The following is a 55,677-nucleotide window of genomic DNA, read 5'->3' as shown; positions in this document are numbered from 1 at the left end:
AGGAGGACACCGGGGTCACCGTCACGGTCGAGGACAGCGGGCTGGGCCTGCGCCACCGGGAACGCCGGGTCGCCGAGAACCTCATCGCCGAACCCCGCACCCTGGCCACCCTCCCCGGGACCCGGACAGGACTGGCGGTCGTGGGCTGCCTGGCGGACAAGTACGGCCTCAAGGTGAGCTTCCGGCCCTCCGCCCGTGGCGGGGTCGGGGTGGTCGTGCTCATCCCGCCCAACCTCATCACCGAACCCCGCGTCCCCCAGCGCCGCCCGCGCGCGGCCGCCGCCCCGCCTCCGGTTCCCGTCCCGCCTCCGGCCGCTGTCACGCCTGCCTCCCCGACTCCGGCTCCCGCCCCGCCTCCGGCCGCGGTCGCTCCCGCCTCCCCGGCCCCCGTGCCCCCCGCCGTGGCCGACCCGTCCACGGCGGGCGCGGATCCGGACGGAACGGAACGCCCGCCCCTGGCCCGCCGGGACGCCGCCCGCCCCGCCCCCACCGCCGGGACCGAACAGGAGTCCCCGCCCGAACCGCCGGTCAACCTGCCCCAGCGCCGACGGGGCCACACCCTGGCCGAGGCGGTCCGGGAGAACCCCGAACAGCTCTTCCCGACCGAACGCCGTTCCCTCGACCCCCGCACGCGCAACGGGCTCCCCACCCGGTTCGCCGCCTTCCGTGACGCCGGCGGCGCCCCGGAGGAGGAGAGCCCGGACAGCACCTGGGAGGACGGTCGATGAGCACGGCCCCCACCGCGTACCACCGGAAACCGAACGAAGAGGAACGGAGGGAGGGGCACCGGGCCGTACCGAGTCCGGACCGCTGCCCCGAAGTCCCCATGACGACCACGGACGCCAGCCTCGACTGGATGCTGGAGAACCTGCGCCACCGGACCCCGGGCATCCGGCACGTCCTGGTGCTGTCCAGGGACGGGCTCAAGATGTGCCACACCCGGGAACTGGACCAGGACAGGGCCGACCAGCTCGCCGCGATCTCCGCCGGGATCCAGAGCCTGTCCCTCAGCGCCTCCGCCGAGTTCGGCGACGCGACCGGCTCGGGCCAGGCGATGCTGGAGTACGGAGGCGGCCTCCTGCTCATCGTCGGTGCCGGCGAGGGTGCCCACCTGGCCGTCATCGCGGGACACGAGGCCGACGTCGGCGTGGTCGCCCACCACATGAACGAACTCGTCGAGCAGATCGGCGGGCACCTCACGGCCGCGCCCCGCCGCGGGCCCCACGAGGTGGACCCGCCCCGATGAACACGCGACCCCTGAACTCGGAACCCCTCGAAGCGGAGGCACCGGACCGGCTGTACACGGTCACCGGGGGGCGCGGCGACGCCGAGGACCCCGCCCTCGACTCGGTGTCCCTCGTCGTCGCCGAGTCCGACCCCGGGCCCGACATGCAGTCCGAGCACGCCGACATCCTCCGGCTGTGCGTCCACCCCATCGCCGTGGTGGAGATCTCAGCGGAGCTCCGGCTCCCGGTGAGCGTCGTGCGGATCCTTCTCACCGACCTGCTGGACACCGGGGCGGTGACCGCCCGGCACCCCGTACCCTCCACGACCTCCTCCCCCCGGAAGGGGCCACGGCACGACCCCGACACCCTGAAGCAGGTGCTCCTTGCCCTCCAACGCCTCTGACGCCCCCGCGGCCGCGCCGGCCACGGGACGGTTCCCCCTGGCCAGTACCGCGAGCAACGCGCTCAAGATCGTCATCGTCGGCGGATTCGGCGTGGGGAAGACGACCATGGTCGGTTCGGTCAGCGAGATGCGCCCGTTGAGTACCGAAGAGGTCATGACGCAGGCCAGCGCCGGGGTGGACGACCTCAGCGCGGTCCGCGACAAGCGCACCACCACGGCCGCGTTCGACTTCGGCCGGATCACCGTCGACGCCACCCGGGTCCTCTACCTCTTCGGCGCCCCCGGCCAGAAACGCTTCTGGTTCCTGTGGGAGCAGCTCTTCACCGGCAGTCTCGGCGCTGTCGTGCTCGTCGACACCAACCGGGTCGAGGAGTCCTGGTACGCCATCGACCGCCTCGAACACCACCGCACCCCGTTCGTGGTCGCGGTCAACCGGTTCGGCCCGGGGCCGAACCTGGACGCGGTACGCACCGCCCTGGACCTGTCCGACGACGTTCCCCTGTTGGAGTGCGACGCCCGTCGCCGGGAGTCCAGCCGCGACGTCCTGATCGCCCTCGTCCACCACCTGGCCAGGTACCGTCCGCCCACGTCAGCACCGGAGATGTCATCGTGAACAACACCGTGGGAGCCTTCGGGGCACAGGGGGCGAGCGTCCCCCCGGCCCGGGGGCCCGTGCCCCTCTCACCCGCACACGAGCACGCCATGCGCTTCTACGGGCCCGACATCGCCCGGGACCCGGTACCGCTGTACGAGGAGATGCGCCGACGCTTCGGCCCGGTGGCCCCCATCCTCCTCGACGGCGACATCCCCGCGTGGTTCGTGCTCGGCTACCGGGAACTGCACCACGTCACCGGCAGACCCGAGTGGTTCGCCCGGGACTGCCGCCGCTGGAACATGTGGGACCACGTCGACGACGACTGGCCGCTCATGCCGTACGTGATGTGGACCCCCTCGGTGATGTTCGCCGAGGGCGCCGAACACCAGCGGCGTGCCGGGGCGATCGGTGACGCCCTCGACGCCACGGACCGCGCGGACCTGCGCGCGCTGTGCCAGTGGGTCGCCGACGGGCTCATCGACCAGTTCGCCGGGGACGGCGAGGCCGACCTGGTCAGCCAGTACGCCCACCACATCCCGGCCGGGGTGATCGCCCGGCTGTACGGCCTGCCGGCGCAGGAGGTCTCCGACATGGTCCGGGACATCCTCGTCTCCCTGGACGTCACCGCCGACGCGGGCCAGGCCCACCACCGGGTCCAGGAGCGGATGCGGCGGATCGTCGGCGAGCGGCGGGCCCACCCGCGCGACGACATCCCCTCCCGGCTGCTCCTGCACCCGGCCGGACTCACCGACGAGGAGGTGGTCATCGACCTGCTGGTGATCATGTCGGCGGCCCAGGCGCCCACCGGGAACTGGATCGGGAACACGCTGCGGCTCATGCTGCTCGACGACGACTTCTCCCTGACCCTGCAGGGCGGCCGCAGCAGCTCCGGCGAGGCGCTCAACGAGGTGTTGTGGAAGAACACCCCCACCCAGAACTTCATCGGCCGGTGGGCGGTGCAGTCCTGTGAACTGGGCGGGCGCCGGATCAAGCGGGGCGACCTGCTGGTGCTGGGCCTGGCCGCGGCCAACTGCGATCCCCGGCTCAACACCGGTGACCTGGGCATCTACGGGACCAACCGGGCGCAGATGTCGTTCGGGCACGGGGAACACGGCTGTCCGTTCCCCGCACCCGAGACAGCGGAGGTGATCGCCCGCACCGCGGTGGAGACCCTCCTGGACCGGCTGCCCGACGTGCGGATGGCCGTGCCCCCGGACCGGTTGCGGTGGCGGCCGTCGGTGTGGATGCGCGGGCTGTACGAGCTCCCCGCGCGGTTCAGCCCCATCGTCGGTCAGGGGCGCGGCACCGGTTAGGGGCGGGGCGCCGGTCAGGGGACGGCCCGGGGCCGGGGGACCGGGGAGAACTCCAGGGGCAGCTCGCGCAGCCCTCGGGTGAACAGGCCCTGTTCGACCAGCTCGGCGCCCTCGGCCAGCCTCAGGTTCGGCATGGCGTCGAGCAGGTCGTTCACCGCCGTCCGGACCTCGGCCTCGGCCAGCAGCGCCCCCACGCAGAAGTGTCGGCCGAGCGCGAAGGACAGGTGTTCGGCGGCGGCGGAGAAGGACGTGGCCCCGTCCAGTTCCGGGCGGGACAGGTCGAAGGAGTCCGGTTCGGTGAACCGGGCGGGGTCGCGGTTGGCCGCCCCGATCAGGCAGGTGACGGTCGCCCCGGCGGGCACCGTGCCGCCGCCGATCTCCACGTCCCGGCCGGCCTGGCGCATGATCATCTGCACCGGAGGGGTCAGCCGCAGTGACTCGGCGAAGGCGCGGGGGACGAGGGAACGGTCCTCCCGGACGGCCGCGAGCTGCTCCGGGTGGGCGATCAGGTTGGCGAACAGGCCGGCCAGAGCCTTGTCCGTGGTCTCCCCGCCGGCGGCCAGGAGGAGGCTGCAGAAGGCCTTGACCTCCTCGTCGGTCATCCGGGTGCCGTCGACCTCCGCCTGGCAGAGCCGGGAGAGCAGGTCGTCCCCGGGGTTCTCCCGGCGTTCGGCGATGACCGGGAGCAGATACGCCTCGAACTCGTCGCGCGTGCGCAGCCCGGCGGCGGCCACCTCCGGGTCCTGGGCGAGGTTGCCGAGGAAGGCGATGATCGCGGTGTACCAGTCGTGGAAGCGGTCGTGGTCGCCCTGGTCCAGGCCGAGCATGTCCACGATGACGTTGATCGGGAAGCGGGTCGCGTACTGGGAGACCAGGTCGACCCGGCCCTCGTGGCGGAAGGCGTCGACCAGCGTGCGGCTGTTGCGCTCGATCACCGGGAGGAAGCGCTCCTGGAGCTCCCGGCCGCGGAAGGCGGGCGCGACCAGGGCCCGGCGGGTGGAGTGGTCGCGCCCGTCGAGCTGGAGGATGGTCCGGCCGTGGACCGGTTCCAGCTGCCAGCCGTAGTTGTCCGTGGAGAAGGCGCCCTCCCGGTCCTGGAAGACCCGCCGCACGTCCTCGTACCGGGAGAGGACGTAGCTGGACGTGGGCTCGTGCCACAGGAGGGGCGAGTGTTCGCGCAGCAGGGAGTAGACGGGGTAGGGGTCGGCGGAGAACTCGGGGGAGAGCAGGTCCGGGATGCTGTGGGCGCTGGTCAAGCGGTCACGCTCCAGAGTCTGGAAGACGGGTGCCGAGGAACCCTCACAGTAGGCAGACGTCCGGACGTGATCCAGCCCTGATCGGCCCGGAACTCGATATCCAGGTGAAAAGGGTGCTAAGTCCGCTTCCCCGGTGTCCGTAACACGGCCCGAACCGGTGGATTCGGGTGTCCGCGAAGGGACCCCGGGCCGGATCAGGCCTGTACCGCGCTCCCCGGACCCTCCTCCCGCTCCACTTCCTCCTGGGCCTCCCGGGCGATTCGGTCGAACTGGGCTCCCATGGCCTCGGCGAGGGCGGTGGCCGCGGACAGGGGCCGGACCATGACGACGAGGTCGTCGATCAGCCCCTCCTCGTTCGTGTGGATGAAGTCGCAGCCGTTGAGTTTCCTGCCGCCGACCGTCGCCTCGAAGACCAGGGCGTGGTCGCGGCCGCCGGCGTCGTTGATCTCGCGCACGTACCGGAAGTCGGTGAAGACCCGGCTGACGCCCCTGATGATCGCGGCGGTGATGGCCCGTCCGGCGTAGGGCTCGAAGGCGACGGGGCTGGTGAACACCACGTCCTCGGCGAGCAGGGCGCGGATCGTGTCGTGGTCGTCGGCCTCGACGGCCTTGCGGAAGTCGTGCACGGTTCTCCCCTTATGCAACTTTTTGAATAGGTGCTTCGGAGAGTAGCAAGCGCCCCGAGGGCTGACCAGTGGACTCGTTGACCAATCGCGCCTCTGCCTAATCACCTGGTTGGTCACCAGGGTGCTAATTTGTCTGGATGGCACTGAGAGAGGCGGTTCTGGCAGCGCTCCTGGAGGGTGAGGCCTCCGGTTACGACCTGGCCAAACGGTTCGACGCCGGGGTCGCGAACTTCTGGTCGGCGACCCCGCAGCAGTTGTACCGCGAGCTCGAACGGCTGGAGGGCGAGGGCCTGCTCAGCGCCAGGGTGGTGCGGCAGGAACGCCGACCGGACAAGCGCCTGTTCACCGTCACCGAGGCCGGGCGCGAGGTGCTGCGCTCCTTCAGCCACCAGCCCTCCCGGCCCACGGCGATCCGCGACGACCTGCTCGTGAAGCTCCAGGCCGCGGACGAGACCGGCCTCGACGCCGTGATCACCGCGCTCGAGCAGCGCATGGAACTGTGCCGCGCCAAGCTGGAGCGCTACGACCGCCTCGCGGAGCGCATGCGCGGCGGCCTCGACGAGGAGCGCTACCTGCGCGAGGCCGAACGGGTCGGTCCCTACCTGACCCTCCAGCGCGGCCGTTCCCACGAACAGGAGAACCTGCGCTGGGGCGCCGCCACCCTGGCCGTCCTGGAGCGCCGCCGGGCCGAGCCGCGATGATCCCGCTCCCGGCGCGGTCCTGGGACTGCGCCGGGAGACAGGGGCACGGCCGCCTAGTTGGCGGACCGCCTCCAGTTGTCCGGAACCCGGTCGGCGGGTCCGGGAACCGGCTGGTCCTGCGGGTGCGAGGTCGGTGCGGCCAGCTCGGGGCCCTGGACGACCTGCTCGGTGCGGAAGTCGTAGAACCACTCCTCACCCGGCTCGAAGCTCTGCACGACCGGGTGTCCGGTGGACTGGAAGTGGCGGGTTCCGTGCTGGGCGGGCGAGCTGTCGCAGCAGCCGACGTGTCCGCAGGCCGCACAGCGGCGCAGGTGCACCCACCAGCCGTCGCCCGCGAGGCACTCCTGGCAGCCGTCTCCGCTGGGCGGGACGGTCGGGTCGATCTCGTTGCTCATGGCGTCACGCTACCCACCGCGACCGGGAAGGAGCGTGAACCACGCCCGGACCCGGGTGCGCGACCCCGCCGCACGGCTCCCCGGATCCCGGTGGCCGCGGTCGGCGGGGGCGACCGGTAACCTCGTCGCCGCCCGCCCCGAACGACGGGCCCCAACAACCTGGAAGGCACTCCCATGAGCGAGGAGCTGTCCGTGCGCGTCGACGGTCACGTCGGCGTCCTGGAGATCCACCGCCCGCCGAACAACCACTTCGACCTCGGCGTCCTGACCGAACTCGCGGACACCGCCGAGGAGCTCGCCGCCGGGGACTGCCGTGTCCTCGTGCTGTGCTCGGAGGGCAAGAACTTCTGTGCGGGAGTGGACTTCGCCTCCGGCGGGGTCGGAGACACCCCGGTCAGCACGCTCAGCGCCATCTACGGCCAGGGCCTGCGCCTGTTCTCACTGCCGGTGCCGGTGATCGCGGCGGTCCAGGGCGCGGCCGTGGGCGGCGGACTCGGACTGGCCTGCGCGGCCGACTTCCGGGTGGCCGCCCCCTCCTCGCGGTTCCACGCCAACTTCGGCCTCCTGGGCCTGCACCAGGGGTTCGGCCTGACCGCCTCACTGCCCCGGATCGTGGGCCGGCAGAAGGCCGCCGACATGCTCTACACGGCCCGCCGCGTCACCGGTACCGAGGCGCACGCCATCGGCCTCGCCGACCTGCTGGCGGACGAGGCGGACCTGCGTGGGGAGGCGGTCCGCCAGGCACACCGCATCGCCCTCTCCGCCCCTCTGGCGGTGCGCTCGATGAAGGCCACCATGCGCGCCGAGCTGCTCGCCGAACTGCCCGCCGCCCTGGACCGGGAGGTCGTCGAACAGACCAAACTGCTCGGCACCAAGGACAACGAGGCCGGGGTCACCGCCTCCCTCAACCGCACCAGGCCCACCTTCACAGGGGAGTGACCGCGCCCCCCGACGCTCGGCCCCCGGCGCTCGGCCCCCGGCGCCCGGCGCCTCCTCGGCGGCGGTCGCGGTGTGAGCGGAGGGCCTTCCCGGGGACACCGGACACGGGTGAGTGCTTTGATGACTTAAGTCCACAAAAAGCATCCGAGGTAATAGACCAACCGTCATTTCATGCTTGATGCGTCCGATGATTGTTATGGGAGACTCCTTCGCCAGGAGGCTTTCACCCGATAGGTTGCGGTCCTGGAATGGGGAACGGCGCGTCGGGGGAGGACTGTGCCAAGGGTTGCGGAAGCGGTGGAGAGCGTACTCGAATGTACGGGCTCACGTGCGGCGATGCTGGTGGACCGAGCCACCGGGCACGCTTTTGCGAGGGTGGGGGAACGGTCTCTCCTGCTTCCCGCGGAGAGTGTCGGTGAGTCCTATCAAATGGCTCAGATCGCGCAGTTGGCCGGAAGCGGCCAAAGCCGGGCCGAGACCGAGAGCATTGTGGTAACCACCACCGAACACCACCATGTCATCCGCCCCGTACCCGTTCCCGGAACGGACGGTCCGCTGTTGAGTGTGGTCTTCGACCGGGCACGCACCAACCTGGCCCTGGCCCGGCGCGAACTCGACCAGCGAGCCGAGGTCCTGCTGGCATGAGCCCCACCGGGACCGGCCCCGCCCCGTACGGCGGCCTGGCGGCGGACATGCGCAGCCTCCACCACGAGTCCTTCACCGGTGCGCTGCTCGTGTTCGGCCCGCCCGACACCACCCTCCACTTCCGGCAGGGGCTCCTGGTCGCGGCCCGGACCCCGGCCGCGCCCGCCCCCGACACCCTGCTGCTCCGGTCCGGCGCCGTGCCCGAACAGGACTGGGCGGCGGCCCGCGCACACGCCCTCACCACAGGGGACCTCGGCGCCGAACTCCTCGCCCGCCGTCACGTGAGCGCCGCGCTGCTCGAACTCACCCTGGAGCGGTCCCTCCTGGACGGGGTCTTCGCGATGGGCCTGACCCCCTCCAACCGCGGCGGCGAGGTCCGGCCCGGCGCGCTGCCGCCGCTGCTGCGCCTGGACGAGGGCGTCGAACCCGGCCCGGCCCTGCGGGAGGCCGCACGCCGCCACGACGCCGTCGGACGCAGGTGGGGCCCGCCGGCCGACCTGGCCCGGCTGCGCCCGGTGGCGTCCGGGGCACCGGAGGCGGTGCCCTCCACCGTCCACCGGGACCTCCTGGCCCGCGCCGACGGCCGCCGCACCCCCCGCGACCTCGCCTTCGCGCTGGGACGGGACGTGAGCGGGGTGATGGCCGACCTGGTCAGGCTGGCCGAGCGGGGCCTGGTCGAGACCGCGCCGCGCCCGCCCGGGGGGCCGCTCAGCCGCCGCCTGCCCGAGCGCGGGCAGGACGGCCCCGGACCCCGGCCGCTCACCCAGCGGCGGCCCGGCGCCGACGGAACGCACCTCGCGCCCGGGACGGACACCGGCCTGCCCCCGGAAGTGGCCGCCCGCCTGAACGCGGCTCACCACGTCCCGGGTGACCTGCTGGGAGACGAGGAATGACCCGGGAGGAGAGCCTGCCGGAAAGTACGGGGGAGCTTGAGGAAGCGGAAGGCCCCGGCGGGGTTCGCGGACTGCCCAAGCGCGTCCCCGCGCCGGTGCCGAGGGGCCCGCGCCCCCGCCCGGGGCTGTTCGGCCCGGACGCGGCCGAACCCGGACCGATCGCCGCGCTGCGCAGGACGCGGCGCGCGGCGGTCCCGCTGGAACGGGTGCGGCGCGCGCTCGAGGAACTGGATGGACTCGACGAACAGGGAGAGCCGTCGCACGGTGACGACGGCAGGAGAGGGGAGTGAACGATGGTCCAGGACGAGATCGTCCGCGAACTGGCCGACCTGCGCGAGCGCGTGGTGGGTGTGACCGGTGGGGTGGTCGCGGCCTCGGACGGTCTGGTGGTGGCCTCCGACAGTCCGGAGATCCGTGACCAGGCCCTGGCCGCGCTGGCCGCCGCCAGCCTCGGCCTCGGCAAACGCACCGCGGCGGAGGTCTCCCTGGGGCCCCTCAACGAGGTGGAGATCCGCTGCCAGGGCGGGCACGTCGTGGTCTACGCCGTGGGCGCCGAGGCCCTGCTCGCCGTCATGGGCGACGAGGGCATGGACGGCCGGACCCTGGGACGGGAGGCCCGTCGCACCATCGAGAGAATCGGCGCCCTCCTGGAGGTCACCCCCGTCACCTGACCCGGGGCCTGATGGGGGGTCCCTGAACCCCCGGTCGAGGGGTGTCGGCGAGGGAGAGGACTCAGGGCCGGTAATCGACGGGGGAGAGGCCGCCGTCCTGCCGGGCGAGGCTCTCGGCGCCCGAGACCCGGTCGGTGTTGTGCGCGGCGACCGCGGTCCAGCCCTCGGGAGCCCTGGCCACGACGAAGGTGAACACCCCGCGCCGACGCCCTGCCGGGCTGCCGTCGGGCATCACCTGGCCGTCGATGGACCACCGGCAGTGCACGACGGCCGATTCCGTGCCGAGCATGCGGACCCGGACCCCGGACACCCGCATGGTGGTACCCGGGAAGATCACCCGAAGCCCGTGCTCGTGGGCCCGTCTGATGCTCTCCCGGTCACGCCACCACAGCCCGACCACGTTGACGAAGTCCGCGTCCGGCGCGAACAGCGCGGCGATCCCGCTGGCGTCGCCACGGTTCCAGGCCTGCGCGAAGCGCTCCGGAACACCCTCCGGCCCCTCGTTCACCGACACCTCGTGCCCTCCCCTCTGCTGCGGCCCCTGTCTCGATCATGCGCCGGATTTGGATGAGCTGGAGTAAGGCAGTGAGGCGGCTGACCTCGAACTCCTGGCCCAGTTCGTTCTTGGAGGGCATTCTGCCTCCGGCGGTCAGGTCACCGTCGACGATGCGGTCCAGCAGAGTTTGGGCGATCTCGTCGGCGAGCAGCGGTCTCGGCACGACACTTCCTCTTGGACCGGGGAAGGACAGGGGCGCGGAGCCCCCGGCGGTGCCGACCCCCGAAGACATCACGCATGTCCACAGCAGGGCCCGACCCTATCGCCGTCCCGGCCTTCTGCCCGCTTGCTGATCGGGTACAGACGATCCACGAGTCTCATGATGACAGGCACCCGTTGCTCCGGTTCGCAGTCGTCCAGCAGCGCCCTGACATGGCGCACCATGACGGCGTCCCGAAGCAGCTTCACCACGGCGAGCAGGACAGGAACGATCGCGGTGCAGACAAGCGCGGTGGTCATCCGGAGTGCCTGGCGAGGTTCTCGGCCATGACCTGGTCGCGGATGAGCGGGTCGATCCGGCAGTTGGTCTGGCAACGAAGAGTGGCCCGGGCCTCGCCCAGTTTGAGGGTGCCTGTGGTGCTAATTTCTCCTTCGCCGCTATCCCGGGTCGCGGCGACCACTCCGCTGTGGAGCAAGCTGTCGGCCACGTCACTGATGACGGTCCCGCAACACCATTCGAACACGACGTCAAGGTAAGCGTGTGTATAGGTGTTCACCCAGGGGTGGGAGCGACCCGTGATGTTGAGCAATCCGGGACGACGCAACAGGCGACTGAGGAGCCAGTCACGATCTTGTCGACGTTTTCGACCATGCAGCTCGTTCTCTCCGAGCCAGAATGCCAAGGTCGGTCGTTCGCGAGGACCGGGGGACTTCGGGTGGCTTCTCCACAGTTGTACATCTTGCGGGGTGTTGTCGGGCAGCGTGGGAGACCACTCGGGGTCAGGGTGTCGGAGTCGAACCGAAGCTCCGCCCGCCGTATGAATGAGAATCAGGTCCTGCCCCGGTTCGAGTTCCTGTCCTGGTTCGAGGTCGGGACGTAGGCCAGGGAGGCCTCGAACGCCTTGGTAGGCGTGGTCGTAATGGGGGAGAAGCTCCCGGACAACCGTGTTCGCCATCTCGGGGTGGAGATGGAGCACCGGCTGTGCGGGAAGAGGGTCGACACGAACCAGGCCGAGGGCGACGCTGTCGAGTTGTTCGTCCCTGAACGCGTTGGCGAGCACGTGGACCAGGAAGGCCTCAAGGCTGCGCTGTCGTGGAGAGCAAGCGTCTGGCACCGGGCGGAGCTTTGAGATGAAACCTTGTTCGGCCCACTCGAGGCAGGCCTTCTCCGGGGTCCTAGTGGCTTTCGCGCACAGGCGCACGGCCTCTGCGGGGTCTTGATCAGGGCTGAATGCAAGGGCCTTCCGGTTCGAGAGGAACCCCTGTTCGGCCCATTCCCTGCAGACCCTGTAGAAGGTGCCGGTCGCCTTCGCGTGGGCCTTGGCGGCGCGCTGAGCATTAGACATCCTGGACATACGTCTCCCTCGACGCTCCCCGGCCGAGCGTTCGGAGGTAGGTCAGTACATCCTGCGGAAATGTCGAACAACGCTCGCGGGAACTACGGGAGAGTCCTTGCCCCATCTCGGGACGGCCGGGTCCTGAGGCTGAAGGGGAGGTTGCCGCGACAACGGGGACAGCGTAACCCACCCGAAGCGGGGAGTGGAACAGGTTCGGTGAGAGTCGGGCTCGGGGCAGACCAGGGTGGCTTATCTGGCTGCTGAGCTTGATGGTCACGGTCCGCCGGGACGTTGTCCGGTTCGGGCGACGGCGCCCGTCCGGCCGGACCCGGGGCGGCCGGGCCTCAGACGCGGCGTTCGGAGTGGCCGAGCTCGCGGTCGGGGGCGACGCGGTCGCGGACCAGCTTCTTGATGTCGGCCGCGTCGGTGAAGGCCGCGTCTCTCTTGCGGGACCAGACGGTCTCGCCGTCCACGCGCACCTCGAACACACCGTCGGTTCCGGGGACCAGGGCCACCTCACCGAGTTCGGCCTCGAAGGTGGTGAGCAGCTCCTGCGCCATCCAGGTCGCGCGCGGCAGCCATTTGCAGCGCGTGCAGTACTCGATTTCCAGCCGTGGGGTCCTCACCTGTTCCGTCACGGGCCCCAGTATGCCCGCACCGCGCGGACCGGGGTCACCCCGGGGCGCCGGCGTCCGCGGGCGCCGTCATCCGGAACCACCCGTGGCGATGCCGTCCATCAGGTTGTCCACCAGAGCTACGGCGAAGTCCTCGGTGACGGGCTCGTCGGGGATGAGCAGTCGGTGGTAGACCGCCCCCCAGAGCTGGTCGATGAGCACCCGCACGTCCACCCCATCCCGGATCTGTCCCGCTTCCTGGGCCGCGCAAAGCCGTTCCGCGGCGAGCCGGCGGCGCTCGGTGGAGTACAGCCTCCGGTACGCGCTGGCCAGCTCCTCGTCGGTCTGCGCCTCGCCGATCAGCTGGGTGAGGATCCGGCCCCCTGGGGTCCGCGTCATCACCCGGGTGAAGGCGCGCAGCTGGCTCTTCAGGTCGGTGCGCACGTCCCCGGTGTCGGGAAAGCTCAGCGCGGGCTCCACCGCGTGGAAGTAGGCGTCCAGGGCCAAGGCGCCCTTGGAGGGCCACCACTTGTAGAGGGTCGTCTTGCTCACCCCCGCCTCGCGGGCCGCCCGCTCGAACGACAGTGTGCCCGTGCCCTCGCTCAGGAGGAGTTCGCCGACGGCGCGGAGCACGTCCGCGCGGACCTCCTCCGCGGGACGCCTCCCCCGCCCGCGGGAGCCGCGGACCTCTCCGGTCATGGTGCCTACCTGCTTTCGATGGTGGTCCGGGGCGGGTTCAGGCGATGCCGCCGTTGCTGAAGAGGGTCTGGCCGTTGACCCAGCGGGCCGGTCCGGCGAGGAAGGAGACGGTCTCGGCGGCGTCCTCGGGGCGGCCGAGGCGCTCCAGCGGGGGCGCCTTGGCGAGCTGGTCGACCGTGGCCTCGTCCTTGCCGTCGAGGAACAACGGGGTGGCGGTGGGGCCGGGCGCGACCGTGTTGACGGTGATGTTCCGCCCGCGCAGCTCCCGGGCGAGGACCAGGGTGATGCCCTCCACCGCCGCCTTGCTCGCGACGTAGGGGCCGTAGGTGGGGAACTGCAGACGCGAGACGCTGGTCGAGAAGTTGACGACCGCTCCGCCCTCGCGCACCCGCCGGGCCGCCAGCTGGGCGATCACGAAGGTACCCCGGATGTTCGTGCGGTGCATCCGGTCGAGGTCGTCGAGGTCGAAGGTGGCGATCGGTCCCAGGATCATGATCCCGGCGGTGTTCACGACGACGTCGACACCGCCGAAGGCCGCCTCGACGATGTCGAACGCGGCGGCCATGGCGTTCTCGTCGGCGACGTCGCCTCCGACGGTGATCGCCCTGCCGCCCGCCTCGGTGATCGCCGAAGCGACCTCGTCGGCCCTGGCCGGGTTCCCGGCGTAGTGGACGGCGACGGCCAGGCCGTCGGCGGCCAGGCGCTCCGCGACGGCCCGGCCGATGCCGCCGGAGCCGCCGACGACAAGGGCGACGCGTTCGGTGGTGGAGGTGCTCATGGTTCTGTCTTCCTGCTCGGGTAAGTGAACGACACGTCCATATAACCACTATGTGAACGGTTCGTCCATATGCTTGGGGGCAACGTGACCCGGGCGCTGGTGGATTTTCGAGTTCGGCACACCCTGGTGTGAGCGCGACAGCGGTCACCCTCCAGGCCGAGGCCGGTACCGTCCCGGGACCGGAGGGGTCCTACTGCGACCACCCCTACGAGCACATCGCCGTCACTGGACTCCGCGTTCCCTGAACGTTCGTTCCTGCACGTTCAGGCGCCGCTACGCGGTGCGCGGCGGTGCCAGCGAGTCGGTGATCCGGACCGTCGTGGGCAGTCTCCGCCCCCGCGGCCGGTGGCCCGGCTCCCCGTCCACCATCTCGGTCAGCGCGGACACCGCCGCGCGCCCCAGCTCGTCCGCGGGGGTGCGCACCGCCGTGATCGGCGGCCCGGGCAGGTCGGCCAGGGCGATGTCGTCGGCCGCGGCGACGCTGATGTCCGCGGGCACCCGCACGCCGAGACGGCCGAACTCGAACATGACGCCGAGCAGGAGCAGGCTGTTGTAGACGAGGACCGCGGTGCAGCCGGAGTCGGCGATCTCCCGTGCGGTGGCGGCCCCCTCGGCGAAGGCCGGCCGCACCGGCCCGAAGACCCGCACCCGCAGCTGGTACCGGGCCGCGTGCTCGACCAGTTCCGCGCGCCGGTGCCGGTCCATCCACGAACTGGGCGGGCCCGCGAGGTAGGCGACCTCGCGGTGTCCGAGCTCCACCAGGCGGTCGTAGACCGTGCCCAGGCCGCCGGGAGTGTCGACGGTGAAGGAGGTCAGGCCGGGCACCCGGCGGTTGATCGCCACCACCGGTTTGCGCCGGTGCACCTCCTGCAGGTCGGCGGCCGAGCTCACCGGTGACTGCACGGCGAAGCCGTCGACCTGGCTCTCCAGTTCGCTGAGCGCCTCCGCCTCCCGGTCCGGGTCCCCGCCGGTCACGGCGATGATCACCCGCCGGCCGCTCTCACCGGCCAGGTCCTGCGCGGCCGTGGCGGTGGCGGCGTAGAAGGGGTTGTCCAGGTCGGGGACGAGCAGGGCGAAGAACCCGCTGCGCCCGGTGGTCAGCGCCCGGGCGGCCGGGTTGACGCGAAATCCCAGCCGTTCGGCGGCGGCGCGCACCCTCACCAGGGTGGACTCGGCGACCATCGACGGCCGCGACATCGCCCGCGACACGGTGGACGCCGAGACGCCGGCCTCCCTGGCCACGTCGTCCAGACTCGCCATTCCAACTCCTCGCAGGTCATGGTGCCCCCGGTCACACTCGTGGCCGCGGGGGTTGGCGTGGTGCCCAACTGAGGTTACGGTGTTGCAAGCGCTTGCAGAAGCGCTTGCAGTTGTCTTCGCAGATAAGACAGCACAAAGATCCCCGAACTTCCCACTGACAGCGACCGGGAGTGGAATTGCCCAGCCCGTCACCCACCGCAGAGGCCGCCCGAGTCGCTTCGCGCCGCCGTCTCCTCCCACGCCCGCCCGTCACGGTCCTGCTCGTCCCCGGGCTGGCCGTCATGCTCTTCGCCTTCTGCTACCCGGTGGTGACCACCCTGGCCTGGCCGCCCGACGGCGACCCCGCCACGGTCGCGCGGGAGACGGGCAGCCTCCTCACCGACCCCTACCTGCTGCCGGTGATCGCGCGCACCGTCCGGGTCTCCGTCCTGACCACCGCGCTCTGCCTGGCCATGGGCTTCCCGGTGGCCTACCTGATCTCGCGGGCCCCGGGGGCCTGGCCGGGCCGCCTCCTCGCCCTGGCGATCTTCCCGCTCCTGCTCAACACCGTCGTGCGGACCTACGGCTGGATCGTGGTGCTCGGCGGCAACGGCCTGATCAGCAAGGTCAGCGAGGCGCTGGGCCTGGGCCGGGTCCAACTGCTCTACACCGAGACCGCGATCGTGCTCGGCCTGGTCCAGCTGTTCCTGCCCCTGATGATCCTGTCCACCTACTCCAGCCTCTCCCAGCAGGACCACCGGCTGGAGGACGCCGCCCGCGGCCTGGGCGCCTCTCCCGGCCGCGCCTTCCGCGACGTCGTCTTCCCCCTCGCCCTGCCCGGCGTGCTGGTCGGCTGCACGCTGGTCTTCGCCGGCGCGGTCACCGCCTTCACCACGCCCCAGCTTCTCGGCGGCCCCCGGGAGCGGCTCCTGTCCACCCTGCTCTACAGCCGGGTCAACGTCAGCCTCGACTGGCCCTCGGCCAGCGCCATCGCCCTGGTGATGACGGTGCTGGTCCTGGTGGCCAGCGCGTTGTCCAACCGGCTCGGCAAGATCGGGAGCACCACCTCATGATCCTGAGACGCCCGTTCCTCTCCCTGCTCGCGGCGGCCGCCTTCGTGCTGATGCTCGGTCCCGTGGTGATCCTGGTCGGGGTCGCCTTCACCGCCGGAAGCACCCTGGCCTTCCCCCCGGAGGGCCTGTCCCTGCGCTGGTTCTCCGCCGCCCTGGAGTACGGCCCGTTCGTCGACTCCTTCGGCACCAGCATGGTCGTCGCGGCCGTCTCGACCCTGCTCGCCCTGTTCCTGGGCGTCCCCGCGACCCTGGCACTGCACCGGGGCAACCCGCGCGGCCGCCGGGTGATGGAGAACCTGTTCTTCGCCCCGATCGTGGTCCCCGAGCTGGTCCTGGGCCTGGCCCTGTTCCAGCAGCTCATGGTCGGCATGCGGGTGACCGCGCTCGGCGCCCTGATCGTCGGACACACCGTCCTGCTGCTCCCGTACACCGTCCGGGTGGTCGGGGCCTCGCTGGCACTGGCCGACGCACGCCTGGAGGAGGCCGCCCGCGGCCTGGGCGCCGGTCCGGTGCGCACCTTCTTCACCGTGACCCTGCCGGTGATGGCGCCGGGCATCCTCTCGGCCACCATCCTGGCCTTCATCACCTCCCTCAACAACGTTCCGCTGTCCCTCCTGCTCACCGGCCCGGGCGTGGCGACGCTGCCGGTGGAGATGCTCAACTACGTCCAGTCCTCGTTCGACCCGGTGGTCGCGGCGGTCAGCGTGCTGCTTCTGGCACTCAGCGTCGCGGTCGCCTTCGCCACCGAACGCATGGTCGGTTTCACGAAGGTCTTCGGCCGCTAGCCAGGAAGTTTCGGCGGCCGGCCGCGCAGGCCGTCAGCCGGGAAGAAGGAGACACCCACACATGACATCCGTCGTCGAAACAGCCGTCGAGGCACCGGTCGTCGAGCTCGACCGCGTCAGCCACCGCTTCGGGGCCCGGGGAGGCAAGGGCGGCACCACCGCCGTCGCCGACCTGGACCTGGCCGTGCGCCGCGGGGAGTTCACCACCCTGCTGGGCCCCAGCGGCTGCGGCAAGACCACCACCCTGCGGATGATCGCCGGGTTCCTCCAGCCCACCTCCGGGCGGATCCTGCTGGAGGGCGCGGACGCCACCCGCACGCCGCCGGAGAAGCGCAACATCGGCATGGTCTTCCAGTCCTACGCGCTTTTCCCGCACATGACCCTGCGCGACAACGTCGGCTACGGCCTGCGCACCCGCAAGGTCGCCTCCGCCGAGGTGAAGCGGCGGGCGGGGGAGGCCCTCGAACTGGTCGGGCTCGCCCACCTGGCCGACCGCAAACCCGCCGAGCTCTCCGGTGGCCAGCAGCAGCGCGTGGCCCTGGCCCGCGCCGTGGCGATCCGCCCCTCGGTGCTGCTGCTGGACGAGCCGCTGTCCAACCTGGACGCCCAGCTGCGCGTACAGATGCGGCGCGAACTCCTGCGCGTCCAGCGCGAGACCGGCCTGACCGCCGTCCTGGTCACCCACGACCAGGACGAGGCGCTGGAGCTGTCCGACACGATGGTCATCCTCAACAACGGGCACCTGGAGCAGCAGGGGGCGCCCCGGGACGTCTTCCCGCGCCCCGCCAACCGCTTCGTCGCGGAGTTCCTCGGTTACGACAACTTCCCGGAGGTCCCCGGACACGGGCCGGTCACCGTCCGCCCCGAGCACGTGCGGCTGCTCTCCGGCGGCGCGCGCGAGGACACCGGCGAGACCGGTCTGGACGGCACCGTCGGCGAGGTCACCTTCCAGGGCAGCAACTGCCTGGTCGAGGCGGTCATCGACGGGGCGGAGGGGCCCGGAGCGGTTCTGCGCGCCCTGCACCCGGCCGACGACCTGCGCCCCGGCGACCCCGTGCGGATCGCCCTGCCGCACCGCCACCTGGTGGAGCTGCCCGCGCACGGGGCGCCCGCACACGAGGCGACCGCGCACGAGGTGGCCGGATGAGCCGCCCCGCGCACCCGCGCCCGCGCCCGCGGCGCCTGACCGCCGCCCTCGCCGGGGCCCTGGCCCTGACCGCCGTGACCGCCTCGTGCGCCCCCGTCCGCGGGGACGACCCCGACACCCTGGTGGTGAGCACCTTCGCCTTCGCCACGGAGGAGTTCACGCAGGTGGTGGCGGAACCCTTCGAGGCCGAGACCGGCATCGAGGTGGTCCTGGACACCGGGACCAACGCCGGACGGCTCACCAAGCTGAGGATCAACGCGCAGACCCCGGACACCGACGTCGTGCTCATCTCCGACTACTACGCGCAGATCGGCAAGGACATGGGGCTGTTCTCCCCGGTCGACCGGGAGGACGTGCCCAACCTGGACGCCGTCCAGCCGTGGGCGGTGGACCCCGACGGCTACGGCCCCGCCTACACCTTCCAGCTCCTGGGCCTGCTGTACCGGACCGACCTGGTCGAGGAGGCGCCCGACTCCTGGGACGACCTCTGGGCGAAGCCCGAGGACGGGTACGTGCTGCCCGACATCTCCGTCTCGGCCGGCCCGATGTTCGTCCTCGCGGCCGGCGAGCACTTCGGATCGGGACCGTCCGACCCCGACGCCGGGTTCGATGCGATGGCCGGGATCGGCCCGGACGCGCTCCAGTTCTACACCGGCTCCACCGAGCTCACCAGCCTGCTCGAACGCGGTGAGATCGCCATGGCCCCGGGGCTGGACAACTTCGCCATGGGATCGGTGGAGGCCGACCAGCCCATCGGCTTCGCCGTGCCCGACCAGGGCAGGGTGATGACCGCCAACACCGTGCAGGTGGTGGACGGAGCGCCGAACCCGGCCGGGGCGCTGGCCTTCGCCGACTTCCTGCTCCGCCCCGAGATCCAGGAGGGGATGGCCGAGGCCCTGTACGACAAACCCGTCGCGCTGGGCGCCGACCCGACACCCCTCATGGAACAGGTCTCCCGGGACGCGGCCTCGGACCCGATCGCCAACGGCTACCACCAGGGCGACCTGGAACTGATCGCCGACGAGCGGTCGGCCTGGCTGGACCGCTTCACCGAGGAGGTGGCCCGGTGACCGACCCCTCGACCGACCCGCTGACCGGCCCGGCCACCGGACCCGTGCCCGTCGTGATCGACTGCGACCCCGGAGTCGACGACGCCGTCGCCCTGCTGCTGGCCCTGGCCTCACCGCACCTGGACGTGCGCGGGGTGACCACGGTCGCGGGCAACGTCTCCCTGACCGACGTGAACCGCAACGCCGCACACGTCCTGGACCTGGCCGGAGCCCCCGCCGACCTGCCGCTGGTGCCCGGCCTGGCCGGGCCGATCGCCCGTACCCGCCGCATCCGCGACGAACCCATGCACGGCGCCGGGGGGCTGGGCGGACTGCTGCCCGCGTCCCCGCCCCGGCCCCTGACCCCCGGCCACGCGGTGGACTGGCTGGCCGAACAGGCCCTGCGCTCCCCGGGAGAGCTGACCCTGGTCGCGATCGGACCGCTGTCCAACGTCGCGGCCGTGCTCGCCCGGCACCCCGAGGCCGGTCCGGCGTTCAGGGAGATCGTCGTGATGGGCGGCGCCGCCTTCGCCCAGGGCAACGTCACCCCGGCGGCGGAGTTCAACTTCCACGCCGACCCGGAGGCCGCCCGCTACGTGCTGGAGTCGGGCCTGCCGGTACGGATCGTGGGACTGGACGTGACCCGTGCCGCGCTCTACCCGCTGGAGGCCGCCGAACACCTGGCCTCCCTGCCCGGCACCGCAGGGACCGCCGGAGGCCTGCTGCGCGAGTACGCCCGCCGCTACCTGGACCGGTTCGGCGTCCCGGCCGTACCCGTGCACGACGCGCTGGCGGTCGCCGCGGTCAGCGACCCCGAGCTGCTCGGCTGGGAGGAGGGCAGCGCCTCGGTGGAGTGCTCCGGAGAACTCACCCGGGGAGCCCTCGTAGCCGACCTGCGCACACCCGACCGCGCACGGAACGTGCGCGTGGCCCGCACCGTCGACGCCGACGGCTTCTCCGCCCACCTCACCGAAGGCATCACCCGCTACGCAGCGGGACCGGACCACACCGCGTGAACGCCGAGAACCGCGAACACGCTCCAGAAGGGAACCCGACCCCGATGCTCAACGCCGAGCTCAGCGCCGACCTGCTCATCCGCGGCGGTGACGTCGTCTCCGTGCACACCGGACAGGTGTGGCGCGCCGACGTCGCCGTGGTCGGCGACCGGATCCGCGCGGTGCTCCCGCCGGGGACCCCGGTGGACGCCGCGGAGACCCTCGACGCCACCGGTCTCGTCGTCGCGCCCGGCTACGTGGACGCGCACATGCACATCGAGAGCTCCCTGCTGGCACCGGCCGAGTTCGCCCGGGTCACGCTCGCGCGCGGTACCACGACCGTGCTCGCCGACGCCCACGAGATCGTCAACGTCGCCGGACGCGACGGCCAGGCCTGGATGATCGAGCAGGGCAGGGACACCGCGCAGACCATGCGCTGGGCGGTCCCCTCGTGCGTGCCCGCGCTCGACGGCTTCGAGACGGCCGGTGCCCGGCTCGACGACACCGACATCGCGGAGATGCTGGAGTGGGAGGGGGTCACCACCCTCGGTGAGGTGATGGACTACCGCGCGGTGGTCTCCGGCGACCCGCGCATGCACGCCATCATCGACGCCGCCCGCCGCCGGGGGGTGCGGCTGGACGGCCACTGCCCCAACCTGTCCGGGGCGGAACTGGGCGAGTACCTGTGGGCCGGGATCGACTCCGACCACTGCAAGAACACCGCCGAGGTGGCCGTGGAGAAGGCCCGCCTGGGCATGCTGCTGATGCTCCAGGAGAAGTGTCTGACCCCGGAGGTCGTCCGGGCGCTCCTGGACCTGCCCCACCTGCCCGACTTCTGCCTGGTCACCGACGACATCGTCGTGGACGCCATCGTGACCACCGGCCACCTGGACCGGGTGGGGTCGGTGGCGCTGGAGCGCGGGCTGCCCCCGCTCTCGGTGCTCCGGGCGCTCACGCTCCAGCCCGCGAGGCGGCTCGGACTGGACGACCGGGGGACCGTCACCCCCGGCAAGCGCGCCGACCTGGTCCTGCTGCGCTCGCTCACCGAACTCACCCCCGTGGTGACGGTCGCGGGCGGCGCCGTCGCGGGCCGCGACGGCGCCCCGGTGAGCGGCCCCGGCCCCGCACCGACCCACCCGTTCGGCGGGACGGTGCGGATCGGCGCCCCGACGGCCGAGGCGGCGCGCTGGCGGGTGGACCTGCCCGACGGCGAGCACACCTTCCGCTCGCTGCGGGTGAACGGGGTGGACACCTACACCGAACCCGACGAGGTGGTGCTCCCCGTCCGCGGCGGAGTCGTCGACTGGCAGGGCCGGACCGCGGTGGTGGCCGTCTTCGAGCGGCACACCGGGGCGGGCGGGGTGGCCTTCGCCCCGGTCGCCGGGCAGGACCTGGGCGCCGGGGCGTTCGCCACGACCTACGCCCACGACAGCCACAACCTCACGGTGGTCGCCACGACCGAGAGCGCGCTGCTCACCGCCGCCGCCGAGGTGGTCTCCTGGGGCGGCGGCATGCGGCTGGTCCGTGAGGACGGCCCCGGCGCCGGACTGCCCCTGCCCGTCGGCGGGGTCATGTCGGAGCGTCCGGCCGACGAGGTGGCACACGCCTCCCGCGAGCTCCGCGCGGAGCTCGCCGACTGGGGCTGGCAGAACCGCAACGCGTTCATGAGCCTGTCCACCCTGACCCTGGCGGTGTCTCCCAGCGTGAAGATCACGGACAAGGGCCTGGTGCGCGTGGTCGACCGCGCCTGGGAGCCGGCGACCGTGGCCCGGTAGGGGGCGCCGGGCCACGGCGTCCGGAACCGGCCAGCGGTGGGCGCCTCCGAGGCGGAGAGGGGCCGTTGTCAGGCGGGTCCCGGCGACGTAGAACGGAAGGTGCGACACCGGATCCACCCGTCTCCGGCCCACCCCTCACCCTCCAGGAGGCCGCCATCCCCTCGCCCGCCGACACCGAAGCATCAGGCTGCCCGTTCCGTCTGCGCACCGACGGAACGGGCTTCCACGAGGAGACCGCCCGACTACGCGACAGCGGGCCGGCGGTCCGCGTCGAACTCCCCGGAGGGGTGGTCGCCTGGGCGGTCACCCGGCACGAGCTGGTCCGGGACCTGCTGGGGGACCCGCGCGTCTCCCGGGACTTCCGGGCGCACTGGCCCGAGCACGACCAGGTCGGGCAGGACTGGCCGCTGGCCCGCCTGGTCTTCCTGGAGAGCTTCATCAACCGCTACGGGGAGGAGCACCGGAGGCTGCGCCGGCTGGTCACCCCCGCCTTCACCCCCAACCGGGTCCGCCGTATGGAGGACACCGTCCGCGAACGGGCCCGCACCCTCATCGCCGGACTCGCCGACACCCAACCCGGCGGCGTGGTCGACCTGCGCGCCGCGCTGTCCCGCCCGCTCACCATGTGGGTGATCTCCGAACTCTTCGGCGTCCCCGAGGAACTGCGGGAACGGCTCGGCGCGGCGGTGGACTCGGGTGTGGACACCACGGCCGGGCCGGAGGAGGTCCTGGCCGGACAGCGCGAACTCATGGCCTGCCTGGACATCCTCGTGACCCACCGGCGCGCCCACCCGGCCGAGGACCTCACCAGCGACCTGCTCTCACCGGAGGGCGGCGATCCGCTGCCCTACCCGGACCTGGTCGGCACGCTCATCCTCATGATCGGCGCCGGTTTCGAGACCGCCGTCAACCTCATCACCAGCGCCGTGCACGCCCTGCTCACCCACCCCGAGCACCGGGAGCGCCTGGTCTCGGGGAAGCTGGCGGTCGAGGAGGTGGTGGAGGAGTCCCTGCGGCGGGACCCGCCCACCAAGTACGTGCCGCTGCGCTACGCGGTGGAGGACATCGACCTCGACGGCGTGCTGATCAGGAAGGGCGAACCCGTCCTGGTGGCCTTCGGCTCCGCGGGGAGGGATCCGGACCTGCACCCGGACCGCCCGGAGGCCTTCGACCCGGACCGCGAGTCCAAGGAGCACCTGGCCTTCGGGCACGGCGCGCACTTCTGTGTGGGCGCCCACCTGGCCCGGATGGAAGCACGCGTGGCCCTGGAGGAGCTGTTCGCGGCCCTGCCGGAACTCACCCTCGCCGAGGGAGGCCGGGAGCCGGAGCCGGTCCCCTCCCTGCTCGTCAACGGCCACGCCGAACTCCCCGTGGTCCCGCACCCGGCCGCCTGACCTGATCCCCTGCCCCGAACACGAAGGAGGGCCCGGGGCACGTGCCCCGGACCCTCCTTCGGTCATTCAGCCGTTCCGTCAGTCAGTCACCCGGTCAGGAGAAGTCGGCGACGTTCTCCTCGGTGACGACCTCCACCGGCACCATCACGGTCTCCTCCAGGGCCTCGCCGCGCGCGGCGGCGATCGCGTTGCGCACCGCCGCCCGGCCGAGTTCTGCGGGCTGCTGGGCGACGGAGGCGTGCAGCACGCCCCCCTCGACCGCTTCGAGCCCCTCGGGGGTGCCGTCGAAGCCGATCACCACGGCCTCCTCGCCCCGCGAGGACAGCGCGGCGGCCGCGCCCAGGGCCATCTCGTCGTTCTCCGCGAACACCCCGTCGATGTCCCCGTTGCCCTGCAGCATGTTGGTCATCACGTCCAGCCCCTTGGAGCGGTCGAAGTCGGCGGGCTGCTGCGCCACCACCTCGATGCCCGGGTACTCGGCGATGCCCTCGGCGAACCCGGAGCCGCGTTCACGGCTGGCGGAGGTGCCGGGGGTGCCCTGCAGGACGGCGATCCGGCCCTCCTCGCCGAGCTCCTCGGCCAGGGCCTGGGCCGCCAGTCGGCCGCCCTCGACGTTGTCGGAGGCCACGAGGGTCTCGACGTCGGCCTCGGTGACCCCGCGGTCGGCCGCGATCACCGGGATGTCGGCCTTGTTGGCACCGCGCACCGGTGGACCGGCGGCGTCGGAGTCCACCGGGTTGATCACCATGGCGTCCACACCGGTGCTGATGAAGTTCTGGATCTGGTCGGCCTGCTGGGAGGCGTCGTCCTGGGCGTCGGTGACGACCAGGTCCACTCCAGCCTCGTCCGCCTCGGCCTGCGCGCCGTCGCGCATCTGGAGGAAGAACGGGTTGTTGAGGGTGGACAGCGACATCCCCACCCGGGGGCCGTCGGAGGAGGAGTTGGGCACGAGGAAGGACAGCGCGCCCACCACGGCCGCGGTGACGGCCGCCGCGATCGCCAGCTGGATCCCCTTTCGGCCCCGGCCGCCACCGGAACCGGCGCCCGCACCGGCGCCCGTACCCGAACCGCCGCCCGCACCGCCGGAGCGGCGGCGCAGCGTGTCGAACAGCACGGCCAGCGCGATCACCACACCGATCACGACCTGCTGCCAGAAGGCGGAGACCGACAACAGGTTGAGCCCGTTGCGCAGCACCGCCAGGATCAGCGCGCCGATCAGTGTGCCGAAGGCCGTGCCCACACCGCCGGCGAGGCTGGCGCCGCCGATGACCACCGCGGCGATCGCGTCGAGCTCGTACCCCTGCGCGGCCTGCGGCTGCGCGGAGGCCAGACGGGAGGCGAGGATGACACCGGCCACGGCGGCGAACAGGCCGGACAGGGCGTAGATGCCCAGCTTCTGGCGCTTGACCCGGATCCCGGACAGGTGCGCGGCCTCCTCGTTGCCGCCGATCGCGTACATCGCGCGCCCGGTGAAGGTGCGGCGCAGGACCACGGCGGTGATCAGGCCCATCACGACCATGATGACCACCGGCACGGGCAGCCAGCCGCCCAGGGAGTCACCCAGACGGGACACCGAGTCGGGCAGCGCGATGGGGCTGCCCTCGGAGATCACCAGGGAGAGCCCGCGCCCCACCGAGAGCATCGCCAGGGTGGCGATGAACGGCGGGAGCTTGCCGTAGGCGATCAGGGCGCCGTTGACCAGGCCCGCGGCCGTGCCGGTGGCGGCGGCCAGCGGCAGGGCCAACCAGACCGGCACCCCCTCGACCGTGGCCAGGAAGGCCAGCACCGTCGCCGAGAGCGCGGCGACCGAGCCCACGGACAGGTCGATCCCGCCCGAGATGATCACGAAGGTGACACCGAAGGCCAGGACCGCGATCACGGCGGCCTGCACACCCACGTTGAGCAGGTTCTGCGCCGTGAGGAAGTCGCCGGAGAGCAGCGACATGACCACGACCAGGACGGCCAGGGCGGTCAGCGCTCCGTTCTCCAGGAGGAAACGGCGCAGGGCGGGCCAGGCGCCACCGGTCTTCGCTGTGTCAGTGGCCATCGTGGCCCTCCAAACCGTTCGTTCCTGAGTTGCTTCGGGGGGTGGCTGCCAGCGCCAGGGACATCACGGCGTCCTGCGTGGCCTCCTCGGCGGAGAGCTCCCCGGTGACGCGGCCCTGGGCCATGACGAGGATCCGGTCGCTCATCCCCAGGACCTCGGGCAGGTCGCTGGAGATCATCAGCACCGCGTGACCGGAGGCGGTGAGCTCGTTGACGAGCCGGTAGATCTCGACCTTGGCGCCCGCGTCCACGCCGCGTGTGGGTTCGTCGAGGATCAGCACCCGGGAGTCGGCCAGCAGCCACTTGCCGATGACGACCTTCTGCTGGTTGCCGCCGGAGAGGGTGCGCACGTGCTGGTCGATGCCGGCCATGCGCACCCCGAGCTCGCCGGCGATCCGCCGGGCGGAGGCCCGCTGGCCGGCCAGGTCGACGAACCCGGCCCGGCTGGTCGGTCCCAGGGTGACCAGGCCGAGGTTCTCCTCCACGGAGGCGTCCAGGACCAGGCCCTGGCCCTTGCGGTCCTCGGGGACCAGGCCCAGCCCGGCGTTCATGGCGGCCCGGACGTCACCGCCGGGCAGGGGGCGGCCGAGGACCTCCACCTCACCCGAGTCGTAGGGGTCGGCGCCGAACACCGAACGCGCGACCTCGGTGCGGCCCGCGCCCACCAGGCCGGCCAGTCCGACGACCTCGCCCGCACGCACTTCGAGGTCCACGTCCTGGAACCGTCCGGCCCGGGTCAGCCCGCGCACCCGCAGCAGCGGCTCGCCCGCCTCGGGGCGCTCACGCGGGTACTGCTCGTCGATGCTGCGGCCCACCATCAGCCGCACGAGTTCGTCCTCGGGGGTGTCGGCCCCGACGTGGGCGACCGAGCGGCCGTCGCGCAGGACCGTCACCCGGTCGGCGAGCGCGGCGATCTCCTCCAGGTGGTGGGTGATGAAGACGATGCCCACACCCTCGTCGCGCAGGCGCCGGGCGATCGCGAAGAGCCGCTCGATCTCCCCGGTGGTGAGCACGGCCGTGGGCTCGTCCATGATCAGGATCCGGGCGTCCAGGCTGAGCGCCTTGGCGATCTCCACCATCTGGAGCTGCGCGATGCCCAGCCCGCGCACCTTGGCGCCGGGGGAGACGTTCACGCCGACCCGCTCCAGCAGGGCGGCGGCCTCGGCCTCCATCCGGCGGTTGTCGATGAGACCGAACCGGCGGGGCTGGCGGCCCAGGAAGATGTTCTCGGCCACCGTCACGTCGGGGACGAGGTTGAACTCCTGGTAGATGGTGGCGATGCCCAGGCGCGCGGCGTCCTGGGCGTCGCGGACGGCCACCTCGGCGCCGTCCACCAGGACGCGCCCCCGGTCGGGGCGGTGGGCACCGGAGAGCACCTTGATGAGGGTGCTCTTCCCGGCTCCGTTCTCGCCCAGCAGGGCGTGCACCTCACCGCGGCGGAGGTCGAAGTCGACGTCGTCGAGCGCCACCACCCCCGGGAAGGCCTTGCGTACGCCCTCGATGCGCAGCAGTTCGTCCGGACTACTCACGTGCGGCTCCTCCGGTCGCGGCTCGGTCGGTCTGGGGCGGTGTCGCGGCTTCGCCGCAGGAGCGGCGGACGACGAGGTGGGCGGGCAGGACGGTCGAGGCCACCGGTTCGCCGGCGATGAGCGCGGCCAGGGCCCGCACCGCGACCCGCCCCAGTTCGGCGGTGGGCTGGGCGATCGTGGTGATCGGCGGATCGGTGTGGGTGAACCACGGGATGTCGTCGAAGGCCGCCAGCCCGATGTCGTCGGGCACGCGCAGGCCGCGCGCCGCGATCGCGTCGAGGGCGCCCAGCGCCATGAGGTTGTCGGTGGCGAAGACGGTGTCGGGGGGTTCGGGCAGGTCCAGGAAGCGTTCGGTGGCCAGCCTTCCGCTCTCGGCCTGGAAGTCGCCCCGGCCGATGTAGTCCTCCGGCAGCGGGATCCCGTGGGCGGAGAGGGCCTCGCGGAAGGCGTCGATCCGTTCGCGGCCGGTGGTCGTGGCGGCCGGGCCGGTGATGACCGCGATCCGGCGGCGGCCGAGGGCGTGCAGGTGGTCGACCAGGTCGCGGATGGCCCTGCGGCCGTCGGCGCGCACCACGGGCGCGTCGGCCCCGGGGATCCAGCGGTCCACGAACACCACCGGGGTCGGGCCCGCGGCGGCCTCCAGGGTCATGGGGGAGCGGCCGTCGGCGGGGGAGACGAGCAGTCCGTCGATGCGCCGCTCCAGCAGCCCGCGGACGTGGTGGTCCTCCAGGTCGGAGCGCTCGTCGGCGTTGCCGATGATCACGCTGTAGCCCAGTGCCCGGGCCTCCTCCTCCACCGACCTCGCGAGCTCGGTGAAATAGGGGTTGAGGACGTCGCTGATCACCAGGCCGATGGTGCCGGTCCGGTCGGTGCGCAGGGAGCGCGCGACGACGTTGGGCCGGTAGCCGAGCGACTCGACCGCCGCGAGGACCCTCTCCCGCGCCCCGTCGCTGACCGACGGGTGCCCGTTGAGCGCCCGGGAGACCGTGGCCACGGACAGCCCGGACGCCCCGGCGACGTCCTTGATGCTCACCACTCCGGTTCACCTCCTGACGTCCCATGAAAACGATTACATGTGGGGAAACGAGTACATCATGCGTCATCACCACAGGAATTCACAAATCGGATCGTTCGGGGTGGGGGAGTACGAGTGGGAACCTGCCGACGGTGCGGACGAGCACCCCGCCCCGAGCACCCGGAGGACGCGCCCGGGAAAGGTGCGTGACGCCTGACCAGCGACGTCGTAGTCTGGCCGGGCCCGCCCTCGATCCCCGACGACCGGTACCACGATTCCGGTCGGCGTCCGGTGCGCCCCTCGGTGACCCCGGACGGTTCCCCCTTCGCCACGGAAAGTGTCCGGACGCGACCCGGGAACGGGTGGAGACCGCGGGCCACGGCGAAGACGACACCAGGAGCTGACCATGGCCGTCATCGGTACCGACCGCGACCTCATCGCGCTCGTCAACACCTTCACAGTCGACCCCCGCGACCAGGAGAGGCTGGTGGAACTCCTGCACGAGGCGACGGAGGACGTCATGCGCCACTTCCCCGGGTTCGTCTCGGCCAACGTGCACGCCAGCCTCGACGGCACCAAGGTGTGCAACTACGCGCAGTGGGCCAGCGAGGAGGAGTTCAACAAGGCGATCGAGCACCCGGACTCCCAGCCGCACTTCATCCAGTGCCGGGAGATCGCGACCTCCGTCTCCGCGCTGTACCGGCTGAGGTTCACCGAGGGCGGGTGAGGCAGAAGAAGGGCTGCCGGGCGCATCCAGGACCGTCCGCGGGCGGCGGCTCCAGCCCTCGTGGGCACGGACTCACGGACTCCCGACGCGTACACGGTCGCTCTCCCGGTCGGACAGGAACAGGGCCAGGCGCTCCGCCTGCTCCCCGACCTCCGACCGCTCGGCGCCGGTCAGGGGCCGCAGCGGTGTGACGGCCACGGCATCCTCCTCGGGCCGCCAGGTCGCGGTGACGCGGCCGTCCACCAGTACCACGCGTTCACCGGCGACCGACAGGCCCCGGTGCTCGTCGTCGATGATCCGGTTCCGGTGGTGGTAGCCCAGGACCGCGTTGTCGAACGCGGGCAGGAACCGCACCGGGGCCTCGGTACCGGGATCCGGGCGCGGGGCCTCGGGCAGGTCCAGCAGCTCCCGGCCGCGCTGGTCGCGGAAGGAGACCAGCTCCTCGCGGACCGCGGCCACCGCGGCGGGCAGTCCGGCCAGCCCGCACCAGGAGCGCAGGTCGGTGGAGGTCGCGGGGCCGTACGCGGCGAGGTAGCGCCGGACCAGGGTCCGGCCGACCGGGTCGGAGCCGTCCGGCGCGAGCGGGTCGGCCTCCCGGCCCAGCCAGGAGGAGAGCAGGACGTTGCGCACTCCGCCCTTGGCCCGCCACAGCCCGCGCGGAGGGGTCTGCACGACGGGGAGCAGCGCCGAGACCAGCATCTCGCCCAGGGGCCGCCTGCCCGGTTCCGGCCAGCGGGCGGTGATCTCCTCCACGAGCTCCCTCATGGTGCGGGGCTCGCCGTCGGACATCACCTCGCGGCCCGCCTCGGCGAGCTCCTCCAGGTCCACGCCCCGCAGGTCGTCGCGGTACACACCCATGACCTTCTGGCGCAGCATGGCATCGAACCGGGACCGCCAGGCGAGGGCGTCCTCGGCGGTGACCAGGTGCACGGTGCGCCGCATGAGGTGGACCCGCACCACGCGGCGTTCGGTCAGCAGGTCCGACAGCTCCGCCGGTTCGAAGGAGCGCAGCCGCGACCAGAGCCCGACGAACGGTTCCTGGGGCTCCTGCGCCTGGAGGCCGCAGAGGTGGGCCACGGTGTCCAGCGCCGACCCGTCCGTGGGGGTGAGCAGCGCCTGCCGGGCCAGGGTGGCGCGGTTGAGCGCCCGGTCGTCGAGTACGGGCGCGGTCTTCGCGGGCATCGTCTGTTTCCCCTGTTCCTCGTGGTTCCAGGAGAACGATCGCAGAAGTGGCGGTCACCGTGTGTCCGCCACTTCCCGGGAGGCGGGGGACGGGGGTGCCCGGAGCGCCTGCGAGGGACCATCGGCACACTGGCCGGGTGGAACACCGCCGAAGCCGGTCCCGGCGAGGCGTCCGTCAACCGTGCGAGGCAGGCCTGACAGTGAGCGACACCCCCGTCATCCGAGTGAACGAGGTGGACTACGTCCGCGGCGGCAACCCGATCCTGCACCGGGTGACCATGACCGTGCGGGCCGGTGAGCACTGGGCGCTGCTCGGCGCCAACGGCGCGGGCAAGAGCACCCTGCTCAGCCTGCTCGGCGCGGTCCGGCACCCCACCAACGGCACCGTGGAGGTCCTGGGCCACCGGTTGGGCCGGGTCGACATGCGCGAACTCCGCTCCTACCTCGGGCACGTCAACCCCCGGCACGCCCCGGACGGGCCGATGACGCTGCGGGAGGTCGTGCTGACCGGGCTGACCAACACCGCGGCCCGGGTGTCGCGCTGGGACCCGACGGCCGAGCAGTCCGCCGAAGCCGACCGCCTCGTCAAACTGCTCGGGCTCGACCACCGGTACGAGGCCTCGTGGGAGACCCTGTCCCAGGGGGAGCGGGGCAGGGCCCTGATCGCGCGGGCGCTCATGCCCAGCCCGCGCCTGCTGCTGCTCGACGAACCCGCGACCGGTCTGGACGTGGCCGGCCGCGAACAGCTCATCGAGCGGATCGACACCCTCCAACACACCGACCCCGACCTCGCCACGGTCCTGGTCACCCACCACCTGGAGGAGCTGCCGCCCGGCACCACCCACGCGATGCTGCTGCGCGACGGCGCCTGCCTGGCCTCCGGCCCCGCCGACGAGGTCCTGACGAGCGAACGGGTCAGCGCCTGCTTCGACCACCCGGTCCGGCTCAGCCGGATCGACGGGCGCTGGACGGTGCACAGCAGCCGCGCCTCCCGGTCGCCACTGGTGTGAGCTGGTGTGAGCGGCCCCGGCCGGGGGTGCCGGCCGCGCGCGGAAAACGACGGTCGGGGATCCGGTAGTGAGGTGGGGCGTGCGGGTATCCCCGTCGCTGGAGTCCTGTGTTCCGTACGGGAGACCGTTCCCGTCGCCCGGCGCCCCGGGACGCCCGGTGCCCGAAGGACGACAGGACCAACGGAGAAACAGATGCCCCCCGAGGAAAAGACCCCCTCCCAGGAAAGTAAGCCTCCCCGAGGACGGGCCCTGCGGCCCGCGGTGCTCTCGGCGCTCGGCTCGGCAGCCGCGCTCACCCTCACGGCCTGTGCCGCCCTGCCGGGCGGTTCGGGCGGACCGCCCCAGGACAACACGCCCGACGAGGTCTCCACCGACATCAGCGGTGTGTCGGCGACGCTGACTCTGGCCTACACGGACGACCCGCCCAGCAGCGAGCTCGTGGAGGGTTTCACGGACCAGTACCCCGACGTGAGCGTCGAGCTCCGGCAGACCCCGTTCACGGACTACGTCAAGACCATCACCCTGTCGATGTCCTCCGACGACGCCCCCGACATCGCGCAGTACAACCCGGGGGCGATGCGCTCGCTCGTCCCCGGCGGCCACATCCTCAACCTCGACCCCTACGCGGAGGCCTACGGCTGGGAGGAGTCCTTCCCGTCGGCCGCCCTGGAGCCCCTGCAGTCCGACGAGGAGGCCTCCGAGTTCGCCACCGGCAGCCTCTACGCCGCCCCCGGCGCGCTCTCGGTGCTGGGCGTCTTCTACAACACCGAGCTCCTCGAGGAGGTCGGCGTCGAGGAACCACCGGCCACCCTGGACGACTTCGAGGACGCCCTCGCCCGGGCCGACGAAGCCGGCGTCGCGCCCCTGAGCGTGGGAGGCCTCGAGGTGGGCGGCTTCCAGATCTGGAACGCCCTGCTCAACTCGCTCGGCGACCACACCGAGTACAAGGACTGGGTGTACGGGGCCGCCGGCTCCTCCATCGAGACCGACGCCGCGGCAGAGGCCACCGACACGTTCAGCCGCTGGGTGGACGAGGGATACGTCACCGAGGGCGCCAACGCGACCTCCGACGACGACGCGCGCGCCGAGTTCGTCGCCGGGGACAGCCTGTTCCTCGTCACCGGGAACTGGGCCGCCTTCGAACTGGAGGCCGAGATGGGCGACGACGCGGGCTTCATGCTCATGCCCGGGCGGACCGCGGACCAGGCCCCCGTGGCCTCCGGGGCCAGCGTCGCCTACGCCGTGTCCTCCAGCACCGAGCACCCCGACGCGGCCGCGGCCTTCCTGGACTGGCTCAGCTCCGCGGAGGCGGCGCGGATCCAGCTCGACACCGGCTTCATGCCCGTGGACACGCAGGTCCCGGCCGAGGGACGCGGTCTGCTGGACGAGGTCAACGCCGGCTTCGCCGAGGTCGCGGACAACGACGGCATCGTGCCCTTCCCCGACTACGCCACACCGGGCATGATCGACCAGCTCACCCCCGGTGTCCAGGGGCTGATCTCGGGGAGCTCGACCCCGGAGGAGTTCCTCGCCTCGTTGCAGGCCGAGTGGGAGGGCCACCATGGGTGAGGGCGCTCCCGCGCGCCCGCTCCACCCGCCCGCCCCCGCACCGCGTCCCGGTCGCGGAGGCGGGCGCCCCCGCCGCACCGGACGCGCCGGGGGCCGGGGACGCCCGAGGCTCAAGGGCTGGCTCTACCTGTTGCCCGCACTCGCCGTCTACGGCGGTTTCGCGATCTACCCGGCGCTGAGCACCCTCTACTTCTCCTTCCTCGACTGGGACGGCGTCCAGCTCCCGGCCTGGGCGGGCCTGGAGAACTACACCAGGGTCGTCTCCGACCCGCTCCTGGCCGGAGCGATCGGCAACGGCCTCGTGCTCATCGTCTTCTTCTCGCTGCTCCCCATCGCGGTGGGGCTGCTGATGACCGGGCTGCTGACCGGCCGTCCCCGCCGGGGGATGACCTTCTACCGCACCGTCTTCTTCCTGCCCCAGGTCCTGCCGCTGGTCGCGGTGGGGACGACCTGGCGGTGGCTCTACAGCGGCGACGGCGCGGTCAACGAGTTCCTCGGCGCGGTCGGGCTGGGCGGGCTGACCCGCACCTGGCTGGGCGACTACGACTTCGCCCTGGTCGCCCTGGGCCTGATTGGCACGTGGTGCATGAGCGGTCTGTGCATGGTCCTGTTCATGAGCGGGGCACAGAAGATCGACCCCGCGCTCCACGAGGCCGCCGCGCTCGACGGCGCCGGCCGGCTGCGGCGCTTCCTCAGCGTCACCCTGCCCGGGCTGCGCCGGGAGATCAGCATCGCGGGCGTCATCACCACCATCGCGGCGCTGGCCAGCTTCGACCTGGTCTTCGTCACCACCAACGGCGGCCCGGCGGGTCAGACCAACGTCCCGGCCCTGCTCGTCTACCGGCTCGCCTTCAACGAGGGCGACATCGGTGCGGCCAGCGCGCTCGCCGTGGTCCTGACCCTGCTGGTCATCGCCCTGGTCAGCCTCATCCGCCTGCTCGCCAGGGAGAAGTGATGCGTGAAGGAGCCCCGGTGACGGTCCTGCGGCACGGGACCCTGGGCCTGATCACCGTGCTGGTGCTGTTCCCCTTCCTCGGCATCGCCCTGGCCGCGTTCCACCCCACGAACAGCCAGGTGGGCGGTCTGAGCCTGCCGGATCCGTGGTCGTGGGAGAACTTCCGCCTCGCCTGGGAGGCCGGCAACTTCGACCGGCTGACCAGGTCCGGCCTCGTCATCGCCGGATGCGTCGTGCCCCTCACGGTCTGCTTCGCGACCCTGGCCGGGTACGCGCTGTCGGTCCTCGGGGTGTGGGGCGGCCGCGTCCTGTCGCTCGGATTCGTCCTGGGCCTCACCCTGCCGGTGGAACTGCTGGTGATCGCCCTGTACTTCAACCTGAGGGAGGTGGGCCTGACCAACACCTACTCCGGAGTGGTCCTCGCGGAGGTCGCCCTGTTCCTGCCCTTCGGCGTGTACTGGATGCAGTCGCACTTCGCCGGAGTCCCCAGGGAACTGGTGGAGGCGGCCCGGGTGGACGGCGCCCGCGACAGCGCGGTGCTCGTGCGCGTACTGCTCCCGATCTCCTGGCCCGCGGTCACCACCCTCGCTGTGCTGGTGTTCATGTGGTCGTGGAACCAGTTCCTGCTCGTCCTCGTGATGATGCAGAGCCCGGACATGCGCACCGCCCCCACGGGCCTGGGCCTGTTCGTCGGGCAGTACGGGACCGACATCCCCCTGCTCTCGGCGGCCAGCCTGATCGTCATCGCCCCGATCGTGGTCGTCTACCTCCTTTTCCAGCGCAGCTTCGTCAACGGCATCACCCGGGGCGCGGTCAAGGGGTGAGGGGCGGGGCGCCGTAGCGCACGCCACTCGATGTTGACACCGCATACTTTCTCCGCTTAATGTGAACAGTGCATACATCGGGCGCCTTCGGCGGCCCGGTCCGGCCCTGTGAACGGAGCGGTATGAAGGCGATCACGATCGACGAGTTCGGCGGCCCCGAGGTCCTGAAGTGGACCGATGTCGAGGACCCGGTGCCCGCGCCCGGTGAGGTCCTCGTCGACGTGGCGGCCAGCGCCGTGAACCGCGCGGACGCGGTGCAGAGAGTCGGGCTCTACCCCGTGCCGGAGGGCGCGTCGCCCTATCCGGGGCTGGAGGCGTCCGGGCGGATCAGCGCCCTCGGCGAGGGGGTGACCGGCTGGCAGGTGGGCGACGAGGTCACCGCGCTGCTCACCGGCGGCGGATACGCGCAGAAGGTCGCCGTCCCGGCCGGTCAGCTGCTCACGGTGCCCCAGGGGGTCGGCCTGGCCGAGGCCGCCTCCCTGCCCGAGGCCGCCGCCACGGTGTGGTCGAACGTCTTCATGACCGCCGGGCTGAAGGAGGGCGAGACCCTCCTCGTGCACGGCGGCTCCGGCGGGATCGGCACCATGGCGATCCAGATCGCCAAGGCGCGGGGCGCCCGCGTGGTCACCACGGTCGGCGGCGGGGAGCAGGCCGCCCGGGTGCGCGAACTGGGGGCCGATCTGGCGGTCGACCACCGCACCGGGGACTTCACCGAGCACGGCCCCTACGACGTGGTCCTCGACATCATCGGCGGCCAGAACCTGGAGGGCAACATCCGGTCGCTGGCCACCGGCGGGCGCCTGGTCGTCATCGGCCTCCAGGACGGCCTGGAGGCCCCGCTCAACCTCGTCGACCTGCTGTTCAAACGGCTGTCGGTGTTCGGCACCACCCTGCGCTCCCGGCCGCTGGAACAGAAGGCCGCCATCGTGGCCGGGGTCCGGGAGCATGTCTGGCCCCTGATCGAGAGCGGGGCCGTACGCCAGGTCATCGACCGGAGCGTGCCCCTGTCCGACGCCGCCGAGGCGCACCGGATCCTGGAGGCGGGCGGCCACTTCGGCAAGCTCCTGCTGGTGAACGGTTAACCGGAACCTGCCGAAGGCGCCACCTCCGCACGGAGGTGGCGCCTTCGGTGCTTACATTGGAGGACTGCTGTAAGCGCCGTGACCATGAGGGAGTGTGATCCGTGCCCCGGGCGAGTTCCCCGTACCACCACGGAGACCTGCGTGCCGCCTGCCTGCGGGCCGCTCGGGAACTGCTCGAGGAGAGCGGCGGCAGCGGGCTGTCACTCCGCGCGGTGGCCCGGCGGGCCGGGGTCTCCGCGGCGGCCCCCTACCGTCACTACGCCGACCGGGACGAGCTCCTCTCCGCCGTCGCCGGCGAGGGCTACCGCGAGCTCGCCGGGTACCTCGCCGCGGCCCACGCCGACCCCGAGACCGTCGACGACCTCACCGGCGTCGCCGCCGCCTACGTGCGCTTCGCGGTCGAACACCCGGCGCTGTTCCGCGTGATGTTCGTGGAACCCTGCGACCCGGACGACGAGGGCCGGGCCCGGGCGACCGCCGCCCTCTGGGAGTACGTGACCGGTGTCGCGGAGAAGGTCTTCCCCGGGTCCGACACGGACGCCCTGGCCACAGCGGTCTGGGCCCTGGTCCACGGCCTGGCCTTCCTGCACCTGGACGGCAAGCTCGAGGCCGGCTCTCCCGAGGTGATCGACCGGAACGTGCGGGCCGCGGTCCACGTGCTGTTCGCCACGAACCCGGCGACCGTGGCGAACCCGGCGACCGCGGCCGCACCCGAACAGGTCGGGCCCGGCCACGTGCGCGCTCAGGAGGGGTGAGCCTCCTTCGGAGCCCGCTCGGACGCGCGGACCGCGAGCCCGACCGCGCCCATGACGGTCAGCAGGACCGCGAGGCCGCCCCACACCATCGGCTGGGTGACGAGCATGTCCCCGGTCGCCTGCCCCGGGGCCCGTCCGCCGTCGCGGCCGGTCGCCGTGACGAGCAGGAGGACGACCGTGCCGGCGGCCACGAGGAGGCGGCCGCTCAGCCGGGTCAGTCCGGGCAGCCGGGACAGGTCGGACCGGGACAGGTGCTCCTCGGGGCGCAGCGGCGTGAGCAGCCGGGCCAGGAAGAGCAGCGCCACCGGGAGCTGCATCGCCCACACGAAGGTGCGGAACCAGCCGTCGAACCACACGTTCGTCCCGTACAGCAGGGTGTGCCACACGCTCAGGACGTAGACGGCGATGACGAACCGGTGCAGGACCCGCCACAGCCGGGACCCGGTCCAGGCCCGGACGTAGAACGACAGGCCGAGCGGGACCGCCAGGTAGAGGGCGATGAGCCCGAGCAGGACGGCGACCTGGCCGGTGCCCGAGGAGTAGCCGCCGGGAACGAACACGTCCACGAACGCCGACAGCAGGAGCGGGGCCGGGGAGAGCCCGTCGGCGTTCTCCCGGAGGAGTTCGAGGAAGAACGCTAGGGCGTGGCCGAACATCAGCCCGATGGTGGTGATGCTGGTGACGCGGTGCCAGCGCTCCAGCCGGGAGTGGGTCACCGGGGACGAGGGCAGGGGCCTGGCCGAACGCGCCAGGCCGAGCATGACGGTGATCCACGCCCACAGCAGGGCCGACCAGCCGAAGGCCTGGCAGGCCCAGTAGAGCCAGTACCGCTGGGCGTCGGCCAGGAACGGCATGACCTCCAGGGTCTGTGAGGTGCCGCCCTCGATGCGCAGGTACAGGACCGCGAAGATCACCGCGGTCACCGCCAGGGCCGCGGAGGAGTCGAACAGCAGGTGCCGGAGGTCGGTGCGCAGGGTGCGGCCGTCGAACCGGGGCTTGCCGGGACCTCGGGAGGGTGAGGAGGAAGGGGCGGGGGAGGAGGACATGCGCGGGCTCCCTGGGGGGTGAGCGGGTGCGGGGAGAGCAGGGGGACGGGTGCGGGGGTGAGCGCGGGCGGGGAAGGGGACGGACCGGTGCACAGGGGAAGTCGTCGGCGGGCGCCGTTCGGTTCCCGTGATCCGGGATTTTCCCGAGGACGCCTCGGCAGGGGTTCGACCCCCGCCGAGGCATCGGAGGGTAGCGTGTCCGGCGTCCGTCAGGAAGGGATCATTCCGGACGGGGCCCCGGGGTCGGAGCCGGTTCGCTCACCGTGACCGCGGGGACCTCGGTCTCCGGGACGGGGTGAGCGGTCGGGGCTCCGGTGACCGCCACCGGGTCCTCGGACCTCAGGTCGCGCAGGAAGCTGACCACCACGCCCACGATGACCACGAGGAAGGGCGCCGAGGCCACGATCACGGTCTGCTGGAGCGCGCCGAGCCCGCCAGAGAGCAGCAGGATGATCGCCAGGGCCCCGGTCATCGCCCCCCACAGCAGCAGGATCGACGTCCGCGGCTGGATGGAGCCGCGCGTGGTGAGCATGCCCAGCACGTAGGTGTTGGCGTCGGCTCCCGAGACGAAGAAGAGCACCGCCAGGATCACCACCAGCGTCGCCGTGAGCCCGGGGAGCGGGAACTCGGCCAGGGTGGCGAAGAAGGCGCTGTTGAGGTCGGCCGCGGTGGCGCCGGCGATGTCCGTGCCGTGATTCAGGTCCAGGTCGATGGCGGCACCGCCGAAGACGGAGAACCAGGCGAAGAAGGCCAGGCTGGGCATGCCGAGGACGACCAGGATGAACTGGCGGATCGTGCGGCCGCGCGAGATACGCGCGAGGAACAGGCCGACGAAGGCGCCCCAGGACACCCACCAGGCCATCATGAAGTACGTCCAGTTCTGGAGCCACTCGACGTCACCGAAGGCGGGGCCACGCAGGCTCATCAGCAGGAACTCGCTGCCGTACTGGCCGAAGGACTCCAGGAAGAGCGAGATCAGGAACGCGGTCGGGCCGAGGAAGAGCACGAACAGGAAGAGCACCGCGGCGACCGAGAGGTTGATCTCGCTGATGTAGCGGATGCCGCGCTTGATCCCGGAAGCGGCGGAGAGGCTGAACAGGGCCGTGACCACGATCACGATGACGATCTGGGTGGTGGTCCCGGTGGGGGTGCCCACGAGGCGGTTCAGCCCGTTGTCGATCTGCAGGGCTCCCAGGCCGAGCGAGGTGGTGGTGCCGAACAGGGTGGCGAACACCGTGAAGACGTCGATGGCCTTGCCCACGGGGCCGTCGGCGTGCCGTCCCAGCAGTGGCCGGAACAGGGCGCTGACCAGGCCGGGGCGCTTCTTGCGGTGCATCGAGTAACCCAGGGCCAGGCCGAAGACGGCGAAGATCGCCCAGGCGTGCAGACCCCAGTCGAAGAACGAGTACTGGAGGGCCAGGACCGCCGCCTGGGACGACTCCGGGTCAGCCAGGCCGTGCGGAGGGGTGGCGAAGTGCGAGATCGGTTCGGCGATGCCGTAGGAGACCAGGCCGATGCCCATCACCGTGCACAGGATCATGGCGATCCACGTGTGGGTGGCGAACTCGGGGCGGTCGTCGTCCGCGCCCAGCCGGACACGTCCGTAGCGGCTGCAGGCCAGACCGCCCAGCAGCGCCAGCAGGAGCAGGGGCAGGAGCAGGTACGCCCAGCCGAAACCGGAGGTGATCCAGTTCAGGGCGGCGCTCATGGAGTTCATCTGGTGCTCGGGGGCGGCCACGCCCCAGACCACGAACAGCGCTGAGATGGCGAGGGAGGCCCAGAAGACCACCCCGACGGTTCTTCGGGCGGGGGTGGAGTCATTCATGTGTCGACTCCTCTCGCGCGACGCTGGTCACGAAAGCCGGTGACACACGGCATGAGGGGTCGCACGGCGGTTGGCCGTGGCGTCCGTCCGTTCTGGGTCCGGGAATGGATCGCACGGGAGTGAACCGCCTGTTCGTCGGTGAGTGGTCGAGATCCGGGGAACCGTCCCGAAGCGCACATGGTGACGGACGCCTTCCGTTCAGGACCGGGAGTCAGGAGCGGTCGGCGTCCAGGTGCGTGTGGCGGACCCCGGGAAAAGCCGGAACGGCGGCGCGGAAGCGCTCGAGCCGTAGGCAGGGTCCAAGGATTTGCTGAGAACCTCCGAGCGAGCGTACTCGCATGTGGGAGCGGGTGCGCCACTCCCCACCCGGTCGGGACCGGGATCGGCCCGCTCCTGGGCGGGAATGCCCGACCGTACGGCGGCCCGGTGTGATTCCGCCGACTCCTCCCTCCGGTCAGGCCGTGGCGAGGGGGAGGAGGATGCGGACCGAGCTCCCCCCGGGACCGCTCTCGATGTCCACGCTGCCGCCCTGCGCCTCGACCAGGGAGCGCACGATCGGCAGTCCCAGGCCGACGAGCCCTCCCGCCTCGTTGGAGCGCGTGGTCACGAACGGCTCGAACACCCGGGGGAGCAGGTCCGGATCGATCCCGGGCCCGTCGTCCGCGACGGTCAGGGCCACCGTGTTCCCGCGGACCGCGGCGGACACGTCGACGGTGACGCCCGGCGGATTGTGGTCGATCGCGTTGGAGACCAGGTTCATCAGGCACTGCTCCAGCCTGGCCTGGTCGCCGAGCACCACCTGGGGGACGGCCTCGTGGAAGACCACGTCGGACGCGAAGGCCGGGGACCGGACCCTGGCCCGTACGGCGTCGAACAGGTCGGGCAGGAAAACGGGGCCGCGGTCGGCGTCGACCCCGTCACCGCCGCGTGCCACCGCCATGAGGTCCTCCAGGACCCGCCGCAGCCGTTCGAGCTCGGCGTGCACGACCTCCGCCTCCGGTCCGCCGAGCAGCTCCAGGTGCCCCTCGGCGACGGCGAGCGGGGTGCGCACCTCGTGGGAGATCGCTGCCAGGTAGCGGCGCCGGCCGGTGTCCGCCTCCTCGATACGGGTGAGCATCCGGTTGATCTCGGTGGCCAGCTCCGCGATCTCGTCACGGGTGCCGGGAACGGGCACCCGCGTGGTCAGGTCGGTCGGGGAGATCTCCTTCGCCGCCGCCGACACCTCCCGCACCGGTGCCAGGGTGCGGCGCACCACCAACCACAGCGCGACCCCGCCGGCGCCGACGCCGATCCCCCCGGTCAGGACGGTGACCAGCAGAACCGAGGCCGCTGTGTCGTGGACGGTGTCCAAGGGCGCGACGACGGTGAGGACGGCGATCTTCTCGTCGGACGCGTCGGTGACGAGGGTGTCCAGCACACGGACCTGGCCGATGCCGGTGTCCACGGTCCTGGCGACCCCGGGCGCCGAAGCGGGCGCCTCGTCCCCGCGCATGAGCGCCGCGACCTTCGCGGGGCCGCCGGTGCTCTGCAGACGGACCCCGTTGACGTGCACCAGCGACACGTGCCGGACCCCGCTGGGGCGGATCGCCAACGCCCGGTGCGCGGCACGCTCGGCCTCGGGGCCCGAGACCATGCCGTCCAGCCCGGCGGCGGCGGGCAGCTGGTCCCCCAGCGTGTCGCTCAGGAGCGCGGACTCCTGGCGCAGCAGGTCGTCGACGTCGTTGCGGCCGGAGACGAGGACCAGCTCGTAGGTCAGGGCCGTGACGCCGCCGAGCACCAGCACCATCACCAGCAGCGCCCGCAGGACCAGGCGCCGGGTGAGGCTCATCTGTCGCCGTCGCTCAGGCGGTAGCCGACCCCGCGCACGGTCCGGATGCGCTCCGCCCCGAGTTTGCGGCGCAGCTGGCTGATGTAGACCTCGACGACGTTGGAGGCGCCGTCGAACTCGTACCCCCACACCAGGTCGAGCAGCTGCGACTGGGAGAACACCTGGCCGGGGTGGTGCAGGAAGACCGACAACAGGGCGAACTCCCGAGCGGACAGGGCGACGGTGGCGCCGTCCACGAAGGCGGTGTGCCCGCTCAGGTCGAGCGTGAGGCCGCCGACGGTCAGGGCGTCAGCGCGGTCCTGCCCGCTGGTCCGCAGCCGGGCCCGGACCCTGGCCAGGAGTTCGTTCACGCTGAACGGCTTGACCATGTAGTCGTCGGCGCCGGCGTCGAGGTTGGCGATCCGGTCGGCGACCGCGTCCTTGGCGGTGAGCACGATCACCGGCACCGACGGGCGGCGCAGGCGGAGCCGGCGCAGGAGCTCCTCACCCGACAGGCCCGGCAGCCCCAGGTCCAGGACGACCAGGTCGACGTCGGGGGACAGGGCCATGACCAGACCGTCGATGCCGTCGGAGGAGACCACCACCCGGTGTCCGGCGTTCTCCAGGCCACGCCGGACGAACGAGACGATGCCCTCCTCGTCCTCCACCACCAGAATCGCCACCGTGCCGCGCCCCCGCTCCCTTGGTCCCGTCCAGCATGCCGGTGAATGCTGAGTCCCTGATGAAGGCAACCTGAAAGCCCGCTTCAGGTTGGTTTCAGGTTCCCATCATGGGGCTGGTGGACAATGGGTTCCACTCAGCGACCCACCGCCGCCCACTGCCGAAGGAACCGATGATGCGACGCCGGAGGACGACCCTCGTCGCCTGCGCCGCGGCCGCCCTGGCGGTCCTCGGCGTGAGCGGCTACCTCTTTCCCAAGGACCCGGACCTGGTGGTCGACACCATCCGCCTCGACGGTTTCACGAGCGCCCCCACGCTCCGCTCCCCGGTCGGGGAGGGCACGTCCCGGCCGGTCGACGGCCTCGAGCAGCTGATCGGTGAACTGCGCTCCGGTGCCGCTCCGCAGGACTGGTACGTCGGGGGTGTGGGGGTCGACTTCGGCCCCCGCGCGTGGCTGCTCACCGATCCGGTGGTGGAGGACTTCGACGGCGACGGCACCGCGGGCCCCCTCCTGGAGGAACTGCGCGCCCTGGAGGGGAGCGAGGTCACCCTCGGGGTGCGCCACGCCCCCGACGGGGACCCCGAACGCGACGACGCCGGTGTGTTCACCGTCAACGGACTGACCTTCCGGGACCCCGACGGGGGAGCGGCCCCCTGGGAGGACACGGGCTCCCTGAGCGAGGCCGGCCGGGAGGAGGTCGCCACCGCCGCCGAGGAGGCCGTCGGAGAGGGGGCCGAGGCCACCGGCGTCGACCGTGTCGACGAGGACGGCTGGCGGGGGTGGGAGGCGCGGGTGCGCGGTGCCGACGGGCAGTGGTACAGCGTGATCCTCGATCTCTCCGGCGCGGTCGCGGACGTCCGCGTGAACGACTGAGGCGCCCGCCCCGGCCCTCTCGCTCCCCACCTGAAAGCCGTCTTCAGGTTCCTTTCAGGAAGGGCTCAGCAACCACTGGCACGCTGGCCCGGTCCGGTTGGAACAAGAGAGGAGACGGGGTTGTCACGTCCGCCATCCCTTCGGCTGTCCGCCGGGCAGTGGGTCGCCTGTGTCGTCACCGCCTTGGTGATCATCGCCAGTCTGGGTGGTTACGGCTGGTACCAGGGTCTGGTCGGTAACATCACGACCGCTCAGGTGGACACCGACGAGTGGGACCGGCCCACGAGTGTAGAGGGGGTCATGAACCTCCTGATCATCGGGTCGGACGTGCGCTCGGGTGAGAACGCCGAGTACGGCGAGGCCGAGGGCGAGCGCCCGGACACGATGCTCATCGCGAGTGTCAACGTGGACAGCGGCGCGGCCACCCTGGTGAACCTGCCGCGTGATCTGATGGTGGACCTGCCCGGCTGCGAGGCCGTGGAGGGTTATGAGGGCATGTCGCCTCACCAGGGGATGATCAACTCGGCGATGACCTTCGGCGGGGTGGGGTGTCAGTGGAACGCGGTGGAGCAGGTCACCGGGGTGCATCTGGACCATTTCGTGGTGATGGACTTCACGGGGTTCAAGGACATGGTGGACGCGATCGGCGGGGTGGAGATGTGCATCCCCGAGCCGGTGGACGACCCCAAGGCGCACCTGGTGCTGGACGCGGGGTTGCAGACCCTGGACGGTGAGGACTCGTTGGGGTTCGTGCGCTCGCGCTACTCCCAGGGCGACGGCAGTGATCTGTCGCGGATCGACCGCCAGCAGGAGTTCATGGGGGCGATGCTGCGCGAGGTGCTCAGCAGCGAGGTGATGACCAATCCGGTGACCATCACCAACTTCCTGGGCGCGGTGACCGACTCGATCACCACCGATGACGCCCTGACCATCGACACGATGGCCGACATCGCGATCTCGATGCGCGAGGTGGACCTGGACCGGGTCCAGTTCGTGACGGTGCCCAACGGCGCACACGCCGAGGACGGGAACCGGCTCGCCCTGAGCCAGCCCGCCGCCTCGGAACTGTTCGAGGCGATCAACTCCGGTGCGGACCTGTTCGGGGAAGGGTCCGAAGACGACTCGGAGGGGGAACCCGAGGGAGTCGGGGCCACCCCTTCCGACATCTCGGTGGAGGTCGTCAACAACACCGGGGTCGAGGGCCTGGCCCTGGAGATCCAGGCGGTCCTGGTCGATGAGGACTACGTGGTCACCGGCACCGGCAATCCGGAGCTGCGGGCGCCCGAGCTGACCACGGTCTACCACGGGCCGGGTGACGAGGCGGCGGCCGAGCTGTTGGCCGGTGAGCTGAGCAACGCCCAGACCGAAGAGGTCGAAGGGCTGGAGCAGACCCTGGAGCTGGTCGCGGGTACGGACTGGGCCGGGTTCGACGACGGCTCCTCCTCCGAGAGCGAGCTGTCCGTCACCGACGACCTCGGCGGCAAGACCGCCGAAGCCGCACCGGAGAGCGCGTGCTGACGCGGTCGGCCGTGACCGCGGGCGGCGGCTCCGAGACCGGCCCCGCAGCCGCCGGGCGGGCGAGCGGGTAGGCCCGTCCCCGGGGGGCGAACCGATCCGCCCGTCGCGAGGGCGACGGAGAACGCGCGCACGTCCGACAGGAGCGGACGGGCCCCTCTCAGTCCTGGTCGAGGGGCCGCACCCGGGTGGCGGTGACGGTGGGCAGCGCCCCCGGCGCGGCCCGGCGGACCCTTCCCTCCACGACCAGCAGGCGGGAGCCCAGCACCACGGCCGCGGAGGACTCCTGGGCGTCGGAGAACAGCGCGACCTCGGTGATGCCGCTGCGGTCCTCCACGGAGGTGAAGACCACCCGCCGCCCCGAGCGGGTGGGTGGGGTCTGCACGCTCACCCGCACCCCCGCCACCGTGACCCGGGCTCCGTCGGGGACCCGGTGCAGCTGGTGGGCGGTGACCAGGCCGTGGCGGGCCTCCAGGTCCGCGAGCCGGTCCACGTACGGGTCCAGTACGTGTCCGGACAGCTCGTACCCGAGGACGCGCATCTCCTCGGTGACCCGCTCGGCGTGGGTCATCGGCGGAAGCGAACCGGCGCCCGCCGGGACCGGGGCGTCCGAGTCCAGGCGGAGCTGCCCCGGGGAGGCCGAGGGGCCCGGTCGGGCGCGCGCCAGGGCGCGGGCGCGCACCAGCACGTCGCGCCGGTCCCGGGCAGCGGTTCGCCCACCGGCCCCGGGACCCGGGTCGGCCAGGGCGTCCAGGGCACCGACCAGGGCGAGGTCGTCCAGGGTCTCGCGGGGCAGCCGGGTGCGGGCGGTCAGGTCGCGCAGGTCGGAGTAGGGGCGGCCGGTGAGGAGGCGGTCGCGGTCGGCGTCGGTCAGCGACCCGACGTCGGACAGGGAGGGGCGCAGGGCCCACCGGCCGGTCACGGGGTGGCGCTCCACGTTCCACGCGGCGCCGGAGGCGTTCAGGTCCAGGTCCAGCACCGGCACGCCGTGGCGGCGCGCGTCGTGCAGCAGCGCCCTGCGCGGGTACATGCCGGGGTCGTGGGTCATCACCCCGGCGAACAGCGCCGCGGGGAAGTGCGCCTTGAGGTAGGCGGACTGGTAGGTGGGCTCGGCGAAGGCGGCACCGTGTGCGCGGCAGAACCCGAAGTTCCCGAAGGCGGCCACCATCGACCACACCCGGTCGACCACCCCGGGGGTGTGGCCGCGCCCGCCCGCCAGCGAGCGGAACTCGCTCTCCACCTGGGCGCGCCCCTCTTCGGAGCCCAGGGCCCGCCGCATCGCCTCGGCGCGGTCCAGCCCGCAGCCGGTGATCGCGTCCAGGGCCAGAAGGAGCTGTTCGTGCCAGAGCAGCGCTCCGCCGGTGGGCGCCAGGACCGGTTCGAGGGACGGGTGCGGCACCGGCAGCACGGCCCCCTGGCGCCCGGCCAGGTACACGGAGACCATGTCCACCCCCATCGGCCCGGGGCGGAACAGGCTGATGTCGGCCACGAGGTCGTCCCGGGTCCGGGGCCGCAGCCGGGAGACCAGTTCGCGCTGGCCGGGTGACTCGATCTGGAAGCACCCGAGGGTGTGGCTGCCGGCCATCAGGTGGGCGGTGCCCTCGTCGTCGTCGGGCAGGGCCTCCAGGTCCAGTTCGGTGCCCGTGGTACGGATGATCTCGGTGTGGGCGTGGGCCAGCGCCGACTGCATCCGTACGCCCAGGACGTCCAGTTTGAGCAGTCCCCACTCCTCCACGTCGTGCTTGTCGGCCTGGGTGACGGGATAACCGGCCTGCGAGGGCTGGGTGGGTACCCGCGCGGCCATGTCCTCGGAGGACAGGACCAGCCCGCAGGGGTGCATCGCCACGTGCTGGGGGAGGCCGTCCAACCGCTCCGCCAGCCGGAACAGCCTCCGGACGTGTGCGGAGTCCAGGCCCTCGAGGCGGCGGAGCTCGGGCAGGTCGCGCGCGGTCTCACCGATCCTGCTCGCCCGCACCCGCGGGAACACCCGGCTGATCCGCTCCACCTCCACCGCCGGCAGGGACAGGGCCAGCCCTGCGTCACGCAGCGCCGAGCGGGCCCGGTAGGTCTCCAGCATCCCGACCGCAGCGCTCGCCCCCGCGTGGGAGGCGAGCACCGCGTCGTAGGCCTCCAACCGCCGGGCGGACTCCACGTCCAGGTCGACGTCGGGCTGGCCGGGGCGGCTGGGTGTCAGGAACCGCTCGAAGAGCAGCCCGCTCTCGACGGGGTCGATCGAGGAGATGCCGAGCAGGTGCACCACCAGGCTCCCCACCGCCGACCCCCGGGCGGAGCAGCGGATGCCCTTGTCCCGGATCGCGGCCGCGGCGTCCGCGACGGTCAGGAAGTACTCCCACAACCCCATCCGGTCGATGACGGCGAGCTCCTGGGCGGCCCTGTCCCGGGCCGCCCGGGCCCGGCGGCCGTGGTCCAGCCCCCGCCGGGCCGCGCCCTGGGCGACCCGGGAACGCAGTTCGGCGCGGGCCCGGGGCCGGTCGGGCAGGTGCAGACGGCCCCAGCCCAGGTCGGCGACCGGGTTCAGGGCGCAGGAGGTGGCCAGTGCCGTGGTGTGGGCGAGCAGCCGCCGGGCGCGCGCGGTGTCCCCGGCGCACACTCCGACCGCGGTCTCCAGCATGTCGGCACCGGTGGCCAGGTGGGCGTGCGCGGTGCGCGGTTCGGGGGAGCGGCCGCCGGGGGAGTGGGCGCGGACGCGGTCCAGCGCCCACGCCACCTCGGCGTCGCGGGCCGCGGTGTAGCGGACGGCGTTGGTCAGTACCGCCAGGAGCCGTTCCCGGTCGGCCAGCCGGACCATGCTCCGGGCGAGCAGGCGCTGCCCCGGGGCGCCGTGGTCGTGGGGTGCCAACACCGTCTGGGCGCCGGTGGCCAGCCAGACGGCCAACAGCTCCCGGGCCCGGCCGGGCCGTTCCTGGGCCAGGGCCCGGCCCACGTCGGAGTCGGGGCCGAGCAGGACCACGGCCCCCTCGGAGTGCTCCACCACCTGTTCCGGTGTGACGGCCACCGGCCCCGGGCCGCGGTGGGCGGCGGTGACCAGGCGGCACACTCCCGCCCAGCCGGAACGCCCCCGGGCGAGCACGACCACACGGCCTCCCTCGGGGGTGGCCAGTGCCAGGTCCACACCGAGCACGGGCCGGAGCCCGGCGGACTCGCAGGCCCGGACGTGCTCGGCGGCGCCCCAGACCCCGTCGCGGTCGGTGAGCGCGGCCATGCCCTGGCCCGCGTCGGCGGCACGGGCCACCAGGGCGGTCGGGGTGGCGGTCCCGTACCGCCGGGAGAACGACGAGGCGACCCGCAGATGCGAGAACAGGTAGACCCCTCCCCTGGAGAACGGACAGCGCAGCCAAGGGGAAAGACACCACGACTCGAACAAATGTTCGATAACTGTAGCGCACGGGAGGTTGCGTCGCACCCCCTGACCTGGACCGACACCGACTCCAGAGGGCGTCAAGGCCTACAGGACAGGGGAAGCGGCCGTGTCAGCCCTGACCGGGCCGGGCCCCGGCCCACCGCGGCAACGGCGGAGGCGACCCTGCGAGGGCGTGCACGCGTGGTGACCAGCGTGTGCACGTGTGGTGACCGTGGCAGCCGCCACGGGAAGTTCCGAACCAAACCGCGCGCTCCCCCGTCACAAGAGTGGTCCGGCTCCTCCTGGCCCTTCGGCCTCACGGCCTCCGGGTCCGGGAACCGGACGTTCTCCTCGTCCTCCTCGCTTCACTCTCGGAGACCACTCATGAACCGTGTCCTCGTCCCCCGGCCCCTGACCGGCAACGTGCTCGTCCGGGCGGCCGCCGGACTCGCCGCCGTCATCTTCGCGACAGCCGTGACCTCCTGTTCCTTCTCCGTCGGTGACCTGAGGCCGGTGGGTGAGGAGGAGTCGGCCCCGACCGACGCCGAAGCCGAGGAGACCGAGGCGGCAGAGGCCGACGAACAGCCCGCGGAGGAGGAAGGCGAAGCGGAGGAGGCCGCCGACGCCGACGCCGGCTCCGCCATGCCCGTGGACCCCGCCGACGCCGTGGTCTGGGACGACGAGACCTACTGGCTCAGCGGGTCCGGGGACGCGCTCTACCAGCTCGAATGGACGCCCCAGGTCAACGCTTCCCTGGAACTCACCCACACGGGTACGGCCAACTTCATCGTGGTCCCCTACGACGCGGAGGGGGTGCGCATGGGCAGTATCGCCAACGACATCGGCGCGGTCGAGAGCGAGTTCGTCCTGGAGGAGGGGGCGATCTTCGGCGACGCCGGAGAGATCGAGTTCATCCACGTCCAGGCCGACGGCGACTGGACCATCAGCCGCTGAGCGGAAGGGCGTCAGGGGCCGGAGCGCGCTCCGTGAACCCTGACGCCCTTCGGCTGTCGCCGACCGGTGCCGACACTGATGAGCGCCTACATCAGTGCCTGGGCGCGAGGCCCCGCGGAGGTAAGGGTCATGTCCGGGTAGCGGTCACCCTCCACAGCGGCGGCGATCGCGTCCAGGGCGTCGAGTTCGGGACCGGTCGGACACACGTCGACGGACGCCGCGTTCTCCTCCAGGCGGTGAACCTTCTTGGTACCGGGAATCGGCACGACCGGCAGCCCCCAGACGTCGGCTCGCTGGCGCACCCAAGCGAGCGCGACCTGGCCGGGTGTGGCACCGTGCGCCTCTGCGGCCTCCGTGAGGGGGGTCAGGAGGCGCGCGTTGGCCTCGGCCCGCCCCTCGGCGAAACGCGCCAGGCGGAGACCGACCCGGCCGACTGCGTCCGGCGCGTCCACGAGTTCCACCGCGACCATCCGGACCTGCTGCGCCTCACGCTCATCGGGGTGGCGGCCTGGCCCAACATCATCCAGCAGCTGTCCCGGATGATCCTGGGCCGGGGCCCGCGCACCGAGGAGGCTCAAGGTCCCCAGCAGGGTCGTTCCGTAATGAAGTGGGCGATACAGGACTCGAACCTGTGACCCCTACCGCTGACCCCTGCCGCGCAGATCAGAGTGAACCGTTGTCTTCCTCTGGTTCTCCTGGCTGGACGAGTTCGCTCGCGCCGCTTTCGTTCGAGCGGCGGATGGCGTCCTGCGTGCGGTGCACGGCGATGGCGGTGTCGAAGTTCGGTTCGTGCGCCGCGCCGGTCCGGATCGCGGCGGCGAATCCCCGGTAGACCTCCCCCGCATTCGCGGCGGGCGAAGGGTTGTCGGAGCCCTTGGTCCAGAAGCGCTCCGGTACCGGGAGCACCGCGGTGTCGCCCGTGGTCGTCTTCCGCAGTTGGTAGCGGGGAGCGACCAGCGAGTCGTCCGCCGATTCCAGGACCAGACGGCCGGTGCGGCCCTGCACCTCGATGCGGTACCCGGCGCCGGCGGGACCGCCGGTCATGATGTGGACCGAAGCAGGCGCGCCCGATTCCAGGACGCCGTGGACCAGGATCTGGTCGGGCGACGTGACCTTCAACCGCTCACCGGTCTCCGTGATCGTCACTTCGGGGATGCGGGTCGCGAGCCGGCCCGACAGCGCTGTGAGACGGCCGAGCGCGTGCGCGAACTGGTCCATCGCGTGCCCGCCGACCACCGCGAGGTGGTTGACGCCCTTGGTCGCGTCGAACAGGTCGGCGTACCGCTCGGACCATTCCTCGGCCGCGCCGATCGAATAGTGGAGCGAGGCCGAGAGCACGTCGCCGACAGCGCCTTGGGCGATGAGCTCGTGCAGGTACCGGATCGCCGGGTGGTGGCGGGTCTGCAGGCCGACCGCGTGCTGGACGCCCTTTGCGGCGGCCAGGTCGCGGTAGCGCTCGGCGGTCGCGGCGTCCAGCGCCAGCGGCCATTCGACGTACACGTGCTTGCCGGCGGCGATCGCCGCTGCGACCAGGTCGTCGCGCTTCGGCAACTGGACGGCGATGAGCACCGCCTCCACCGCAGGGTCGGCCAGCAGCGCGTGTGCGTCCCCGTAGGAACGCTCGGCGCCCCACGCCTCCGCCGCTTCGGCGGCTTGTGTCGCATCGGTGGACGCCACGGCCACGATGTCGAAATCATGTGAATCCCGCAGGGCCGCAAGGTGCACCGCCCTCGCCCAACCTCGCTGGGCGTGCGCTCCGATGACGCCGATCGCGATCTTCTCGTTCATTGCCTTGTTTCCTTGTCCGGTGGCAGGGGTCAGAGGGCCGCGGTCGCGGGTTCGGATTCTTCGGCGGCGGTCTCAGGTGTGGCGGGGGTGCGCAGGGCGAAGGCGGTGAGGACCGTTCCAGCTGCCACGACTCCGGCCGCGATGAGGAACGCCAGGCTGTATCCGTCGCGCAGGGCGGTCATGGCAGCGGTGCCGGACTCGATCCGGTCCGCAGTGACAGCGGCTGCGGCAGTAGCGAGAACGGCGAGACCGATTGCGCCACCCGCCTGCTGTGCGGTGTTGTTGAGCCCCGATGCCAGGCCCTGGTCTTCGGGAGCGGCGCCGGACATCGCGGCCATGATCGCCGCCGGGAGCGCCAGGCCCATGCCCACGCCCATGATGAAGAGGGCAGGCATGACGTCGGCGAAGTAGTTCCCCTGCTCCGGAACGCGGCTCAGGAGCAGGAGTCCGGCGGCCAGTGCCGTCATTCCGGACATCAGGACCTTGCGGATGCCGAATCGGCCGGTGAGCCTGGATGACAGGAACAGAGAGGTGATGCCGAGTGTCACCGGGGCGGGGAGGAACGCCAGGCCGGTGTGCAATGAGTCGAGACCGAGCACCCGCTGGAGGTAGAGGGCCCCGAGGAACTGGAAGCCGAAACCGGCGACGAAGATGGTGACGACCACAAGGTTGGCGGTGGAGAGCCGGCGGTCGCGGAAGATGCGCAGGGGCAGCAGCGGGGTGGCGGCTCTGGTCTGGCGCCAGAGGAATCCGATGAGGAGGGCCACGGCGATTGCGCCGAGTCCGAGCGAGCGTCCGGTGGTGGATTCGGGTTCGGCGATCTGGGCGATGGTGTAGACGCCGAGTGAGAGGCCGATAGTGACGAGGGCCGCCCCGAGGAGGTCGGCGCCCTTGTCGAAGCCGATGCCGGGCTGCCCGGTGATGAAGCGGAGCGCGAGGACGAGGGTGGCGATGCCGATGGGGACGTTGACGAGGAACGCGCTTTCCCAGCCGAGGGTCTGGGTGATGACACCGCCTGCGATGAGGCCGATCGCGCCGCCGCCTGCGGAGACGAAGCTGTAGATGCCCATGGCCTTGGCCTGTTCACCGGGTCGGGGGTAGAGCGCGACGATCATGCCGAGGATGACTGCGGAGGCCATGGCTCCACCGACGCCTTGGCCGAAGCGACCGGCAATGAGCATGGCGGGGTTGACCGCGAGTCCGGCGAGGACGGAGGCGAGGGTGAAGGTCGCCAGCCCGGCGATGAACACCCTCTTGCCGCCGAGGAGGTCGCCCAGGCGCCCGGACAGGAGCAGGAGCCCGGCGAAGGCGATGAGGTAGGCATTGACGACCCAGGCCAGGCCCGAGTCGGTGAAGCCGAGGTCGTCCTGGATGGTCGGGAGCGCCACCGTGACGATGGTGCCGTCGAGGATGACCATGAGCTGCATGGCGAGCAGCACGCCCATCGCCCATCCGCGCCCGGTTGCCGGTGCCGCCTGTCGAGTCGTTGCCGCTCGCTGTCCCATCGTCATGCCTTCCGTCGCATTCGCAGTGCGGGCCGGTCGGCCCGCTCCCAACTGACATTACGGAGCTGAAATGAGCGCAACAATGATCGTGAGGCGCAGATGGATGTCCGAAACACTCACCGATCCGGAGGTTAGGATATGCACATGGACGTGTTGAGTGACATGATCGCCGCGACCCGCGTGGGCCGGCCCGGGTTCGGGACGACCGTGCGGCACGCGCCCTGGGGGCGCTCGTATCCGAAGTTGGCCGGGGCCGGATTCCACATGGTGCTGCAGGGGTCGTGTTGGCTCCTTCCGCGCCAGGGGGATCCGACGCCGCTCTCGGTCGGCGACGTGGTGTTCCTGTACGGGGATATGGGACACGGCCTGGCCGACAGCCCCGAGACGCCGCTGACCGAGGTCGCGGGCCCCGGGGAGCCGCAGATCGTGGAGGGCCCCGGGATGCGGACGGCGCTGCTGTGCGGGGTGTACGAGTTCGAGCGTGACTGGTCGCACCCGCTGCTCGACAGCCTTCCCGAGGTCGTGCACGTGCCCGCACAGCTGGGCCGCCATCCGCAGCTCCGTGCGATCGTGGACCTGCTGACCGCCGAGCTGGACGAAGGCCGACCGGGCGGTGACGCGGTGGCGCCCGCGCTCCTGGACGCCCTGCTGGTGTACATCCTGCGGGCGTGGCTGTCGGAACAGGACAGGGGCGGCGCGGGCTGGGCTTCGGCACTGCGCGATCCCGGCCTGGCCGCGACGCTCGGCGAGATGCACGAGCACCCGGGCCGACAGTGGACGGTCGAGGAGTTGGCCGCCCACGCGGGCATGTCCCGGGCGACGTTCGCTCGCCGGTTCACTGCCGACGTGGGCGAGTCGCCACTGGCGTATCTCACGCGGTGGCGGATGGTCACGGCCGCACGGCGACTGCGCGGCGGCGAAGAACCGTTGTCGGCTGTCGCCAGGTACGTCGGCTACAGCTCGGAGTACGCGTTCGCGAAGGCCTTCAAGCGGATCCACGGCACCGCTCCAGGCCGCTACCGCCGCGAGGACGCTAAGCAGGCTGCGATGCAGGCTGGGTGAGCTGTCGGTCTCCAGCTGCGGGGCTGGGGCCCACGCTCCCGGGGGTGAAGCGCATCTGCGAGATGGTTGCCGAGGAGATGGAGAAGAGCGTACCCACGGTGCCCGAGACCCGGTGGATGCGGTGTGTGGGCGCTCTCACGAACAAGGAGCGGGAGCGGCTGTTCGGCATGGCGCCGACCCTCGAAGGGCACTGTTGTGGAAACAGCGAAGGCGGGCTCCCGGAGGAACCCGCCTTCTGCTTGTGGGCGATACAGGACTCGAACCTGTGACCCCTACCGTGTCGAGGTAGTGCTCTAGCCAACTGAGCTAATCGCCCTTATGGAAATGTGGTGCCCGTGGAGCCGGAGACGGGAATCGAACCCGTGTGCAGGGATTTGCAGTCCCTTGCCTCAACCACTCGGCCACTCCGGCTTGCAGAAGCACGGGGGAACCGAGCGGCACCCACGCGTGCCTTTCTCCGAGCGGACGACGGGATTCGAACCCGCGACCCTCACCTTGGCAAGGTGATGCTCTACCAGCTGAGCCACGTCCGCGTGTGATCCGGGATGCTCTCCCCGATCCGATCCGATTGTGCCACCTGAAGCGGCACTATGCGAATCGCTCGAGCGGACGACGGGATTCGAACCCGCGACCCTCACCTTGGCAAGGTGATGCTCTACCAGCTGAGCCACGTCCGCGTGTGATCCGGGATGCTCTCCCCGATCCGATCCGATTGTGCCACCTGAAGCGGCACTATGCGAATCGCTCGAGCGGACGACGGGATTCGAACCCGCGACCCTCACCTTGGCAAGGTGATGCTCTACCAGCTGAGCCACGTCCGCGCGGCGAGTGCTTCGGTGCGGCTCCGGTTTTCCCGGCGCCGCGTCCCTCGCTGCGTTAAGAACTCTAGCGGAAGTTGGGGGAAGTGCGAAATCGGCTTCTCCCAGGGGGTTCCGCGCTCTGCCGTGGCAGGCCTGGCCGGCCCGCCGCGGCGGCAGGAGCTACTTCTCCACGTGCGCGGGGGAGGAGGGCATGTCGGGTCGGGGCGGGGCGGACAGGTACTGGCCGACCCTCTCGATCACCTTGTTCATCTCGTAGGCGATCAGGCCCACGTCGCTGTCGGCGTCCGACATGAGGGCCATGCACGCGCCCTCACCGGCGGCGGCCACGAAGAGGAAGGCGCGGTCCATCTCGATGATGCTCTGCCGGATGTTCCCCGCGGAGAACTGCTTGCTGGCTCCGCCGGCCAGGCTGTGCAGGCCGGAGGCGATGGCCGAGAGGTGTTCGGCGGCGGGGCGGTCCAGTCCGCTGGAGGTCGCCATGAGGAGGCCGTCGGTGGACAGGACGATGGCGTGTTGTGTGCCCGAGGCGCGGGTGAGGAGGTCGTCCAGCAGCCAGCTGAGTTCGCCGCGGGCGGTGCTCGATGGGGTCATGTCTCTCTTTGCTGTGTCTGGTGTGGGCGTGCGTGGAGGGGGCACGCGCGCTTCGGGGCGCTTCACGTGTACCGGCTGGAGAAGTGGCTCGAGGGGTTGCCACCGGCCCCGCATAAGCGTTGCCCAGATGATAGTCATTCGTAACTTATCTGTCCGGCTGCAGCCATCGGTTCCGGGTGGGCCGCCCCTGGTGGATAACGACTCTGACCAGTGGTGACGGTTCCCTGAAAAGAGTGGGGAGACCGGACCGGCGGCCGGTGCCGGACAGGGGACTTGCCAACGTGCGACCCCGGCGGGTAGGGGCCGGTCCGGGGGATCACCAGGCGAGGTGAGGGGTTGAGGTGGGAGGATTCGAGGTGTCACCGGCCCGACCAGGGCCCTTGAGAACTTGGGGGTTGGAATGAGGGTGTGGATCGCCGGCGCCGGTTACGGCCGCGGCGCCGTGCTGGAGGAGAAGGACGCGCGTATCCCCGTGGCCGACCACGGCATCACGGTCGGGGACGGCGTCTTCGAGACGGTGCGCGCGCAGAACGGAAGGCCGTTCGCGCTCACCCGTCACCTGAAGCGTCTGGCCCGCTCCGCGCAGGGGCTGGGCATGGACGAACCCGACCTCGAACTGATCGCGGACGGTGTGGCCCAGGCCGTGGCCGCCAACCCGGAGCTGCCCGACGCCCGTGTGCGCATCACCGTCACGGACGGGGCAGGGCCGCTCGGTTCGGACCGGGGCCAGGGGGAGCAGACCGCGATCGTGGCGCTGGGTCCCTTCCCCGGCATCGCCCCGGCCACGGACGTGGCCCTGGCGCCGTGGCCCCGCAACGAGTTCGGTGCGCTGGCCGGGCTCAAGACCACCTCCTACGCGGACAACGTGCGCGCCCTGGCCTACGCGCGTGAGCGCGGTGCCACCGAGGCGGTCTTCCGCAACATCGGCGGGAACCTGTGCGAGGGCACCGGAAGCAACGTCTTCGTGGTGCTCGACGGCAGGCTCGTCACCCCTCCGCTGTCGGCCGGTCCGCTGGCGGGCATCACCCGGGAACTGGTCCTGGAGTGGTTCGGCGGTGAGGAGGAGGACGTTCCCATGGAGCGGCTCCCCGAGATCACCGAGGCCTTCCTGACCTCCACCGGCCGTGACGTGCAGCCGATCCTCAACATCGACGACCAGCGGGTGTCGGCCGAGCCGGGCCCGGTCACGGCGAAGGCGATGGCCGTGTTCGCGGAGCGCTCCGCGGCCGACATCGACCCGTGAGGCAGGGCCCGCCCGTGACACAGGAGTGACGGGTGGGAGCACGAGAGGGAGGGACGGCGCCCAGGCGCCGTCCCTCCCCGGTTCTGCCGGATCACCGCGGTCCGCGGGTCGTCCGGCGGATGACCTTCTGTCTCCGGGTCACCGGCGGGTGACCTTCTGTTCTGGTGCGCGGAGCAGGAGGCGGGCCCTCAGGAGTGCAGGTGCTGCTGGATCTCCTCGTCGAGGTCCACGAACTGGCCCTCCTGGCCCGCGGGGACGATCTCGTAGGTGCGGTGGAGGAACTCCGCCAGCGGGGAGACCTGGGTGTCGAACTCGGCCTGGCCGAAGGGCGAGGAGAGCGCGATGCTGACCGTGCGGTCCCCGCCGTCGTCCTTGGAGGGCCACACGCGGACGTCGCCCTCGCCGACGGGGCGCACGATGCCCACGGTGAGGAGCTCGCGCGCGAAGATCCACTCGACGGGGGTGTCCTCGCCGGTGTGGAACGCGACGCGGATCGCGTAGGGGTCGTCAGCGCTGTAGTCGAGTTGCGCGACGAGGGGAACCGCAGTGCGCTCCGGGACCACGAGTCGCAGGCCCAGCTCGGCGGTGGCAGTGGTGTCGCTACTGTTCATGTTCGCCAAACCTTTTCTCGTCCGGCCCAGAGTCCT

The 55,677-nt window shown here is 71.7% G+C and carries 54 protein-coding genes, 5 tRNA genes and 1 pseudogene (1 of these 60 running past the window's edge); 30 read left to right on the top strand and 30 right to left on the bottom strand.

Translation table 11 applies throughout. The features are described 5' to 3' along the window. The 5 genes from D458_RS0122325 to D458_RS0122305 all read left to right on the top strand — a co-directional run. On the top strand, positions 1–728 hold the 3' portion of the coding sequence (locus tag D458_RS0122325) for a sensor histidine kinase (RefSeq protein WP_017588960.1). Its footprint begins 1,069 nt before the window's first position; only the last 728 of its 1,797 coding nucleotides appear in the window; the start codon falls outside the window, past its left edge; it ends in the stop codon at positions 726–728. 98 nt (positions 729–826) lie between these two features. After that, a complete protein-coding gene (locus tag D458_RS0122320) occupies positions 827–1,246 on the top strand; it encodes a roadblock/LC7 domain-containing protein (protein ID WP_026119581.1) in 420 nt (139 codons plus the stop codon). Continuing rightward, a complete protein-coding gene (locus D458_RS0122315) occupies positions 1,243–1,629 on the top strand; it encodes a DUF742 domain-containing protein (protein ID WP_017588958.1) in 387 nt (128 codons plus the stop codon). The genes D458_RS0122320 and D458_RS0122315 overlap by 4 nt, the downstream gene beginning before the upstream one ends. After that, entirely contained in the window at positions 1,610–2,242 is a 633-nt protein-coding gene (locus tag D458_RS33995) for a GTP-binding protein (protein ID WP_017588957.1), read from the top strand. Before D458_RS0122315 ends, D458_RS33995 begins: the two co-directional genes overlap by 20 nt. After that, positions 2,239–3,537 carry a cytochrome P450 gene (locus D458_RS0122305; protein ID WP_017588956.1) on the top strand — a complete coding sequence of 433 codons (1,299 nt, stop codon included), beginning with the start codon at positions 2,239–2,241 and terminating at the stop codon, positions 3,535–3,537. Before D458_RS33995 ends, D458_RS0122305 begins: the two co-directional genes overlap by 4 nt. Before the next feature lie 14 nt (positions 3,538–3,551). Here the strand turns inward: D458_RS0122305 and D458_RS0122300 are convergent, their stop codons facing one another. Together D458_RS0122300 and D458_RS0122295 are read right to left on the bottom strand one after the other, a co-directional pair. After that, positions 3,552–4,793 carry a cytochrome P450 gene (locus D458_RS0122300; protein WP_017588955.1) on the bottom strand — a complete coding sequence of 414 codons (1,242 nt, stop codon included), beginning with the start codon at positions 4,791–4,793 and terminating at the stop codon, positions 3,552–3,554. A 194-nt stretch (positions 4,794–4,987) separates the two neighbouring features. Then, positions 4,988–5,419: a nuclear transport factor 2 family protein gene (locus tag D458_RS0122295; RefSeq protein WP_017588954.1), complete on the bottom strand. Its 432-nt coding sequence runs from the start codon at positions 5,417–5,419 to the stop codon at positions 4,988–4,990. A 137-nt stretch (positions 5,420–5,556) separates the two neighbouring features. Here D458_RS0122295 and D458_RS0122290 point away from each other — a divergent pair, with 137 nt between their 5' ends. Continuing rightward, positions 5,557–6,120, top strand: coding sequence for a PadR family transcriptional regulator (locus tag D458_RS0122290; RefSeq protein WP_017588953.1), 564 nt, complete (start codon positions 5,557–5,559; stop codon positions 6,118–6,120). A 53-nt stretch (positions 6,121–6,173) separates the two neighbouring features. Here D458_RS0122290 and D458_RS0122285 read toward each other — a convergent pair whose 3' ends face one another. Beyond that, positions 6,174–6,515, bottom strand: a complete 342-nt coding sequence (locus D458_RS0122285) for a UBP-type zinc finger domain-containing protein (RefSeq protein WP_017588952.1) — start codon at positions 6,513–6,515, stop codon at positions 6,174–6,176. Positions 6,516–6,689: 174 nt separating this feature from the next. Here D458_RS0122285 and D458_RS0122280 point away from each other — a divergent pair, with 174 nt between their 5' ends. The 5 genes from D458_RS0122280 (at position 6,690) to D458_RS0122260 (ending at position 9,663) form a co-directional block, all read left to right on the top strand. After that, positions 6,690–7,454, top strand: a complete 765-nt coding sequence (locus tag D458_RS0122280; RefSeq protein WP_017588951.1) for an enoyl-CoA hydratase/isomerase family protein — start codon at positions 6,690–6,692, stop codon at positions 7,452–7,454. A gap of 429 nt (positions 7,455–7,883) precedes the next feature. After that, complete coding sequence (locus D458_RS0122275; protein WP_017588950.1) at positions 7,884–8,099, top strand: hypothetical protein; 216 nt, start codon at positions 7,884–7,886, stop codon at positions 8,097–8,099. Further along, positions 8,096–8,992: a MarR family transcriptional regulator gene (locus D458_RS0122270; protein ID WP_017588949.1), complete on the top strand. Its 897-nt coding sequence runs from the start codon at positions 8,096–8,098 to the stop codon at positions 8,990–8,992. The genes D458_RS0122275 and D458_RS0122270 overlap by 4 nt, the downstream gene beginning before the upstream one ends. Next, positions 8,989–9,282 carry a hypothetical protein gene (locus D458_RS33990; RefSeq protein WP_017588948.1) on the top strand — a complete coding sequence of 98 codons (294 nt, stop codon included), beginning with the start codon at positions 8,989–8,991 and terminating at the stop codon, positions 9,280–9,282. The genes D458_RS0122270 and D458_RS33990 overlap by 4 nt, the downstream gene beginning before the upstream one ends. Before the next feature lie 3 nt (positions 9,283–9,285). Then, positions 9,286–9,663: a roadblock/LC7 domain-containing protein gene (locus tag D458_RS0122260; RefSeq protein WP_017588947.1), complete on the top strand. Its 378-nt coding sequence runs from the start codon at positions 9,286–9,288 to the stop codon at positions 9,661–9,663. Between the two features lie 61 nt (positions 9,664–9,724). Here D458_RS0122260 and D458_RS0122255 read toward each other — a convergent pair whose 3' ends face one another. From D458_RS0122255 to D458_RS0122220, 8 genes and pseudogenes are all read right to left on the bottom strand, one after another. Beyond that, complete coding sequence (locus tag D458_RS0122255; RefSeq protein ID WP_017588946.1) at positions 9,725–10,177, bottom strand: SgcJ/EcaC family oxidoreductase; 453 nt, start codon at positions 10,175–10,177, stop codon at positions 9,725–9,727. 82 nt (positions 10,178–10,259) lie between these two features. Continuing rightward, positions 10,260–10,451: pseudogene (locus D458_RS37685) on the bottom strand (GntR family transcriptional regulator); the annotation flags it as partial. Continuing rightward, the gene (locus tag D458_RS0122250; RefSeq protein WP_017588945.1) at positions 10,451–10,678 is read right to left on the bottom strand and encodes a hypothetical protein; all 228 of its coding nucleotides are present in this window, start codon (positions 10,676–10,678) and stop codon (positions 10,451–10,453) included. The pseudogene D458_RS37685 and the gene D458_RS0122250, both read right to left, overlap by 1 nt. Beyond that, a complete protein-coding gene (locus D458_RS36510; protein WP_152521209.1) occupies positions 10,675–11,733 on the bottom strand; it encodes a hypothetical protein in 1,059 nt (352 codons plus the stop codon). Before D458_RS36510 ends, D458_RS0122250 begins: the two co-directional genes overlap by 4 nt. A gap of 326 nt (positions 11,734–12,059) precedes the next feature. Beyond that, positions 12,060–12,341 (bottom strand): SelT/SelW/SelH family protein, encoded by a 282-nt coding sequence (locus D458_RS0122235; RefSeq protein WP_017588942.1) that lies wholly within the window; start codon positions 12,339–12,341, stop codon positions 12,060–12,062. A gap of 78 nt (positions 12,342–12,419) precedes the next feature. After that, a complete protein-coding gene (locus D458_RS0122230) occupies positions 12,420–13,028 on the bottom strand; it encodes a TetR/AcrR family transcriptional regulator (protein ID WP_017588941.1) in 609 nt (202 codons plus the stop codon). Between the two features lie 37 nt (positions 13,029–13,065). Continuing rightward, positions 13,066–13,806 (bottom strand): SDR family oxidoreductase, encoded by a 741-nt coding sequence (locus D458_RS0122225; protein ID WP_017588940.1) that lies wholly within the window; start codon positions 13,804–13,806, stop codon positions 13,066–13,068. Positions 13,807–14,079: 273 nt separating this feature from the next. Then, positions 14,080–15,066 carry a LacI family DNA-binding transcriptional regulator gene (locus D458_RS0122220; protein ID WP_017588939.1) on the bottom strand — a complete coding sequence of 329 codons (987 nt, stop codon included), beginning with the start codon at positions 15,064–15,066 and terminating at the stop codon, positions 14,080–14,082. A 170-nt stretch (positions 15,067–15,236) separates the two neighbouring features. On the opposite strand from D458_RS0122220, the gene D458_RS0122215 reads away from it, so the two are divergent. The 7 genes from D458_RS0122215 (at position 15,237) to D458_RS0122185 (ending at position 23,263) form a co-directional block, all read left to right on the top strand. After that, on the top strand, positions 15,237–16,118 hold the full coding sequence (locus tag D458_RS0122215; RefSeq protein ID WP_239648037.1) for an ABC transporter permease: 882 nt from the start codon (positions 15,237–15,239) through the stop codon (positions 16,116–16,118). Next, positions 16,115–16,903, top strand: coding sequence for an ABC transporter permease (locus D458_RS0122210; protein WP_017588937.1), 789 nt, complete (start codon positions 16,115–16,117; stop codon positions 16,901–16,903). Before D458_RS0122215 ends, D458_RS0122210 begins: the two co-directional genes overlap by 4 nt. 61 nt (positions 16,904–16,964) lie before the next feature. Then, the gene (locus tag D458_RS0122205; protein ID WP_017588936.1) at positions 16,965–18,050 is read left to right on the top strand and encodes an ABC transporter ATP-binding protein; all 1,086 of its coding nucleotides are present in this window, start codon (positions 16,965–16,967) and stop codon (positions 18,048–18,050) included. Further along, positions 18,047–19,120, top strand: a complete 1,074-nt coding sequence (locus D458_RS0122200) for an ABC transporter substrate-binding protein (RefSeq protein WP_017588935.1) — start codon at positions 18,047–18,049, stop codon at positions 19,118–19,120. The genes D458_RS0122205 and D458_RS0122200 overlap by 4 nt, the downstream gene beginning before the upstream one ends. Next, on the top strand, positions 19,117–20,115 hold the full coding sequence (locus D458_RS0122195) for a nucleoside hydrolase (RefSeq protein ID WP_017588934.1): 999 nt from the start codon (positions 19,117–19,119) through the stop codon (positions 20,113–20,115). The genes D458_RS0122200 and D458_RS0122195 overlap by 4 nt, the downstream gene beginning before the upstream one ends. A 44-nt stretch (positions 20,116–20,159) precedes the next feature. Further along, positions 20,160–21,869 (top strand): adenine deaminase C-terminal domain-containing protein, encoded by a 1,710-nt coding sequence (locus D458_RS0122190; protein WP_017588933.1) that lies wholly within the window; start codon positions 20,160–20,162, stop codon positions 21,867–21,869. A 287-nt stretch (positions 21,870–22,156) separates the two neighbouring features. Then, complete coding sequence (locus D458_RS0122185; protein WP_017588932.1) at positions 22,157–23,263, top strand: cytochrome P450 family protein; 1,107 nt, start codon at positions 22,157–22,159, stop codon at positions 23,261–23,263. A gap of 94 nt (positions 23,264–23,357) precedes the next feature. On the opposite strand, the gene D458_RS0122180 is transcribed toward D458_RS0122185, so the two are convergent. Genes D458_RS0122180 through D458_RS0122170 form a run of 3 tightly spaced genes read right to left on the bottom strand, consistent with a single transcriptional unit; the run spans position 23,358 to position 27,874 of the window. Next, a complete protein-coding gene (locus D458_RS0122180; protein ID WP_017588931.1) occupies positions 23,358–25,310 on the bottom strand; it encodes an ABC transporter permease/substrate-binding protein in 1,953 nt (650 codons plus the stop codon). Then, positions 25,300–26,838 (bottom strand): sugar ABC transporter ATP-binding protein, encoded by a 1,539-nt coding sequence (locus D458_RS0122175; protein WP_017588930.1) that lies wholly within the window; start codon positions 26,836–26,838, stop codon positions 25,300–25,302. Before D458_RS0122175 ends, D458_RS0122180 begins: the two co-directional genes overlap by 11 nt. After that, on the bottom strand, positions 26,831–27,874 hold the full coding sequence (locus D458_RS0122170) for a LacI family DNA-binding transcriptional regulator (protein WP_017588929.1): 1,044 nt from the start codon (positions 27,872–27,874) through the stop codon (positions 26,831–26,833). The genes D458_RS0122175 and D458_RS0122170 overlap by 8 nt, the downstream gene beginning before the upstream one ends. Before the next feature lie 385 nt (positions 27,875–28,259). On the opposite strand from D458_RS0122170, the gene D458_RS0122165 reads away from it, so the two are divergent. Next, positions 28,260–28,580 (top strand): antibiotic biosynthesis monooxygenase family protein, encoded by a 321-nt coding sequence (locus tag D458_RS0122165; protein WP_017588928.1) that lies wholly within the window; start codon positions 28,260–28,262, stop codon positions 28,578–28,580. Positions 28,581–28,652: 72 nt separating this feature from the next. Here the strand turns inward: D458_RS0122165 and D458_RS0122160 are convergent, their stop codons facing one another. Beyond that, positions 28,653–29,762 carry a winged helix DNA-binding domain-containing protein gene (locus tag D458_RS0122160; protein ID WP_017588927.1) on the bottom strand — a complete coding sequence of 370 codons (1,110 nt, stop codon included), beginning with the start codon at positions 29,760–29,762 and terminating at the stop codon, positions 28,653–28,655. A gap of 200 nt (positions 29,763–29,962) precedes the next feature. On the opposite strand from D458_RS0122160, the gene D458_RS0122155 reads away from it, so the two are divergent. The 6 genes from D458_RS0122155 (at position 29,963) to D458_RS0122130 (ending at position 35,957) form a co-directional block, all read left to right on the top strand. Beyond that, positions 29,963–30,772 (top strand): ABC transporter ATP-binding protein, encoded by an 810-nt coding sequence (locus D458_RS0122155; protein ID WP_017588926.1) that lies wholly within the window; start codon positions 29,963–29,965, stop codon positions 30,770–30,772. A 192-nt stretch (positions 30,773–30,964) separates the two neighbouring features. Further along, positions 30,965–32,341, top strand: coding sequence for an ABC transporter substrate-binding protein (locus D458_RS0122150; protein ID WP_040702670.1), 1,377 nt, complete (start codon positions 30,965–30,967; stop codon positions 32,339–32,341). Further along, positions 32,334–33,296, top strand: coding sequence for a carbohydrate ABC transporter permease (locus D458_RS0122145; protein ID WP_017588924.1), 963 nt, complete (start codon positions 32,334–32,336; stop codon positions 33,294–33,296). Before D458_RS0122150 ends, D458_RS0122145 begins: the two co-directional genes overlap by 8 nt. Continuing rightward, positions 33,296–34,120 (top strand): carbohydrate ABC transporter permease, encoded by an 825-nt coding sequence (locus tag D458_RS0122140; RefSeq protein WP_026119572.1) that lies wholly within the window; start codon positions 33,296–33,298, stop codon positions 34,118–34,120. Before D458_RS0122145 ends, D458_RS0122140 begins: the two co-directional genes overlap by 1 nt. A gap of 122 nt (positions 34,121–34,242) precedes the next feature. Further along, positions 34,243–35,202: an NAD(P)H-quinone oxidoreductase gene (locus D458_RS0122135; RefSeq protein ID WP_017588922.1), complete on the top strand. Its 960-nt coding sequence runs from the start codon at positions 34,243–34,245 to the stop codon at positions 35,200–35,202. A 101-nt stretch (positions 35,203–35,303) separates the two neighbouring features. Next, positions 35,304–35,957: a TetR/AcrR family transcriptional regulator gene (locus tag D458_RS0122130; RefSeq protein WP_017588921.1), complete on the top strand. Its 654-nt coding sequence runs from the start codon at positions 35,304–35,306 to the stop codon at positions 35,955–35,957. On the opposite strand, the gene D458_RS0122125 is transcribed toward D458_RS0122130, so the two are convergent. From D458_RS0122125 to D458_RS0122110, 4 genes are all read right to left on the bottom strand, one after another. Beyond that, complete coding sequence (locus tag D458_RS0122125) at positions 35,945–37,003, bottom strand: ferric reductase-like transmembrane domain-containing protein (protein WP_017588920.1); 1,059 nt, start codon at positions 37,001–37,003, stop codon at positions 35,945–35,947. The genes D458_RS0122130 and D458_RS0122125 overlap by 13 nt on opposite strands. 220 nt (positions 37,004–37,223) lie before the next feature. Further along, positions 37,224–38,828, bottom strand: coding sequence for a BCCT family transporter (locus D458_RS0122120; RefSeq protein WP_017588919.1), 1,605 nt, complete (start codon positions 38,826–38,828; stop codon positions 37,224–37,226). A gap of 454 nt (positions 38,829–39,282) precedes the next feature. Then, on the bottom strand, positions 39,283–40,656 hold the full coding sequence (locus D458_RS0122115; RefSeq protein WP_017588918.1) for a sensor histidine kinase: 1,374 nt from the start codon (positions 40,654–40,656) through the stop codon (positions 39,283–39,285). After that, positions 40,653–41,318, bottom strand: coding sequence for a response regulator transcription factor (locus tag D458_RS0122110; protein ID WP_017588917.1), 666 nt, complete (start codon positions 41,316–41,318; stop codon positions 40,653–40,655). Before D458_RS0122110 ends, D458_RS0122115 begins: the two co-directional genes overlap by 4 nt. Positions 41,319–41,488: 170 nt before the next feature. Between D458_RS0122110 and D458_RS0122105 the strand changes: the two genes are divergently transcribed. After that, a complete protein-coding gene (locus D458_RS0122105; RefSeq protein ID WP_017588916.1) occupies positions 41,489–42,190 on the top strand; it encodes a hypothetical protein in 702 nt (233 codons plus the stop codon). A 120-nt stretch (positions 42,191–42,310) separates the two neighbouring features. Further along, on the top strand, positions 42,311–43,708 hold the full coding sequence (locus tag D458_RS0122100) for an LCP family protein (RefSeq protein ID WP_017588915.1): 1,398 nt from the start codon (positions 42,311–42,313) through the stop codon (positions 43,706–43,708). A 157-nt stretch (positions 43,709–43,865) separates the two neighbouring features. Here D458_RS0122100 and D458_RS0122095 read toward each other — a convergent pair whose 3' ends face one another. Then, positions 43,866–47,090 carry a PHP domain-containing protein gene (locus D458_RS0122095; RefSeq protein ID WP_017588914.1) on the bottom strand — a complete coding sequence of 1,075 codons (3,225 nt, stop codon included), beginning with the start codon at positions 47,088–47,090 and terminating at the stop codon, positions 43,866–43,868. A gap of 360 nt (positions 47,091–47,450) precedes the next feature. On the opposite strand from D458_RS0122095, the gene D458_RS0122090 reads away from it, so the two are divergent. Next, complete coding sequence (locus D458_RS0122090) at positions 47,451–48,020, top strand: hypothetical protein (protein WP_017588913.1); 570 nt, start codon at positions 47,451–47,453, stop codon at positions 48,018–48,020. Between the two features lie 86 nt (positions 48,021–48,106). Here D458_RS0122090 and D458_RS0122085 read toward each other — a convergent pair whose 3' ends face one another. From D458_RS0122085 to D458_RS0122070, 3 genes are all read right to left on the bottom strand, one after another. Further along, positions 48,107–48,490 carry an aldo/keto reductase gene (locus tag D458_RS0122085; protein ID WP_017588912.1) on the bottom strand — a complete coding sequence of 128 codons (384 nt, stop codon included), beginning with the start codon at positions 48,488–48,490 and terminating at the stop codon, positions 48,107–48,109. A gap of 193 nt (positions 48,491–48,683) precedes the next feature. Then, on the bottom strand, positions 48,684–49,808 hold the full coding sequence (locus D458_RS0122075) for a Gfo/Idh/MocA family protein (RefSeq protein ID WP_017588910.1): 1,125 nt from the start codon (positions 49,806–49,808) through the stop codon (positions 48,684–48,686). A 29-nt stretch (positions 49,809–49,837) separates the two neighbouring features. Beyond that, positions 49,838–51,253 carry an MFS transporter gene (locus D458_RS0122070; protein WP_017588909.1) on the bottom strand — a complete coding sequence of 472 codons (1,416 nt, stop codon included), beginning with the start codon at positions 51,251–51,253 and terminating at the stop codon, positions 49,838–49,840. A gap of 204 nt (positions 51,254–51,457) precedes the next feature. Between D458_RS0122070 and D458_RS0122065 the strand changes: the two genes are divergently transcribed. Beyond that, complete coding sequence (locus D458_RS0122065; protein ID WP_040702693.1) at positions 51,458–52,375, top strand: AraC family transcriptional regulator; 918 nt, start codon at positions 51,458–51,460, stop codon at positions 52,373–52,375. 242 nt (positions 52,376–52,617) lie between these two features. On the opposite strand, the gene D458_RS0122055 is transcribed toward D458_RS0122065, so the two are convergent. The 6 genes from D458_RS0122055 to D458_RS0122030 all read right to left on the bottom strand — a co-directional run bounded on the left by D458_RS0122055 (position 52,618) and on the right by D458_RS0122030 (position 53,787). Beyond that, positions 52,618–52,691, bottom strand: a tRNA-Val gene (locus tag D458_RS0122055). A 20-nt stretch (positions 52,692–52,711) separates the two neighbouring features. Next, positions 52,712–52,786 (bottom strand) — tRNA-Cys (locus D458_RS0122050). A 49-nt stretch (positions 52,787–52,835) separates the two neighbouring features. Continuing rightward, a tRNA-Gly gene (locus D458_RS0122045) sits at positions 52,836–52,908 on the bottom strand. Between the two features lie 71 nt (positions 52,909–52,979). After that, positions 52,980–53,052: transfer RNA gene (locus D458_RS0122040), tRNA-Gly, on the bottom strand. A gap of 71 nt (positions 53,053–53,123) precedes the next feature. Beyond that, a tRNA-Gly gene (locus tag D458_RS0122035) sits at positions 53,124–53,196 on the bottom strand. Between the two features lie 159 nt (positions 53,197–53,355). Then, positions 53,356–53,787: a roadblock/LC7 domain-containing protein gene (locus D458_RS0122030; RefSeq protein WP_017588907.1), complete on the bottom strand. Its 432-nt coding sequence runs from the start codon at positions 53,785–53,787 to the stop codon at positions 53,356–53,358. A 400-nt stretch (positions 53,788–54,187) separates the two neighbouring features. Between D458_RS0122030 and D458_RS0122025 the strand changes: the two genes are divergently transcribed. Continuing rightward, positions 54,188–55,030, top strand: coding sequence for an aminotransferase class IV (locus D458_RS0122025; RefSeq protein ID WP_026119568.1), 843 nt, complete (start codon positions 54,188–54,190; stop codon positions 55,028–55,030). 188 nt (positions 55,031–55,218) lie between these two features. On the opposite strand, the gene D458_RS0122020 is transcribed toward D458_RS0122025, so the two are convergent. Further along, positions 55,219–55,641 (bottom strand): SsgA family sporulation/cell division regulator, encoded by a 423-nt coding sequence (locus D458_RS0122020; protein ID WP_017588905.1) that lies wholly within the window; start codon positions 55,639–55,641, stop codon positions 55,219–55,221. Between the last annotated feature and the right edge of the window lie 36 nt (positions 55,642–55,677).

It is taken from the genome of Nocardiopsis ganjiahuensis DSM 45031 (genome assembly GCF_000341085.1).
Classification (GTDB): Bacteria; Actinomycetota; Actinomycetes; order Streptosporangiales; family Streptosporangiaceae; genus Nocardiopsis; species Nocardiopsis ganjiahuensis.
The sequence above is the reverse complement of the archived record's forward strand: the minus strand, read 5'-3'. Positions and strand labels throughout refer to the sequence as shown.

Coding starts and splice junctions, on each gene's coding strand:
- D458_RS0122270 (WP_017588949.1), top strand. CDS start 8,096: ATGAGCCCCACCGGGACCGGCCCCGCCCCGTACGGCGGCCTGGCGGCG.
- D458_RS0122030 (WP_017588907.1), bottom strand. CDS start 53,787: ATGACCCCATCGAGCACCGCCCGCGGCGAACTCAGCTGGCTGCTGGAC.
- D458_RS0122105 (WP_017588916.1), top strand. CDS start 41,489: ATGATGCGACGCCGGAGGACGACCCTCGTCGCCTGCGCCGCGGCCGCC.
- D458_RS0122075 (WP_017588910.1), bottom strand. CDS start 49,808: ATGAACGAGAAGATCGCGATCGGCGTCATCGGAGCGCACGCCCAGCGA.
- D458_RS0122205 (WP_017588936.1), top strand. CDS start 16,965: ATGACATCCGTCGTCGAAACAGCCGTCGAGGCACCGGTCGTCGAGCTC.
- D458_RS0122280 (WP_017588951.1), top strand. CDS start 6,690: ATGAGCGAGGAGCTGTCCGTGCGCGTCGACGGTCACGTCGGCGTCCTG.
- D458_RS0122275 (WP_017588950.1), top strand. CDS start 7,884: ATGGCTCAGATCGCGCAGTTGGCCGGAAGCGGCCAAAGCCGGGCCGAG.
- D458_RS0122020 (WP_017588905.1), bottom strand. CDS start 55,641: ATGAACAGTAGCGACACCACTGCCACCGCCGAGCTGGGCCTGCGACTC.
- D458_RS0122290 (WP_017588953.1), top strand. CDS start 5,557: ATGGCACTGAGAGAGGCGGTTCTGGCAGCGCTCCTGGAGGGTGAGGCC.
- D458_RS33990 (WP_017588948.1), top strand. CDS start 8,989: ATGACCCGGGAGGAGAGCCTGCCGGAAAGTACGGGGGAGCTTGAGGAA.
- D458_RS0122315 (WP_017588958.1), top strand. CDS start 1,243: ATGAACACGCGACCCCTGAACTCGGAACCCCTCGAAGCGGAGGCACCG.
- D458_RS0122225 (WP_017588940.1), bottom strand. CDS start 13,806: ATGAGCACCTCCACCACCGAACGCGTCGCCCTTGTCGTCGGCGGCTCC.
- D458_RS0122200 (WP_017588935.1), top strand. CDS start 18,047: ATGAGCCGCCCCGCGCACCCGCGCCCGCGCCCGCGGCGCCTGACCGCC.
- D458_RS0122230 (WP_017588941.1), bottom strand. CDS start 13,028: ATGACCGGAGAGGTCCGCGGCTCCCGCGGGCGGGGGAGGCGTCCCGCG.
- D458_RS0122150 (WP_040702670.1), top strand. CDS start 30,965: ATGCCCCCCGAGGAAAAGACCCCCTCCCAGGAAAGTAAGCCTCCCCGA.
- D458_RS0122090 (WP_017588913.1), top strand. CDS start 47,451: ATGAACCGTGTCCTCGTCCCCCGGCCCCTGACCGGCAACGTGCTCGTC.
- D458_RS0122025 (WP_026119568.1), top strand. CDS start 54,188: ATGAGGGTGTGGATCGCCGGCGCCGGTTACGGCCGCGGCGCCGTGCTG.
- D458_RS0122260 (WP_017588947.1), top strand. CDS start 9,286: ATGGTCCAGGACGAGATCGTCCGCGAACTGGCCGACCTGCGCGAGCGC.
- D458_RS0122320 (WP_026119581.1), top strand. CDS start 827: ATGACGACCACGGACGCCAGCCTCGACTGGATGCTGGAGAACCTGCGC.
- D458_RS0122070 (WP_017588909.1), bottom strand. CDS start 51,253: ATGGGCGTGCTGCTCGCCATGCAGCTCATGGTCATCCTCGACGGCACC.
- D458_RS0122165 (WP_017588928.1), top strand. CDS start 28,260: ATGGCCGTCATCGGTACCGACCGCGACCTCATCGCGCTCGTCAACACC.
- D458_RS0122120 (WP_017588919.1), bottom strand. CDS start 38,828: ATGAATGACTCCACCCCCGCCCGAAGAACCGTCGGGGTGGTCTTCTGG.
- D458_RS0122160 (WP_017588927.1), bottom strand. CDS start 29,762: ATGCCCGCGAAGACCGCGCCCGTACTCGACGACCGGGCGCTCAACCGC.
- D458_RS0122180 (WP_017588931.1), bottom strand. CDS start 25,310: ATGGCCACTGACACAGCGAAGACCGGTGGCGCCTGGCCCGCCCTGCGC.
- D458_RS0122135 (WP_017588922.1), top strand. CDS start 34,243: ATGAAGGCGATCACGATCGACGAGTTCGGCGGCCCCGAGGTCCTGAAG.
- D458_RS36510 (WP_152521209.1), bottom strand. CDS start 11,733: ATGTCCAGGATGTCTAATGCTCAGCGCGCCGCCAAGGCCCACGCGAAG.
- D458_RS0122115 (WP_017588918.1), bottom strand. CDS start 40,656: ATGAGCCTCACCCGGCGCCTGGTCCTGCGGGCGCTGCTGGTGATGGTG.
- D458_RS0122210 (WP_017588937.1), top strand. CDS start 16,115: ATGATCCTGAGACGCCCGTTCCTCTCCCTGCTCGCGGCGGCCGCCTTC.
- D458_RS0122285 (WP_017588952.1), bottom strand. CDS start 6,515: ATGAGCAACGAGATCGACCCGACCGTCCCGCCCAGCGGAGACGGCTGC.
- D458_RS0122125 (WP_017588920.1), bottom strand. CDS start 37,003: ATGTCCTCCTCCCCCGCCCCTTCCTCCTCACCCTCCCGAGGTCCCGGC.
- D458_RS0122085 (WP_017588912.1), bottom strand. CDS start 48,490: ATGGTCGCGGTGGAACTCGTGGACGCGCCGGACGCAGTCGGCCGGGTC.
- D458_RS0122140 (WP_026119572.1), top strand. CDS start 33,296: ATGCGTGAAGGAGCCCCGGTGACGGTCCTGCGGCACGGGACCCTGGGC.
- D458_RS0122065 (WP_040702693.1), top strand. CDS start 51,458: ATGGACGTGTTGAGTGACATGATCGCCGCGACCCGCGTGGGCCGGCCC.
- D458_RS0122220 (WP_017588939.1), bottom strand. CDS start 15,066: ATGGCGAGTCTGGACGACGTGGCCAGGGAGGCCGGCGTCTCGGCGTCC.
- D458_RS0122145 (WP_017588924.1), top strand. CDS start 32,334: ATGGGTGAGGGCGCTCCCGCGCGCCCGCTCCACCCGCCCGCCCCCGCA.
- D458_RS0122190 (WP_017588933.1), top strand. CDS start 20,160: ATGCTCAACGCCGAGCTCAGCGCCGACCTGCTCATCCGCGGCGGTGAC.
- D458_RS0122250 (WP_017588945.1), bottom strand. CDS start 10,678: ATGACCACCGCGCTTGTCTGCACCGCGATCGTTCCTGTCCTGCTCGCC.